Origin of the sequence: Collimonas sp. (assembly GCF_039923675.1) — a bacterium.
Lineage (GTDB): Bacteria > Pseudomonadota > Gammaproteobacteria > Burkholderiales > Burkholderiaceae_D > Collimonas.
Genome location: NZ_JBDTCG010000032.1, coordinates 1 through 41776, shown reverse-complemented (window position 1 = coordinate 41776; position 41776 = coordinate 1). Strand labels below are relative to the sequence as shown.

The following is a 41776-nucleotide window of genomic DNA, read 5'->3' as shown; positions in this document are numbered from 1 at the left end:
GGTCGCGACAGGCTCAATTCAATCTTAAGCCATCGGCTATGAACGTCAACTTTGTTGCACCTCAATTGGAAATGCCCCTATTACTGGCCTTCTGGAGGTTGCCACAGTTCTACCTTATTGCCCTCAGGGTCCATGACCCAGCCAAACTTGCCGAACTCTGATTCATCAGTTTTCTCCAAAACCTCACATCCTTCAGCACGGAGTGTAATCAAGAGTCCATGAAGATCGGACACACGGTAATTGACCATGAACGACGCGGTGCTTGGAGCGAAGTTCTTGCCATCCCCGATGAGCCAAGCGGTTTTCCCCGCAACTGGATGGCCTGAACCGTCCACCCAACGGAATGCCGTGCCACCCCATGCCTGAACGTCAATGCCAAGGTGCGTTTTGTACCAAGCCCGCAACATCGCAGGATCCTTTGCCTTAAGAAAGATGCCGCCGATGCCTGTAACTCTGCTCATCGCTTTTTGTTCTATGTGGTTGTCTGAAGCGTTGCTTGAGTCCGGTGTGATGGTTTGGGCGCGAGCTAGTGTCGCCAAGATGGAAAACACCATTGCACCCGCAAATCGTGTGTAACTCATGTGAACTCCCCCCATAGAGACAATGAAACTACATGATGACGCCCAATTTTTATACGGACTCTCGCTTTCACCCACTTCCGGGTGAGGTTTCGCTCTTCACGTATTTCTTAAGCGTTGCCAAACCATCGCGATGCGGCCTGTGCAACTTCCTCCTGGTTAGAAGCAGCCTCACCGGCCCAAGCGACGATGCCGTCGGGCCGCACCAGCACGGCGCTCAGGCCAAGCCTATCCTTGGCATCACTTGCAACATACACGATCCGACCATTCCAGCGGCCTGCCAGTGCTTGAAGCGGTGTACCAGCGTCAAGGTCCAGTAAGAGGCCTTTCCCGTTTCTGAGGCGATCGCCGAGCTTCGTCCCGTCGGCCAGCTCGAAGTCGGGAGCACTGCGGCCGACCAGCGGGTGACTGCCGCCAAGATCGTAGCGGAGAGACAGGCCCCAGACACGCTCGGCGAAGTAGGTCGCGCCGTCACGTGTCTCGATGAGATCACGGATGATGGCTTCGAGCGCGCGCGAACTCCGGCTTGGTCGCATGAGTGCGACCTGGGCGCGCGACCAGTCAAGTATCTGCGATCCCACCGGATGCCGTTCGGAGAAATAGCTGTCGAGCAAACTGTCCGGCGCATCGCCACGGATAGTAGCTGCAAGCTTCCATCCGAGATTCATCGCGTCGCCAAGCCCAAGGTTCAGCCCTTGGCCGCCCAGAGGGGAATGGATGTGCGCGGCGTCGCCGGCGAGCAGTACCCTTCCGTTGCGATAAGCCGTCGCGTGATAGGTGCGATCCGTCCAGGTGGTCGCAAGCTTGAGAGCCGTTACGGTGACATCGGTGCCGGAAATATGCCGCAACACCGACTGCACATGCTCTGACGTGATCGGCTGGGTTCGGTGGAAAGCGCCTCCGTCAAAATCGACCATCGCGATGGTGCCGGGTTTTTGGTAGGTATACATGCCCGTAGGCGTGTAGTGGCGGCCCGGGACGAGCTTATCCGCATCAGCCATCTCGACTTCAACGGAATAGCCGGTGAACTCGGGTTCGGTGCCGACGAATTCAAAGCCGCCAGCCTTGCGCGCGGTGCTGCGGCCCCCATCGCATCCAACGAGCCAACGTCCACGAAAGGTCTCGCTACCGGCGCGAATGGTCACATCTTCATCCGACTGGTCGAATCCTTCCATGCCAAGGCCGCGCCTGATCTCGACCCCCATCGCGCTTGCGCGAGCGGCCAGGACGGATTCGATGTGCTCCATGTCGGTTGCCATGCTGGTGCCGGCCGGACTTTGCAGGCGATACGGCCACTTCGAGGTGTCGACATTGTCATGGTAGAACTGGATGCCGGCGAAATGGCCGCCCGGCCGGCGCGGCTGTTGCATCCAATGCGGAGTCGAAGCGCTGCTGTGGCCGGATTGATTTGTCGTGCGTTGCGGCGCCGCGATATCGTCCAGCAACCCGCGACGGTAGAAGGCTTCGATGGTGGGAAAAGAAAGGCCGCGCATCCCGAACGGGAGCCGCTTCAAGGGCGAATGTGGATCTTCGGCTTGCTCCAGCACCAACACCGAGAGATCAGCGAGGCGCAGCTCACAGGCGAGAAACAAGCCAACGGGGCCTGCACCGGCAATGACAACGTCATAAATAAACAAATCGCGCATGAATTACTCCTTTGTGGTCGTTCGACCGGAGCGGTTCGTCGTTTTGAGAACCACACGGACGAACAAGAGACGCTTGGACAGCGTCCGATGTTCGTCGAGGGGACTCATGCACGAGGCAGGGACAGAGCTTCCGTTTCCGGAAGGACTTGGGCTTACCAAACCAAGTCGGCCTTTTCCGACATGCGTAATATAGCGTCTGGGAGATCAGCCTGCAACAGAATTACCTGCTAAAAATCCGTTTTCCCAAAACGCGCAACGCCCTTGTTCATGCCCGGCGGATCAAGCGGAGCAAGATCGAGTTCGATCGGCTCTCCTATCCATTGCGCCAGGCTGGTGTGGTCGGCGACATCGTCATCGGTGAGTGGATGCACCAGCGCCGTCAACCCCGACGACTCAAGAACGGGAACAATGACGTCAAGCTTTTCTTTCATAAAATGAATTTCGAACTGCGGAATCGGATGCGGCCCAACGCTGTGATCGCGCAACTGGCCGACAAACAGAATCGGCGCAACGCCTGCCGTTTCTTTTAATTCGCCAAGGCGAAGATGCAAGGCTTCGGCGACAGCGCGCTGTGCGAGCGTGTAGTAGATATGTGCATGGTAAGGAGCGGCTTTATCGTTCATGTTGTTCGCGCTTTTCAGGTTGTGGGCGGATGGCGGCAGCAGTCTTTGGCTGGCAGCCTATTTTACCGATAGCGGCAGCGATGCGGTTGAAACCGCGGCTTCAGCGGCGTCCGGAACATCCGGGCGGGGCAAAGCTTCCTTCGCCCTCCCCGCTCCACTCTCAGCCCGGGCCTCAAAACCGGATGACGGTTTTACCTGCGCCATGCCCGGTTTTATTCTGCTCGATTGCCGCTGCCGCCTGGGCCACCGGTACCACGTCTGCCATCAGGACCTGCAGTTTTCCTTGCGCCACTTGCGCGGCAAACCCGGCCAGCTGGCGGGCATCCGGACGCATCGCGAACCAGGTGCCTTGCTTCCCGACAGGGACGGTTGCGACGATTTCCGGCGCCGCCGTGCTGACGATGCGGCCTTTGGCGGACAACACATCCCACGAATGCTGCAAGGTGGCGCCGCCAACCAGATCAAGCACCAGGTCGATATCGGCGGCACGTTCCCGGAAAGAACTCTCTTGATAGTCGATCACTTCGTCGGCGCCGAGACTGCGCAACAGATCCGCATTGACACCGCGCGCCGTCGCCACTACGCGGGCCCCGGCCTGGCGGGCGAACTGCACGGCAAAGCTGCCGACTGCGCCTGCTGCTCCATGGATTAGCACGGTCTCGCCTTTTTGCAGGTTGCCCGTCTCGAACAGCGACTGCCAGGCGGTCAGCGCAGCCACCGGCATTGCCGCCGCCCGGACGTCGTCCAGCCCGGCCGGGACAGGCGCGATTTTGTCCGCCGCCACCACTACATAATCGGCATAGGCACCTAAACCGCCGAGCGCCGCCATGACCCGCTCGCCAACTGCGAATCCGTTCACGCCGGGTCCTGTCTCAACGATTTCACCGGCGAGCTCCAGTCCCAGCGTTGCAGGCAGCGGCAGCGGAAAGGCATCGCGCACCAGACCGTCGCGTATTTTCCAATCCAGGCCGTTGATGCCGGCGGCGCGCACCCGCACCACTACCTCACCCTCGCCAGCCACCGGGATCGCCAGTGTATCGAGCTGCAAAGCTTCCACGCCGCCATAAGCGTGAATCCGCAGGGCGCGTGTCATCGCAGGTTCCTCGTGCACCGGGTAGTCGATATAACCAGCCGCGCCGGGGGCATAGAACAGCGCAGGATTCGGCTGGTTCAATGCGGTGCCAGAGACGAAGCGCTGCGGCAGATCAGGGTTGGCGAGGAAGGCGCTGCCGAATACGGCGGCGTCGGCCTGGCCGCTGGCGATGCGTTGTTCCGCCTTTTCCTTGGACAGGCCGCCGCCCAGCAGGTAGACGCCTTTGAATAAAGGACGCAGCAGGCTGTGGTAATCGTAGGCGGCTTTGGAGGTAGCCACGTGCAGGTAGGCCAGCTTCATGCCCGACAATTGTTCAACCAGATAGCTGTAGGTTTGCACCGGTTGCTCGTCCTTCAGGTCGTTGAAACCCATCTCCGGGCAAATCTTGATGCCGACGCGGTCGCTGCCGATGGCGGCGCTCATCGCCTCCAGCGTTTCCAGAATGAAGGTCGCGCGTTTGGCGAGCGAGCCGCCGAAACGGTCGCTGCGATGATTGGTGCCGGAGGACAGGAACTGTTCAGGCAGGTAGCCGGATGCGGCATGCAGTTCGACGCCGTCGAATCCCGCCTCGATCGCCAGCCGCGCCGCATTGGCGTATTCCTCGATGACGGCTGCGACTTCTTCGGTGCCTAGCGTGCGCGGCTCGACGAAATCCATCAGTCCGGTCGCGGTGAACGACTGGCCCGCAGGCTTGATCGCCGATGGCGCCACCGGCAATGCGCCGCCCGGCAGCATCGATGGATGCGAGATGCGGCCGCTGTGCATCAGCTGCAAGAAAATCAAGCCACCGGCGGCATGCACCTCATCGACGATTTTCTTCCAGGCAGCGCCCTGCTCGGCGCTGCCGATACCGGGGGTGCGCACATAGCCTTTGCCCATCGGCGACGGGAAGACGCCTTCGGTAATGATCAGCCCGGCGCCGGCGCGCTGGCCGTAATAGGTGACGGCGAGTGGCGACGGCACGCCGCTGGCATCATCGGCGCGGGAACGTGTCATTGGCGCCATGACGAGGCGATTGCGCAGGGTGTTGCGGCCGATCCGGAGACTTGAAAATAAGGTAGACATGGTGTGCTCTCATAAAAGGTTGGTGACGGCTTCATCATCGACCGTTTCTTCAATGAGATAAATAGCTTAAAATGAATTAACTGATCCACTGATGGAGCAATCACATGGAATTACTTGCCAACATGGAATTGTTTGTGGCGGTGGCCAAGGCCAAGGGCTTTCGACGAGCCGCAGAGATACTGGAGATGCCGAATTCGACGCTATCGCGCCGCATCGCCGACCTCGAGCGGCTGGTCGGCGTGCGCCTGTTTCACCGCACCACGCGCAAAGTCGAACTCACCGAGGCGGGGCAAGCGTATTTCAGGCGCTGCGAGGGCATCGTCGCCGAAGCGCATATCGCCCACGAAGCCTTGCTGGAACGGGCCGAGCAGCCTAGCGGCGTGTTGCGCGTCTCGATGCCGGTCGATCTTGCGATTTACTATCTGGCGCCGGCGCTCAAGGAGTTCGGCGAGCGCTATCCACTGATCGATTTTGAACTCGACCTGACGCCACGCCGCATCGACCTGGTCGCCGATGGCTTTGATTGCGCCATCCGGATGGGCGAGCCGGTATCGATGCCGGCCTCGCTGATCGCCAAACCGATCGGCCTGCTGCCGCGCCACCTGTGCGCCTCGGCCACCTATCTCGCCGGCGCGCCGCCGCTGCGCCATCCGCGCGACCTTGCCGAACACCAGTGCCTGCTGATCCAGGCCCCGCTGCGGCAGCAAGCCCAGTGGACCTTGATCTCGGAAACAGAGACGATCACCGTCGCGGCCAAGGGACGCTACGCGATGAACAATGTGGGACTGTCGAGAATGATGGCCATTCTGGGCATGGGCGTAGCGGTCTCTGCCGGGCGCGAGACGCCGGAAGATATCGCCGCCGGTCTGCAGTGCGTGCTGCCCGGTTGGCGCTTCGCGCCGATTCCCGTATACGCCGTCATCGAGTCGCGGCTGATACCGTCACGCGTGCGGCTGTTTATCAATCACATCAACGAAAGCCTGGCGGCGCATGCCTAGGATGGATCGACGCCAGGTTCACTCCCTCCGAGCTACCAGACAAACGGGACAAAGCGGTAGCGTACTTTCAGCTTGTATTCAACATAGCCGTCCAGTTCATTGACCAGCATCTTTTCCTCTCCAAGCGTACGCAGCGCGAGCAGGAAAACAAGAACCGGACTCGTGGCCAGCCCCCAGAAAGAGCCCAGCAAAAGCGGCGTTCCGATAAATAACAAAGTCGCCCCCAGGTACATCGGGTGCCGGACGAATCCGTAGACGCCGGTCGAGATGACTTTTTGCTTGCGCTCGCTCTGCACCCGTATCAGCCCGGACGCAAACGTGTTGTCGGAGAAAGTGCGGAATATGAAAAACAAAGCGCCCGCCAAGAGCAATGCGCCAAGCACTTCGAGGGATGCCGGAAAGCCTGCCGTCCACATGTACCGCTTGGCATCCAGAGGAATGAGGATACTCCACGCGGCATATAGCAAGCCGAACATGTACACCAGATAGGTGGCGTCTTTCTTCTGGCCGGCATTGTTCATGGGTTTTAACCGCTCCCTCAGAAGATCCTGATCTTTGACATAAAGATAAATGGTCGCGCTCCAGCACAAGACGATGAACCATACGCCCCAGATCCAACCCTGGATCCAAAGCCAGTCGCCCGCGATAAACAGCATCACCGCCGGGATCACGAAAGGAAAACCAAGCGACCAGAGCATTTGCAAGGCGGTTATTTTTTTGGGATCAGTTGTCATGATGAGTGCCGCCACGGACGGAATATTTTGCTTGATCACCTCAATATACTCTGGAAAATCGTCACTTATGTGCCGCCAGCTATCCCCCTATAGCACCTCGACGCCGGCGGCCGCCACCTGGCCGTCTTGCGTCGATTGCATGCCGGAGACGCCGATGGCGCCGATCACCTTACCGTCCTGCAGCAGCGGCAAACCACCTTCCAGCGGACACGCCCCGGCAGTCGCCAGCAGCCGCAAGCCGAGACCGCCGGCCATCAGCGCCTCCTCGAAAACCTTGGTCGGACGCTTGAACCTGACCGCGCTCTCGGCCTTGGCCTGGGCCACCTGGATGCTGCCGGTCTGCGCCTGATCCATCTTGTGCAGCAACACCAGGTTGGCGCCGCTGTCCATCACCGCGATTACCATCGGCCAGCCTTTAGCAAGCGCCGCGGCTTCTGCCGCAGTTGCCACGCGTCTTGCGCTGTCCAGGGAAATAGGAGGGCCGTAAGGAAGAACTGCTGGAATAGGGTTCATGCCTGACTCGCTCGAGAAGTGATGGTGTGGCAGACGATAAGGCCATGTAAAATGTGCGTCAATTGCCTATAAATCGACATTCACTGTGCAAAAATCAACAGATAGCCAAAGCCCGGCCATGCCGCAAGCGCTAGCCTGGGACGATATCCGCTTCTACCTGGCTGTGGCGCGCGAAGGCAGCCTGTCTGGCGCCGCCCGCTTGCTGGACGTCGAGCATTCGACCGTGGCCCGCCGCGTCGCCGCGCTGGAGGGACGCATCGGCGTGCGCCTGTTCGACCGCTTGCCGCGTAGCTGGGCGCTGACCGCCGAGGGTGAAGCCTTGCTGATTGCCGCCAAGCGCATCGAGAATGAAGCGTTGGCCTTCAGCCGCGGCGCAGCGGCGACATCGACGGAGCATGGCACGGTGCGCGTGTCTGCACCACCGGCATTCGCCAGTCATTTCCTGATGCCGCACCTGGCAGCATGCAGCACGCGCTGGCCCGGCATCACGCTCGATCTGGTGAGCGAAGTACGCACCGCCAACCTGCATCGGCGCGAGGCTGATTTGTCGCTGCGCTTCATGCGTCCAACCGAACCGGGGCTGGCCGCACGCAAATTGGGCGAACTGAATTTCCGCCTGTACGCCGCACCTGCCTGGCTGGATATACCGGAGGCCGACTGGCGCTTCCTTGGTTATGGCGAACCGCTGGATCAGGTGCCTCACCAGCAGTGGCTGAGCGGCTTTGCCGGCGCGCGGCCGTTTGTCCTGCGCAGCAATGATCTCAATGCTTTGCGCCAGGCTTGTGGCGCAGGTCTGGGGTTGGCGATGTTGCCGGCGTTCCTGGCGCACGGCGACAATACGCTGGTCGAGATCCCCGCTACCGGTTTGCCGCTGGCGCGCGAGATATGGAGCGTGGTCCATCCCGATGTCCGTCATTCGCCACGCGTTCGTTTAATCGCCGGCCTAGTGGCCGAACTGATCCATCTCCATGCGGCGGCCCTAACCTAAAGCTGTGTGTTCCCAAGTAATGATAGGCCTGCTTCAGTCGGCCGACGCTTCCTTCAAGACGCGATAATTCGCCTGCCGCGTAAGCTGCCAAACGCATGCCGGACAGCGAAATCCGAGCCGGAAATTTGCGCGACACACGAAGAAAAGCCGATTTGAATATGCAAAATCGTGCGGCGCTGCGCGCCAGGCCCCGTTTTCTCTATGAAAGAGCGGATAAACCAATGCAAGCGGGCAGGCCTATCCGGGAAACGCCGGATTTAAGCAAGTCTTAAGCAAAGCCAAGTAGAATTACTCGAATTGAACGCTTGTCACCCATGCCAGTCGAATTGCATAGGACAGGCGCCAAGTCTGCGGACAGCCGTTTTTGCGCTCGAAGGCAAAAACAGCGCTGTTTTCGCTCCAATCTGCACGAACATCGAACTGAAGGTTATATGCGCCTAAAAAATAGTCTGCTTTGTATCTTGTTGGCAATGTCCACCGCAGCCCATGCGCTGGATTCAGGACCGCCGCCGGCCCTGGCGCCGTTGCAACAGCAAGCGCAGGCAGCCCACCTGAGCGCACAGTTCCTGACTCGCTTCCACTACAAGCCGGTGAAGCTGGATGACGTACTGGCGGGGAAAGTCGTCAATCGCTATATCAAGTCGCTGGATCCGGAAAAATTCTTTTTCATACAGGCCGACATCGACCAGTTCTCTGCGCAAAGCAGCAAGCTGGACGACGCCATCTATAAAGAAGACCTGAGCCTCCCTTTCGATATTTTCAACCTGTATGAGCAGCGCATCGTCGAACGCCTGACCTATGCGCGCGAACTGCTCAAGCAGGGCTTCGACTTCAGCCAGAAGGAAGACTTCGCCTATGTGCGCGACAAAGAGCCTTGGCCGAAAACCGAAGCAGAGAGCCGCGACCTGTGGCGCAAGCGCGTCAAGAACGACTGGCTGCGTCTGAAACTGGCCGGCAAGAAGGACCCGGCGATCCGCGATACGCTCGGCAAGCGCTACGAGAATTCGCTGACGCGTGCCTACAAGTACAAAAGCGATGACGTATTCCAGATCTTCATGAACGCCTATGCGACGTCGATCGAACCGCATACCGACTACCTGGGAACCACCGCCGCCGCCGATTTCGATATCTCCATGAAGCTGTCGCTGGTCGGCATCGGCGCTGTGCTGCAGGAACGGGATGAATACACCACCATCCGCGAACTGGTGGCAGGCGGGCCTGCGCAACTGTCCGGAAAAATAGCCGTTGGCGACCGCATCGTCGGCGTGGCGCAAGGCGACAAGAGCCCCCTGACGGAAGTGGTCGGCATGCGCATCGACGACGTCGTCAAGCTGATCCGCGGCGCCAAGGATTCGGTGGTGCGGCTGGACATCTTGCCGGCCGATGCCGGTCCGGATGGCAAGCATAAGCTGATCAGCCTGGTGCGCAACAAGATCAGTCTGGAACAGCAGGCCGCCAAGAAAACCATCATCACCACCAAGAACGGCGACGTCACGCGCAAGGTCGGCGTGATCACCCTACCCGCTTTCTATGAAGATTTCGATGCCCGCGGCAAGGGCGACAAGAACTACCGCAGCGCCAGCCGCGATGTGGCGGCCTTGCTGAACGAGCTGAAGAAGGAAAAAGTCGACAGTGTGCTGGTCGATCTGCGCAACAACGGCGGCGGCTCGCTGACTGAAGCGGTCGACCTGACCGGCCTGTTTGTCGGCAAGGGCCCGATCGTCCAGCAACGCAACGCCCGCGGCGACGTCGCCGTTGAAGGCGACGACCGCACTGCGCCGGTCTGGAGCGGCCCGCTGGGGGTCCTGATCAATCGCGGTTCGGCATCGGCATCGGAGATTTTTGCGGCGGCGATCCAGGATTATGGCCGCGGCGTGATCATCGGCGAAGGCAGTTTCGGCAAAGGCACCGTACAAACCATGGTCAACCTGGACCAGCTGGCGCACAACGACAAGCCGAAGTTCGGCGAATTGAAGATGACCATCGCCCAGTTCTTCCGCATCAACGGCGGCACCACGCAGCTGCGCGGTGTGACGCCGGATGTCGCTTTGCCAGGCTTCTCGGATACCGAGAATTTCGGCGAGTCCAGCTACGACAACGCACTGCCGTGGTCGCAAGTCAAGCCGGCCGAATACGTGCAGCGCGGCGATGTGAAAGACATGGTTCCGGTGCTCCAGAGCAGGCATGAAGCGCGGGTGGAAAAAGACAAGGATTTCCAACGTTTCGTGGAAGATGTCACCGAGCTCAACACGCAGCGCAAGAAACGCTCTATCTCGCTCAATGAAGCCGATCGGCGGATTGAGATGGCGCAGCAGGAAGCCCGTCTGAAGGCGCGCAAGGCCAGCGACACCAAGGATCCGCTCGATGCCGATGCCGATGTCCAGGACGACGGCCTGCAAGCGAATGAACGCAGCCTCAGCGCCGACCTGGCAGCGGAAAAGAAGCTGAAGAGCGCAAAGGACGTGCTGCTGAATGAAGCTGCAAACATTCTTGGCGACGAGTCGGAGCTGATGAAGAGCAACCCCAAGTTCGCGGCGCAGCTGCCGGCCGCGACAGAGAAATAAGCTAGGAAATAGTTGGAGTAGCAATCAATAAAATGACAACGGGCCGCGCAGGCCCGTTGTCATTTCCACCGCAGCTTCCCAATAGAAGAAGTTAACTTCTTCTGCTGAAATCACCTGCATCCGAAGCCTCGAAAGACACAGTCCTTCTCTGGATCGCATTCAATATCGCCAAGCCATATACAGCGGCCTCAAGCCGCAGATCCCTGGCGCGCGCTATCTCCTGGTACAAGTTTTCAATCTCGGCAATGGCGCGCTGATTGCGCGGTTCGCTGTCGAAGACGGACTGGCCTTGCTGTAGCAGCCGGTTATCCTCAAGCCATTCATGCACCACGGTTTCGGCCAAAGCGGCCGTCAAGACATTCCGGGAGAAGGCACGGGCCTGCTCATTGCCACTGGCGGCGGCGTCGCCGAAAGCGCTGATCGACCGCAGCTCGACGACCAGCACCCGCAATGCCGGATTGAACAGGCGCAGGGCTTCGATACGCTGGACCAGGTGTTCGCGCCGTTTGGCGTCGCCGCTGTGCAAGCCGACGGGAATCAGCAGCACATCGGTCGCGACCAGCGCCGAATCGGCATTCCAGGAATCGCTGCCATCGGTATCGACAATGATGTCCTGGAAGTGGCTGCGATAATAAGAGGCCGGGTTTTCCAGTTCCGGCGTCAAGCCTTCCATGCCGCGCACAGCCAGCTTGATCCTGGCGTCGGCGGCGTCGCGCCGTTCACCCCAGTGCCGGGAATACTTCAGGGATGTGGCGTCGACCAGCATCACCTTGCGATGCTGCAGCGCGCAGAATGTCGCCAGGTTGGCGGCCAGGATCGAGCGCTTGGTGCTGTCGTCTTCGCTGAAAATCGTGATGATCATACGTCCTCCTCCTATACGTGAATTGGCGTCAATGATGCAGCGCGTGATTGCGAGCGCCATGCGGCATGCCCATCGACCCGGCATAGATATCTCTGACGAAACCAGTGTAGATGGCGGCGTATAAAGATGTCGTAAAAATTGATGCCGGACGTATAAACGGCGGCTAAAAATCGGCCGACACCAAGTTCTACCGGCTCAACCTGTAGCGCCTCAAGCCAGCCGCTCCACCAGGAAATCGACAAAGGTGCGCAACTTGGCGGTCGGCCGCGAATCGCGGGTACGGACCAGGTGGACCGGCCGCCCCGGCAAACTCCAGTCCGGCAAAAGCCGCGCCAGCTGCCCCGATGCAATGGCGGCATCCAGCAGCACATCCGCCTGCACCACCACGCCGATGCCGCTCAACGCCGCAGTCAGCAAAGCCTGGCCGTTATTACTGATGAAAGATCCTCGCACCGGTACTTGCACTACCTCCTCGCCTTGCGTGAAGCGCCAGGCATGCTCTTTACCCCATGACATGAAGCCGAGACAATTGTGCTTTTCCAGCTCGGCCGGGTGTTGCGGCTTGCCGTGACGCTGCAGGTAGGCCGGGCTGGCTACCGCATACATGCGCGATGAGCGCAGCGGCCGGGCGATCAGGTTGGCGCCGTCCACCACGCCAGAACGCAGCGCCACTTCAAAACCCTCTTCCACCATATCCACCACACGGTCGTTCAGGACCAGTTCCACCTGTACTTCCGGATACAAGGCCATGTACTCGCCGATCAAAGGCACCAGCCGGTGCGCGCCGTAGGTGACCGGCGACGTCATGCGCAGCTTGCCGCGCGGGACGGCGCGCAAGGCTTCGGCGACGTAGTCGGCGGCCTGGACGCTGTTCAGCACGTCGCGGCAGCGTTCGACATAGACGCTGCCGATTTCGGTCAAGCTGTGGCGGCGCGTGGTGCGGTCCAGCAGGCGCGCGCCGAGATGCGTTTCCAGGGCCCGCACATGGTTGGCGACCATGGTGGTCGACAGCGAAAACTCTTCCGCCACCGCGGCGAAACTGCCTTTTTCCACCACACGAACGAATACAGCCATGCTGGTTAATCGGTCCATTCGGAAGCCTGAGTGTCGAGTGATTAAAGTATTGTCCAGTTTATCAAATTACATGCGGGAGTGAGAATGGTCTCGTCTAGCCACGATATAGAGAAAAGAATGAAGCCAAATAGCCTTTTGCGCGGCGCCGTATTATCCGCCACTTTATTGACCGCCTTGTTTTGCAGCCAACAGCCAGCCTTGGCCGCAGACGCCACAGCTGCATTGCCGACACTGACCTTGCCGGCAGACTGGTATCCAGAAAGCCTGGCTACCGGACCGGACGGCTCGTTTTATGTTGGTAGCTGGCGTCAGGGCGCGGTAGCCCGCGTGCGGCCGGATGGAAGCGCGCCGGAGATACTGGTCAAACCCGGTTCCAACGGCCTGGCGAACGGCCAGGGCGTGCTGGTCGACGCCGCGCATAAACTGCTGTGGATCTGTTCCGGCAACTGGGGCTACACCAGCGTACCCTCCACGCCCAGCGCCCTGAAAAGCTATGACCTCGCCAGCGGCGCACCGCGCGCCAGCTACCCGATGCCGGACAAAGGTTATTGCAACGACCTGGTGCAGGATAGCCAAGGCACGCTGTATGTCACCGATTCTTTCCATCCGCGCGTCTTGCGCCTGTTGCCCGGCGCAGCGGCGTTGAACATCTGGAAGGAAGCCCCGAGCATGGGAGCAGGAAACGACGGCCTCTTCCTGAATGGCATCGCACTCGACGGCGACCACAAGCTGTATGTAAGCCTGGTCACTGCCGTGCCGTATGTACTGCGGGTCGATATCAATGAAAACGGCACGGCCGGTGCTGTCACCCGCATCGATGTGCCGCGGCTGTTGAAGAATGCCGACGCCATCCGTATCTATGCGCCGGACCGCATGGCGATCTTCGAAAGTAATGCCTTCGGCAAGACCGGCCCTTACGGCGGCCAGGTCAGCATCGCCAGGATAAACGGCAATAGCGCAACGCTGGAAACCATCGTCAACGGCCTTAACGATCCGTCATCCGGGGTGATCGTGGGTAACCGGGTGTACTTCATCGAATCTAAATATTCGCTGCTGTTCCCGCACAAGGAGCATCCGGAAGACGTACCGCTGAACGTACCGTTCGACCTGCAATCGCGTGAGTTGCCGAAATAATCCGGCAGCCAGGGCGCAAGCGGTATTTATCTCTTTTTCCGAGACAGGTTCTTCCGGGATCTCTCCAGACTGCCCTCATAATCCGCCACCTGCTCTTTCAGCCATGCCAGCAGGAGCAGCAGCTTTGGCGACTGATGCGTCCGCACCGGCCAGACCAGGAAATAGCGGGACGGGTGCGCGGGTTCAATCTCTGTGAGCCTGACCAGTTGCCGGCTTTCGATCATGGCATGGGCAATCGAACGCCGGGTAAGCGCGATGCGATAACCCAGCCTGGCGGCTTCCAGCATCATGCTGGAATCGGTAAACTCCAGCGCTGCGCGCGGACGGATGTGTTCGCAGCCGGCCGCTGACAGCCAGACCGGCCAGCTCTCGCTTGCATGCAACAAGGGTAGTTGCATCACGTCTTCAGGTTTTAGCGGAAGGTCGCCGCCGTTGAATGTCGGTGCGGCGACCACCAGCAGCGTGTCGTCCATCAGCGGTTCGCTATGGACATCAGGCCACTGGCCGTGGCCGAAGCGGATTGCACAATCAAGCAAGTCATGTTCAAAATCGGCGAGCGTCATCGTCGCCGACAGGCTTACCCGCAAGTCCGGATAGGTCTCGATGAAATTCTGCAGGCGCGGCAACAGCCAGTACATGCCATAGGATGGCAATACTGAAATCGTGAGTTGGCGGTCTCTCGGTTTGTGCTGGATTTTTTCCGTGGCGCCGGCGATTTCACCCAAGGCCTGCCTGACCTGATAGGCATAGATGCGCCCTTCTTCGGTCAGCGTCAGCGAGCGTCCCTCGCGCGTCACCAGCGGCGCGCCGATGTAATCCTCAAGCGCTTTCACCTGATGGCTGACAGCACTGTGCGTGACATGCAACTCCTCCGCCGCATCGACGATTTTCCCTAGTCTTGCCAGCGCTTCAAAGGCGCGCAATGCCGGTAGTGGTGGCAGTTTCACCGTGAATTTCTTTCGCAAAAAATGTGAAAAAGATGCGCTATACATTCACCGGAGCGAATTTCATAATGCATCGTCTGCCTGAAAACCCCAGGTCCGGGCGCTTCGTTCACTATTTGGAAATGAGAATACCCAATGATACTCAATGAAATTCAAAGCATGCTGAAAGATTATTTTGACGTGCTACAAACCCAGGACCTGGATAAATTCGATCAGGTATTCCATCCCGGCAGCGTGCTGTACTCGGCGCAGGACGGCGCCGTGACCGTCCGTCCTTTCAAGGAATACCGCAGCATAGTGCAAGGGCGCGAAGCACCGCAAGCGGGCGGCTTTCCGCGTCTGGATGAAATACTGATGGTGGATATCATGTCGCCGGAAATGGCGATGGTCAAAGTACGCTTGCGGCTATTTGACAACATCATGGCCGACTATCTCAACCTGCTCAAAGTCGACGGCAGATGGACCATTGTCGCCAAGCTGTTTCACCGCATAGGAGCCGCATAAGCACCCGCAGCATGATTACACGGCGCGGCAAGCCACCTGGCATGCCGCGCACGTGATTATGACAATGCCGCCTTGACCGCGTCGGCGCTGCGCAATCCCAGCGCCACCGCGGTCAGCGTCGAATTCACCGTGGCCGAGGTGGGCATGATGCCGGTGCCGGCGATGAACAGGTTATCGTGGTCGTGGCTGCGGCCATGGCTGTCCACCACCGAATCCGACGGATTGTCGCCCATGCTGAGGGTGCCGGTGATGTGCTGGTTGTTGCTGTACTTGCCTTCTTCGCTGTAACGCAGATTGGTGCCGCCCATCAGCTTGGCGATCTTGCCGTATTCGATGCTGGCCAGGGCCATGCCGCGATGGATATAGTCGTCCATCTCATAGTGGACTTGCGGCGTGGGAATACCTAACGCGTCCTTGCGCGAACTCAACACCACACGGTTCTGCGGCAGCGGCAACTGCTCCATCACGTTTTTCAGGCTGACCTGGCGCGCTGCCCGATGCCGCAGTTGCTGTTCCAGTTCTGCGCCATACACGCCTTTGGCGATCAGGTCCTGCGTCACCGCCAGCACCTGCGAAGCATCGCTGATATCGATGCGGAACGCCGCATGCTCGCTGCGGAAGGCGCCATCGCGCAAGTGGTTGATGGAAGCCGGGCTCATCGGTCCGCGTCCCGGCCAGTTGGCTTCGTCGGTTTCAAAGGTCAGCTTGTTGCTCGGGTGGTCCATCAAATGCCGGCCTACGGTGCCGGAGCTGTTGGCCAGTCCCTGCGGATATTTATCGCTGGCGGACAGCAGCAACAGTTTCGGGCTCTCGATGCCATTGGCCGCAAGCACGAACACCGTGCCGCTGACGCGCGTGGATTTCTTGTCCGGATCGTAGTAATGCACTGCGGCGATGCGTCCTTTGTCGTCGTGCTCGATGCGATACACGACGGCGTTGGCGATCAGCTTGGCGCCGTCGGCTTCCGCCGCATCGACAGCATTGCCACCATGATACTGGGCGCCGATGGGGCAGATCGGCATGCAGTTATTGTTACCCATGCAGGGCGGCCGGCCGTCGTAGACCTGGCTGTTGCGCGCCACTGTGTTTTCGATCACGTCGTAGCCGGCCGGCGCCAAGCGCTCGCGGAAACGGCGCTGGGCCCAGGACTCTTGCACCGGCGGCATCGGAAACGGCGCGCTGCGCGGCGAACCGTTCTTGAGCGAACCGGAAACGCCGAGCTTGGTTTCCGCCTCCAGGTAGAACGGCTCCAGTTCGTCATACGAGAGCGGCCAGTCGCGGCCGACGCCGTATAGCGTTTTCATGCGGAAATCGTTGGGCAGCAGGCGCCAGGCTTGCGCCGCCCAATGCCAGGTGGTGCCGCCTACCATGCGGATATATTCAGCCGGATAAGGATAAGGGCCGGCCTGCACCAGATAGCCATTGTCGTTCGGTTTGTACAAGGGATGCGGCGCCCATGGCGAAAACGGATAGGGCGACATGAAGTCGTCCTTGCGCGGCGAGTTGCGGAAGTTGGCGACGATGGTGGCGCGGTCGGATCTCGGTCCGGCTTCCAGTATCAGCACCGAGACGCCTTGCTTGGCCAGTTTCTGCGCAATCAATCCACCGACAATGCCGGAACCGATGACCACGACGTCGGCTGATAACTTGTCACTCATGATTTCTTCCCTGCTGTTTGAACCGGTTGCGCTCCCCATGAACCATAGACGCCGTAAGCATAGCTTGGCGGCCGCAGCTGATCGCTGACAGCGAGGTTCATCAAAGCCTCTTCATAATCGATGCATTTTGCCTGCGCGCCACTGCCGACCACGCCAACATACCAGCCCTGCAGGATGTTGCGCGGCAGAGCGGCGAAAACGGCTTGCTCGCTATCCAGCGCCGCTTGCAGGCTGGACGCATTCAATTTGCGTTCGGCGATGAACTTCTGCAAAGCCAGCATTTGTCCGGAAAACGCCGGATCGCCGGCTGCCAGCGCTTGATATACGCGCTCAGCCTGCGCCGGCGGCAATTTGGCATATCCGGTGAGGATCAGGGACACCTTCAGAAATGCCTCCTTGGCCGGCGTTTTGGCAGCCGCCGCTTGCGCCAGCAAAGGCGCCCCCAGCATCCAGGTGCACAAGGCGGCAGCGCTGCCGCCCATGAAAAAGCGCCGCTGCATGCGCACAGGCGGCTGGCTGCGGGTGATCTTGTCTAGCGGGGTCATCATTTTTGCGTCTCCCTTGTCACAGGTGTTTTTATTGAAGATCGATGATCTCGACCCAGTTCGGGTTCTTGCCCATTTCGTATTGATGCAGCAAGCGCAGTTCGCCGCTTTTCTGGTCGATCGCGTAGCTGCTCATGTGATTGGATTTTTGTCCGGCCGCCAGCAGATAGCGTCCGCTGGGATCGATGTTGAAACCGCGCGGCTGGGTCTCGGTCGGAAAGCTGCCGACCAGGGTCAGCGCGCCGCTGTCAGTATCTACCGCAAAGCCGCTGAGCGTACTGGAAGTGCGTTCCGAGGCATACAGGAAACGGCCGTCCGGCGTCAGGTGCAGATCTGCCGGCGCCAGGGCATCGCCCTTGAAACCCTTCGGCAACAGCGAAACGGTAGACAACAGTTTCATGGTGCCGGCAACGGCATCGTAAGCATAGGTATTCAACGTCCCATCCAGTTCGTTGGTGCCGTAGACGAAGCGCGCGCGGCGGTCGAACACAAAATGACGCGGCCCGGCACCGCTCTTGGTCTCGACATACGGCGGATCGTTGGGCGTCACCTGGCCGCTGCTTGCATCGAACTTGTATTGCAGGATGATGTCGCCGCCAAGATTGCTGGCGAACAGATGGGTATTTGCCGGATCGGTGGCTATCGCGTGGGCTTTTTCGCGGGTAGCGATCACTGTCTGCGCCGGCGCTTCAACCTCACCATCCTTACCGATACGGTTGATGGAAATCCTGTTGCCGGTGTAGGAGGCAGCCAGCAGAAATTTCCCTGTCTTGTCGGTCGCCAGGTTGGCCATGTTGTCGGCCAGCGGCACGGTAGACAACAAGTCTAGTTTTCCGCTTGTCTGATTGATGGCGAAGCTGCTGACCGAATAGGGAACCGAGCGCAAGGAAGCATACAAGACATGGCGGTCCGGGCTGACTGCCAGCGGCATCACGGTGCCGCCGGTTGGCACCTGTTCCACCATCGTCGCACTGCCGTCCGGCTTCAGCTCCATGACATAGATGTCGCGGCTGTCGGCGTTCGACACGTACACCATGGTTTTTGCCAAACTTGCCGACGCCAGCAGCAGGGAACCTGCCAGGAAAACATATTGTGCTTTTTTCATCTGCATGCCGTCTCCTCTTGTTTTTATTAAAGCCCAGCCAAATCCGTTGCTTCCATTCGCGTCAGGTAATCGGCGCAGGATTGAACAGCGTCAACGCGTTATGCAATTTGTGGTGTTCCGCCCAGGTCTGCTTGCGGCCGCTGGCGACGTCCAGCATCAGGTTGAACAATTCCCAGCCGACGTCTTCGATGCTGGCTTCGCCGCTGGCGATGCGGCCGGCGTTGACATCCATCAGGTCATGCCAGCGGCGCGCCAGGTCGTTGCGTGTCGCCACTTTGATCACCGGCACCGCTGCCAGGCCGTAGGGCGTGCCGCGACCGGTAGTGAAGATGTGCAGGTTCATGCCGGCGGCCAATTGCAAGGTGCCGCAGACGAAATCGCTGGCCGGGGTGGCGGCGTATATCAGACCCTTTTGCCTGACCTTGTCGCCCGGAGAGAGCACGCCTGAAATCACGCTGCTGCCAGACTTGACGATCGAACCCATGGCTTTTTCCACGATATTCGCCAGCCCGCCCTTTTTATTACCAGGCGTGGTGTTGGCGCTGCGATCGACGCCGCCGCGTGTCAGGTAGTCGTCGTACCAGGCCATTTCGCGGATCATGGCGGCGGCCACTTCCGGATTGGCAGCGCGCGCAGTGAGCTGGTCGATGCCGTCGCGTACTTCCGTGGTTTCGGAAAACATCACGGTGGCGCCGGCGCGCACCAGCAGATCGGTGGCGTAACCCACCGCCGGATTGGCGGTCACGCCGGAGAACGCATCGCTGCCGCCGCACTGGACGCCGACTGTCAGTTCGGAAGCAGGACAAGTTTCGCGACGACGCTGGTTCAATTCGCCCAGCTGTTCCTCAGCGGTCGCCATGATAGAGTTGATCATGGATTCAAACCCGACATGTTCCGCATCTTGCAGGCAGACCACACGCAAACCGTCTTTCTTGCCACCGGTATTCTGGATCGGAATCGCGCCTTGCGGAAACAGCCGGCCCGGCTGCAATTTTTCGCAACCGAGGCTGACCACCATCGCCTGGCCGCCAAAATTCGGATTCATGCTGATGTTGCGCAGGGTGCGGATCGGGATCTCGGCGCCCGGTGCATCGATCGCCACGCCACAACCATAAGTGTGCTCCAGGCCGATGACGTCATCGACATGCGGATACTTCGGCAGCAGCTCGGCCTTGATGCGCTTGACCGCGTGTTCCACCACGCCGGACACGCATTGCACCGTGGTGCTGATCGCCAGGATATTGCGCGTGCCGACGGTGCCATCGGCATTGCGATAGCCTTCGAATGTATAGCCATCCAGCGCTGCAGCCGCTGCGGGAACTCGCGTCGCTATCGGCAGGTTGGTCAGCTCGCGCGCCGGCGGCATGCGTACCAGCGATTCTTCGATCCAGCTGCCCTGCGGAATTGCGCGCAAGGCATAGCCGATAGCCACGCCGTAACGAATGATGGCCGCGCTTTCGGCCAGATCGCGCAGCGCCACCTTGTGACCTTGCGGGACCTTGTCGCGCAACACCAGGCCGCAGGGAAATATCGCGCCTGCCGCCAGCCCGCCATCATTCACCACGATGGCGACGTTATCCTCTTCCTGCATTTTTATGTACAAGGGCTTGCCGTTGGCCGACACTTCTGCTGCAGTGTTCATCTCGATTCCACTCCGGATAATTTCTCGTACGGTTGTCCTGCATCGTCCAGCGGCTTGAGCACCACGCGCTTGATATCTTTCACGATCACCAGATAGCTGATCACGGCCACCAGCGCATTGGCGCCGACATACACCAGCGCCCATTCAAAGTTGCCGGTTTCCTTGATGATGTAGCCGATCACGATCGGTGCGGTAATCCCGGAGAGATTGCCGAACATGTTGAACAGACTGCCGGTCAGACCGATGATCTCTTTTGGCGAAGTATCCGCCACCACCGCCCAGCCCAGCGCACCGACGCCCTTGCCGAAAAACGCCAGCGCCATGATGCCGACCACCATCCATTGGGTATCGACATAGTTACACAAGACCATCGTAGTCGACAGCAGCAGACCGGCGACAATCGGTATCTTGCGGGCCCAGGTTAACGAGACGCCACGCTTGATCAGGCGGTCCGAAATCAGGCCGCCCAGCACGCCGCCGAGAAAGCCGCACACCGCCGGCAACGAGGCGACGAAGCCGGCTTTCAGGATCGACATGCCGCGTTCTTGCACCAGATAGATCGGGAACCAGGTAATGAAGAAATAGGTAATCGTATTGATGCAATACTGGCCGATATAAACGCCGGCCAGCATGCGGTTGCTCATCAGTTGCTTGAGATAGGCGAGTTTTACGCCGCGGTTGACCTTCGGAGCGCTACCATCGGCGCCGCCGCTCAAACCCTGGTCCATCTCGACCAGCCCGCCGCCGTCGCGGATATGCGCCAGCTCGGCGCTGCTCAGGCGCGGATGGTCTTTCGGGCTATAGATCACGCGCAGCCAGATCACGCTGATGACCAGCCCTACCCCGCCCATGACGACAAACGTGTAAGACCAGCCGTAGGCATGTGTAATCCACGCCATCAACGGCGCAAACAGGACCGTGGCAAAGTATTGCGCCGAATTGAAAATGGCCGACGCCGTGCCGCGCTCGCTGGTCGGAAACCAGGCGGCGACGATGCGGCCGTTGGCGGGAAACGATGGCGCTTCCGCCAGGCCGACCATGAAGCGCAGCAGGAACAGCGCCGGCACCGCCCACAGCGCGCCAAGAAAATGCACACCGCCCTGCAACAGCGTAAACAAGGACCAGACGAAAATGCTGATCGCATAAATTTTCTTGGAACCGTAGCGGTCCAGCAGCCAGCCGCCGGGCAATTGACCCAGCACATAAGCCCAGCTGAAAGCCGAGAAGATGAACCCCATGGTGACCGCATCGAAGCCCATTTCGCTCTTCATTGCGGTACCGGCAATGGAAAGGATGGCGCGATCAGCGTAATTGAAAGTGGTCACCGCGAACAGCATGAACAAAATCATGTAGCGCACGTTGCCGCGCCGGCCTTGCAACTGCGCCGGGGCGCCTGTTTTCTCGATATTCAACTACGTCTCCTGTGTGTACCAGTGACGACGCTTGACCTGCTGCGCCTGTTTTTATTGTTTTAATTACCCAAAGGGCTAGACTGTTATCAGTCATCCTACAACTTGATCCGTAGTATAATCAGCGCTAATTAAATTAGCAACTAGATTTACCTATCCTGCGGCCCCTACCCATGAATACACCGCTCAATCCTCAGTCCGCTCCGAGCGCCCCGCGCAAGAAGCATCGCAACCTGGCCCAGAGCGTAGTCGCCAGCATTGCCGACAGCATTCGCGACGGCAGCAGCAAACCCGGCGACAAGTTGCCGACCGAGTCGGAATTGATGCGCACCCAGGGCGTCAGCCGCACGGTCATCCGCGAAGCGATTTCACACCTGCAAGCCTCCGGACTGGTAGAGACCCGACACGGCATCGGCACCTTCGTGCTGGCGGCCAGCGGCGCCAGCAATTTTGACATCGATCCGGAAACCGTGATCACCATGCGCGATATCCTGGCGATCCTGGAATTGCGCATCAGCCTGGAAGCCGAAGCCGCGGGGCTGGCGGCGGCGCGCCGCAATGACGAGCAACTGAAGCAGATGCGGCTGGCGCTGGATGCCTTCCAGAAGAGCGCGCACGAGCATGGCGACTCGGTCGCGGCCGACGTGCAGTTCCATCTGCATATTGCGCAGGCCACCGGCAACCGCTATTTCGTCGACATCCTGAGCCACCTCGGCACCACCATCATTCCGCGCACCCGCATCAATTCGGCGCGGCTGGCGCATGACGATCCGGCGACCTACCTCGACCGCGTGCACCGCGAGCATGAGGATATCTACAATGCGATCGTGCGCCAGGATTCGGAAACCGCCCGCGCCGCCATGCGCACCCACCTGAGCAACAGCCGCGAGCGTTTGCGCAAGGTGCAGGACAGCATGGCGCTGATGTCGTAATTCCGTCCATCGTTGTCGCCGCCCACTGGCGACATATCCTTGCTGCCCGGCGCCATGCCGCCGGTGCAGCGCAAGCATCACCCGCCTCCGCTTTCCCCTCCCCGCAACCTTTAATATTTCCATTTCTTGACTAAAACAACAACAATCCGGGCTTGCACGCCGCAAATCTTTGTTGTACGATGACTGATAACTTAAGTCGAAACGCCAAACAGCTCATGCCACCAACGAGCTGCGGCGTTCCGTTATCAACCGCAGCACTACCCACTACGAGACCATGAATCCTCAAGAACTCAAGCAAATACTTTCCTCCGGCCTGCTGTCTTTCCCGATTACCGACTTTGATGCGCAGGGCGATTTCCGTCCGGGCACTTACGCCGAGCGGCTGGAATGGCTGGCGCCCTACGGTGCGAGTGCCTTGTTTGTGGCAGGCGGCACCGGCGAATTCTTTTCGCTGACCACCGCCGAGTATTCCAACGTGGTGCGGGTGGCGGTTGAAACCTGCCGTGGCAAAGTCCCGATCCTGGCCGGCGCCGGCGGCCCGACCCGCACCGCGATCGCTTTCGCGCAAGAAGCCGAACGCCTCGGCACGCAAGGCATCCTGCTGATGCCGCACTACCTCACCGAAGCCTCGCAAGACGGTTTGCTGGCGCACGTGGAAGCGGTATGTAAATCGGTCAAGTTCGGCGTCGTCGTCTACAACCGCGGCATCTGCCGTCTGAACGCCGATTCGGTGGAAACCCTGGCCGCGCGCTGCCCCAACCTGATCGGTTTTAAAGACGGCATCGGCGACATCGAGCTGATGGTCTCGATCCGCCGCCGCCTCGGCGACCGCCTGACGTATTTGGGCGGCTTGCCAACCGCAGAACTGTTCGCCGCGCCATACAAGGCGCTCGGCGTACCCGTCTATTCCTCGGCCGTCTTCAATTTCCTGCCGAAGCTGGCAATCGACTTCTACACCGCCATCAAGAACGACGACCACGCCACCACCGGCCGCCTGCTGGACAATTTCTTCCTGCCCTACCTGGACATCCGCAACAAGAAAGCCGGCTACGCAGTCAGCATAGTCAAAGCCGGCGCAACCATCGTCGGCCACGACGGCGGCCCGGTGCGTACACCGTTGATCGACTTGAATGCTGACGAACGCGAGCAACTGAAAGCGTTGATCCTGGCGCAAGGTCCGCAGTAATTATCAAGCAAGCAGCGCCCTTTCGCAAAAATGCAGGGTTGCTGCTTTTGACGTTGAAGTTGCTTTTGAATTTGCCGTTGTTTTTGAAGTACCCCGCATTGAGAACTTGCCAAAAGAGACGCGTGGCAGTCGGGAATTATGGGACACATGTTTGAGCGCAGCGAGTTTGTGTCCCATCCGGCTGCCACGTACCTCTTTTGGGGACCTGACCGTAGGGAAGGCAAGGGCTTTGCGGTCGCCTTTTCTTTGCTTACTTTCTTTTGGCCGAGCCGCGCAGGCAAGCAAAAGAAAGTAAGTAGCTGCCGGGCTACCCCCGGCTTGTATACACGGAGTAGCACCCGTCTCAAGTAACGACGACCGAACATCGAATACCAACGCATGTACTCCGTAGTCAGTTAAAAGGGGTCAGAGTAATTTACGACGATGAAACTGTCGTAAAAAAACTCTGACCCCATTTAACTGCTTCGCTTCCAATTTGCAGAAAATACCAAGGACAGATAAATGAATATCACCGGCGAAATGCTCATCGGCCAATCCGCAGTAAAGGGCAGCGAAGGCACACTCCGCGCCATCAACCCCGCCACCAACGAAAAAATCGGCCCCGACTTCGGCGCCGGCAGCACAGCCGACGTCGACCGTGCCTGCACCCTGGCCCAACAAGCCTTCGACACCTACCGCGAAACAACCCCAGACCAACGCGCCCAATTCCTGGAAGACATCGCCACCGGCATCCTGGCCCTCGGCACCGCGCTAATCGAACGCGCCACCCAGGAATCCGGCCTGCCAACCGCCCGCATCGAAGGCGAACGCGCCCGCACGGTAGGCCAGCTACGCCTGTTCGCCAAAGTCATCCGCGACGGCCACCATCTCGGCGCCACCCTCGATTCAGCGCTCCCGGAACGCACCCCACCCCGCTCCGACCTGCGCCTGCGCAAGATCGCCCTCGGCCCGGTAGCCGTCTTCGGCGCCAGCAATTTTCCGTTAGCGTTCTCAGTCGCCGGCGGCGACACCGCAGCGGCGCTAGCCGCCGGCTGCCCGGTAGTAGTCAAAGCCCACAGCGCGCATCCCGGCACTTCGGAACTGGTAGGCCGCGTCATCCAGCAAGCAGTCGCCGCCTGCAAACTGCCCGAAGGCGTGTTCTCCCTCATCATCGGCAACGGCAATGTCGTCGGCCAGGCGCTGGTCAGCCATCCCGCCATCAAGGCGGTCGGCTTCACCGGTTCACGCCAGGGCGGCCTGGCTCTGATGCGCGCCGCCGCCCAACGCCGCGAACCGATTCCGGTCTACGCCGAAATGAGCAGCATCAACCCGATGTTCCTGCTGCCAAATGCGCTGGCCGCACGCGCAGCCCAGATCGGCAGCGCCTTCGTCGATTCGCTGACCATGGGCGTCGGCCAGTTCTGCACCAATCCCGGCCTGGTGATCGGCCTGGCCGGCGAACACCTGGCGCAGTTCCAGGAAGCCGCAACCAACGCATTGAAAGCCAAGGCCGCCGGCACCATGCTGACCCCGGGCATCCATAGCGCCTATGTCAGCGGCATCGAACGCATGGGCGCCATTGCCGGCGTCGACAGCGTAGGACAAGGACTTGCCCCGACCGGTCCATGCACCGCGCAGGCAGCACTGTTTGCCACCGATGCCGCCACCTTCCTGGAGAGCGAACAATTGGAAGAGGAAATCTTCGGCCCGAGCTCGCTCATTGTGGTTTGCAAAAATGAAGAGGAAATGTGCGCGGTAGCCGAACATCTGGCGGGGCAATTGACTGCGACGCTGCAACTCGATGCAGCCGACCATGCGCTGGCCAAGAAACTGCTGCCGACGCTGGAACGCAAGGCCGGTCGCATCCTGGTGAACGGCTATCCGACAGGTGTTGAAGTGTCGTATGCGATGGTGCATGGCGGCCCGTTCCCGGCGACGTCGGACAGCCGCAGCACCTCGGTCGGCGCCAGCGCCATCGACCGCTTTCTGCGGCCGGTGTGCTATCAGGATCTGCCGGCGGACTTGCTGCCGGCGGCACTGCAAGACGGCAATCCGTTGGGCTTGTCGCGTCTGGTGGATGGCGCTCTGCTGACGCCGTAAGACAAACATGGCAATCGGGATGTGAATCCACCGGCTGCCATGCTGGTTCTCGAAGTGACGGCGCTGAGCCGACGAATCGATGACTGGTCGGTAAAACTCAAGACCAACCACTAGGAGAAGTCGATGTTCAAGAAATGGATGATGTTATGCATCACCGTGATTTGCTCGGTGGCGCTGGTGCAGAGCGCAGCAGCCGCATCTACCGGCGAGGAACAAGCGGTAGCGAATGTCGTGGAAGAATTGCGCGCAGCGATGAACCATCCAGGTGATGGCGCAGCGCTGAAAGCGCTGGTGATGGATGAGCTGAGTTACGGTCACTCAAACGGCAAGGTGCAGAACAAGACTGAATTCATCGACGCATTAGCTAGCGGAAAATCGAATTTCGCCAGCATCGCCTTGTCAGACCAGAGCATCGGGATCGTCGGAGATACGGCCGTGGTGCGGCATACGTTTGTGGCGGTAACCAGTGATTCAGGCAAGCCAGGGGATGTGTCGCTAAAGATTTTGATGGTGTGGAAGAAGCATGACGGGCATTGGCGCTTGCTGGCTCGGCAGGCAGTGCGGTTTAATGCATAAAGAGTGGCGATTCGGGTTCGATCGTGCTGCCTTATCCGGATCTATTGGAACTTCAAGTGTGGTTGCATCGTTCAAATCCCTCACACACCTCGCGCCTGCTTAGCAGGTTTTCTTATCGCCACCGGGCCAACAGCATCGCCCGAAAAAAATGCCGAGAAGTCTTTCTCTCGGCATTTTCATCTTATTGCAGGTCAACCCACGGAAAACGATATCAGGAGTTCTCGATTTCCGTCGTCGTGAATTCAACGCCACCAACCCATTTTGCAACCAGGTTGTAAATCCATGCGCCAATGACAGTGAAAATAAAACCGAAGATCAAATACAAAAACGGGAATACGAACATCATGCCCGTCATCGGCGCCTTCACTCCTGGCACCACTGCAAAAAACAGGCTCATGAGAATAACGAACGGCAAGGAAATGACGAAATAAAGAAGCGCGACAACTTTTGCAGTTTGAACCGGTGAAATCCTTGATATTTGTTTTTTCATGATGCATTTTCCCTGGTTATGAATTATTGGATTTGAAGCTTGAATTCGGACAAAGAAGAACTGTCAGCGACGAGATGCTGCCCATTCTTTCCCGCCACCGGCGCTTTGAGCGCGGCAGTTGCGTCAGTGTAAAAGATAATGTGCATTTAAGGAAACTAATTTCTCAACAGAAATTACTAACCGGCGACAGACGCCTCAACTCGATCTGTCATGGGACCTGTTGCCCAGGAATCCGGCAAGACGTTCTTTTCGCACGGACCCCGGTTACGAATTCTCTTGGCCATCGGATCCGAACAATTCCAGTTCACGCGCAAGCCAAAAACAGGCATAGGATGCGACTGCGGCGGCGATGGCAAGCACATAAGCCAGCCGCTTGCCATGCCAAAGGCTGGCCAGCCATTGATTGAAGCTGCCGATCAGCCTGCCCGATGTGCCGCCATACATTTCCATATCGCGCAAATAGGCTTTCGACTCGCCGGCGGCATAGGCGTTGCCGCCTACCACGCTGTAACCGAGACCGTGGTTGCCGCCGTCCGCGGCGAAGTAATAAACAAGGCCGGCGATCAGCAAACCGGCTATCAAGATGATCGCGCTCGCCATATAGAGGTAGCGCGGCAGATTTGCATTCTTGCTTTCCATGTCTTCCACATCAATTTTCTATGACGATCTACTCTATCTTCTGCTTGCGAAACGGAAAAGCCTGCTGCTTGATAAATCCGTCCGGCATGTAATCTCCCACCACGCCGTATTTCTCCGGAAAAGCACGCCCTACCTTGACCGCGGTGCCGAGAAAATAATCGATGAAGGCAAAGTGTGCGGCGTAGTTCTTGTCGATCGCTTCTTCTTCCGACGAATGATGCCAGTGATGGAAATCCGGCGTGACGAAAATATAGCGCAACGGGCCCCATGGTAGATGCACGTTGGAATGGTTGAACACCGCCTGGAAACCGACCACGATAATGTAGGCGTTGACCACCGATTTATCGAAGCCGAGCACGAACAGCGGACCCAGCACCACCACCCGGGTGCAGATCAGTTCTAGGATATGCTGGCGCGAGCCGGCCAGCCAGTCCATGGTCTTGACGCTGTGGTGCACCGAATGGAAGCGCCACAGGAAAGGCACCTCGTGATAGGCGCGGTGGGCGCCGTATTCCATCAGGTCGGCCACCAGCATGCACAGCAGCAGTTGCGGAATGAAGCTGATGGCGGCCACGGTGTTCTGGAAATCGGCGTGCACCATCCAGCCGAACACGCGGTGGATCATGACGTTGACCACCAGCAGCGCCAGGCCGATGATGAAATGGTTGACCGCAAAATGCACCAGGTCGGTCTGCCATTCGAAGCGGAAAATTGCTTGTTTCCGGTATAGCGGGAACATCTTTTCGATCAGCACGAAAATCAGGGTCGAGCCGAGCAGATCGATGATGAACCAGTCGAGGCCGATGTACGGCGTGTGGTCTGGAAAATCGCCGACGGCGACCTTGGAGCCACCCCACGCCACCGCGACCAGCACCATCACCAGCGCGGAGAAGTTCAGGGAGCGGTGGCGGCCGAACAGGATATTCGCCAGCGACAGGACGCCGGCGACCAGCAAGGCGCCGAACAGTATCTGACGCATCAGGCTGACGGAATACACATGGCGCAGTTCAGGCGTGGTCAGGTATTGCGGGTAGTGAAACGCCAGCACGCCGAGCAGGCTGAGAAAACCGAGACTGAGAGCAATCACGCTGGTAATGATGCCGGAGCCGGGCTGCAGCTCGCCGCTCTGCTGCAGGATGCTAGCGGTATCTTCCACCATGGCGCTGGTAAGGCTGGCGATGTTGGGGGACTTGGCGCGCGCCGTAGGCTTCGACGTCGGATCCTGGTCAGGCATATGCGTCTCGATATGAAATAGGAAAGAAAATGGAGTATAGCAACGGGACTTGCGCTTATCCGTTGCCTAATTGCAACAGCAACAATATATTTAACGCCGGCCCGGCCTTGTCAAAGGTATTCCGGCCGGAATCCGGCACGGCGGCTGATGCGCCTGCCCGACACCATGAATTCGCCGTTACCGGCATAGTGCAGCGTCTGCGGGTGTTTGGGGGTGGGCGCGCGGTGCGCCTTGACCACTTCGAAGATGAAGAAATTGTATTTGTCGATCAGGCTATCGTCGGCCAGCTTGCATTCCAGGCTGACGAAGCATTCCTGGATCATCGGCGCTTTCACTTTGCTGGCTTTGACCGGAGTCAGATTGAATTCCTGGAATTTGTCGATCTCGTCGCCCGAGCAGTTGCCAATGCCGACCACCTTGTCGACCAGTTTCGCGGACGGAATATTGATCACGCATTCGCGGCTATTGCGAATCAGCGCGAAGCTGTGATTGCCGCCGGCGATGATGCAGCCGACCAGCGACGGCGAGAATTCCATCACCGTTTGCCAACCCAAAGTCATGATGTTGGTTTGTTTTTTCCACTTCGAGCTGATCAGGACGATCGGCCCCGGTTCCAGGTAGCGGCGGATTTCCCACACCGGGAAATCCTGCTTGGCGGCGACTTTCATGTTGCCCTCCATTCTGTACAGGAAGCGCGGAACGGACAGGCCGCTCCGCGCTGAGCTGCGGACTATCAGCCCGGTACCTTGCCTTCCACGCCTTGCACATAGAATTTGATGCCGTGCAGGAAAGCGTCGTCGGCGACCGCATCCTTGGCCACCACTTCCTTGCCGGTGTTGTCGATGATCGGGCCTTTCCAGATCGGTGCGCTGCCGTCGATGATGCCTTTCTTGCGTTCTGCGACCAGTGCCTTGACGTCGTCCGGCAAGCTTGGATTGAAGGCGCCGAGATCGATGCCTTCGTCTTTCAGGCCGATCCAGCTGGTGCCGGTTTTCCAGCTGCCGTCGAGCACTTCGCCGACACGCTTGTCGTAATACACGCCCCAGTTGATCATCGATGCCGCCTGATGCGCCTTGGCGCCGAAGCTGGTCATGTCGCTATCCCAGCCGAATGCCGCCACGCCTTTTTCCTGCGCGGTCTGGACCACAGCCGCGGAATCGGTGTTCTGCATCAGCACGTCGACGCCCTGGCCGATCAGCGTGGTGGCGGCTTCGCGTTCCTTGCCCGGATCGAACCATTTGTTGACCCATACGACGCGGGTAGTGGCTTTCGGATTGACCGAACGCGCACCGAGAGTAAACGCGTCGATGTTGCGGATCACTTCAGGAATCGGCACCGAGCCGACCACGCCCAGCTTGCCCGATTTGCTGATCTTGCCGGCGACGACGCCGGCCAGGTACGCGCCCTCATAGGTGCGGACATCGTACTGCGCCAGGTTGTCGGCAGTCTTGAAGCCGGTGGCGTGTTCGAATTTGACATCCGGGAATTCCTTGGCGACCTTGAGCATCGCTTCCATGTAGCCGAAGCTGGTACCGAAAATCAGCTTGTTGCCGTCGACCGCCAGCTGGCGAAATACGCGCTCGGCATCGGCCGCCGATTCAGGGACATTTTCGACAAAAGTGGTTTTTACCTTGTCGCCGAATTTTGCATCGACCGCCTTGCGGCCCTGGTCATGGGCAAAGGTCCAGCCGGCATCGCCGACCGGGCCGATATAGACAAAGGCAACCTTCAACGGGTCAGCCTTGGCTGGCGCCGCGGCCGGTACGACAGCGGCTGCCGGCGCCGCCGGCTCGTCTTTCTTGCCACAGCCGATCAGCGTGGCTGCGGTCAGTGCGGCGAGCATTGCAAGTGATGCCCTGCGTGAAATCTTCATTGCTTATCTCCCTCTGTGTTGATGGTTGGTAAACCTACGGTCAAATTTACTGCTCAACTTGCATCCGGCTTGAACGGCTTGCCCAGCGACGCCGGCATGTTCAAACGGATCCAGTCCGGATTGCGCGAAATCAGCGCCAGCACCACGATGGTCGCCACATACGGCGCCATCGACAACACCTGCGACGGAATATTCACTCCCATGCCTTGCAGGTAAAACTGCAAGATCGTCACACCGCCGAACAGCAACGCGCCAAGCAGCACGCGCAACGGCCGCCAGGTGGCGAATGCGGTCAGCGCCAGCGCGATCCAGCCGCGGCCAGACACCAGCCCCTCCACCCACATCGGCGTATACACCAGCGACAGGTAAGCCCCGGCGAGACCGCAGCAGGCGCCGCCGAACAGCAACGCGGCAAAGCGTATCCAACGCACGGGATAGCCCAGGGCGTGCGCCGATTCCGGCGATTCGCCGATGGCGCGCAAGACCAGCCCGGCACGAGTGCGATAGATGAACCAGGCGATAGCGCCGCACAACAGCAGGGCCACATAACTCATCCAATGCTGCTGGAACAAGGCCGGACCGAGGAAGGGAATATCCCTGAGAAATGGAATTCCCATGGTTTGCGCAGGCAGGCCAAGGCCGACCAGGCTCTGGCCGAGGAAAGCGGACAGTCCGGCGCCGAAAATCGACAACGCCAGACCGGTCGCCACCTGATTGGTAGCCAGCACCAGCGCCAGCCAGGAAAACAGCGCCGCCATCAGCACCCCGCTGAGCGCGCCCGCGAGAAAACCGAGCATCGGGCTGTGGGTGCTGTAGCCGACCGCAAACCCGGCGATGGCGGCCACCAGCATCATGCCTTCCGCACCGAGGTTGAGGACGCCGGCTCGTTCGTTGATCAGCAAGCCGAGCGCCGCCAGCAGCAAGGGTGTGCCGGCGTTGATCGATGCCGCGATGAGTGAAGCCAGTTGCTCCATGTCAGACCCTCGCTTTCCGGCGCAAGCGGTAATTGATCAAGGTATCGCTGGCCAGCAGCAAGAACAGCAGCATGCCCTGGAACACGCCAGTGATCGCCGACGGCAAGCCGAGCCGCGATTGCGCCAGCTCGCCGCCAAGATACAGCAACGACATCACCAGCCCGCCCAATACCGCGCCGACCGGATGCAAGCGGCCGATGAAGGCGACGATGATGGCCGCAAAGCCGTAGCCCGGCGATACCGATGGCAACAACTGCCCGATCGGCCCGGCGATTTCAAACGCACCCGCGAGGCCGGCGAAGCCGCCCGAAATCAGCAGCGAGACCCACAAGGCGCTGCGACTGGAAAAACCGGCATAGCGCGCGGCATGCGGAGCAACGCCGCCGACCATCAGCGAAAAGCCGCGGAAGCTGCGCGTCATAAACACCGTCATCACCACCGCCAGTATCAGCGTCACGGCGAAACCGATATGCAAGCGCGTGCCGCTCAACAGCATCGGCAGCATGAATTCGTCGGAGAACACTTTCGATTGCGGGAAGTTCATGCCGTTCGGGTCTTTCAAGGGCCCGTTCACCGCATACATCAGCAGCAACTGGGCGACGTAGGTCAGCATCAGCGAGACCAGGATTTCATTGGCGTTGAAGCGGTCGCGCAGCAGCGCCGTGATGCTGGCCCAGAAAGCGCCGCCGACGATGCCGGCAAGTACCATCAGGACCAGGCCGACGTTGCCCGGAATCGGATGGTTGGGCACATCGAGAAACACCAGCATGGCGCCGGAAAACAGCGCGCCGACAGTGAACTGGCCTTCGGCACCGATGTTCCAGATATTGGCGCGAAAACACACCGCCAGGCCCAGCGCGCACAGTATCAGCGGGATCGATTTCAGCAGCAGCTCGCTGATGGCGCGCTTGCCGTTGAAGGGATCGATCAGAAATACCTTGAGACCGGCCAGCGGGTCCTTGCCCAGCGCGATGAACAATAGCGCGCCCAGCAACATGGTCAGCACAATCGCAATCAGCGGCGACCAATACGTCATGGCGCGCGACGGCGCGCCGCGCAATTCGAGTTTCCACGGCCACAGATTATGCATGTGCGGCCTCCGCTGCATCCTGCCACAAACCGCTCATCCACAAGCCGATTTGCTCACGCGTAGCCTGTTCAATCGTGATCGAAGGCGAGAGCTTGCCTTTGGCGATTACATGCAAACGATCGCACAGGGCAAACAACTCATCCAACTCTTCAGAAATAATCAGCACAGCACAGCCTTCCTGTTTCAAAGCGAGAATCTCGGCATGGATCTGCGCTGCGGCGCCAACATCCACACCCCAGGTCGGCTGGGCGACGATGAAGACGCCTGGCTTGCGCTCCAGCTCGCGGCCGACAATGAATTTTTGCAGGTTGCCGCCAGACAGGCTCTTGGCCAGCGCATCGGGGCCGCTTGCCTTGACCTTGAAGCGTTCGATGATGGACGCCGCGCTCTTGCGGGCGTAGGCGAAATCGATCATGCCGCGCTTGACGTAAGGCGATTTCTGATGCGACAGCAGCATATTGGAAGCCAGGGACAAGGTCGGCACCGCGCCGCGTCCCAGCCGTTCTTCCGGCACCAGCCCGAGGCCGAGCGCGCGGCGCGGATTAGGCGCCAGCTGGCCGGCCGCACGGCCGCACAACATCACCATGTTGGGCGCAGCACGCTGGTCTTCGCCGGAGAGCGCCGCCAGCAATTCCTGCTGGCCGTTGCCGGAAACGCCGGCGATGCCGACGATTTCACCGGCGCGCACTTCGCATTCGATATTTTTCAGCTCGGTGGCGAACAGATGCGCTTTCGGCAGGCTTAACCGATTAAGGTGCAGCTTGCGTTCGCTGCGCAGCGAATCGGGATTGCGTTCGCGCTGCAGGCGCACCAGCTCATCGCCGATCATCATGCGCGAAAGGCCGGCGCTGGTTTCATTGCGCGGGTCGCAAATGCCGGTGACTTTACCGTTGCGCATCACGGTAGCGCTATGGCACAAGGCGCGGATCTCATCCAGCTTGTGGCTGATGTACAAGATGCTGCAGCCTTCGGCGGCCAGCTTGCGCAGAGTGACGAACAGCTTGTCGACCGCCTGAGGCGTCAGCACCGAGGTCGGCTCGTCCAGGATCAGCAACTGTGGATTGGTCAGCAAGGCGCGTACGATTTCCACCCGCTGCCGCTCGCCGACCGACAAGGTATGCACGTGCCGATGCGGCTCCAGCTCCAGCCCGTACTTCTCGCCGGTCTGGCGGATTTGCGTCACCAACTGCGGCATGCTGACATCGGAGGCCAGGCCGAGCGCGATGTTTTCGGCGACGGTGAGCGTATCGAACAGGGAAAAATGCTGGAACACCATGGCGATGCCGAGCTGGCGCGCAATATGCGGATTGGCGATATGCGCCAGTTCGCCATTCCAGAAAATCTCGCCGGCATCCGGCTTGACCGTGCCGAAGATGATTTTCATCAGCGTCGATTTGCCGGCGCCGTTTTCGCCAAGCACGGCATGGATTTCGCCGGGCGCGACTGAAAGATTGATGTCGTCGTTCGCCAGCACGCCGGGATAGGCTTTGCGGATATGGGCGATCTGCAGACGCGGTATGGTTGAAGTCACTTCTTCTGCCTGTGTCAATGAAAGACTGTTGCAAAATGATGCCAGCATGATTGCGCCTGCCAGCCCCGGCGAACCCAGACAACATGCTACATCACCCAGCTGCTTACCGGCGGATTACAAAACAATGTTTTGCCGCCATCAAGCTACTGCAAAAGCAAACTGCATGCCAGACGAATCCCGCCACCGCCGATACTGCCTGGCGCGTTTCCTGCCTGCGAGTTTGTCCTATGTTTGGCAGCGATGATTTGCGGTAGCATGACAGCAGACTGGTAATCGGAAAATGAAAACAAAGCCCATGAAGAAAAAGTCCGGCGACGCCGCCCCCGTTTCGGCCAGGCCCGCATCCACCCGGGGCAGCGGCGTGGTCGACCAGAAAATCTACGATTCGGTGCTGAAAGCGGTCATGAGCCAGCGCCTGCCGCCGGGCACCAAGCTGACCGAAGCCAGTCTGTGCGACTTGTTCGCCGTCAGCCGCACCATCGTGCGCAAGGCCATCCAGCGCCTGGCGCATGACCATATCCTTGAATTGCGGCCGAACCGCGGCGCCATCATTGCGCAGCCGACGCCGCAAGAGACGCGCGAGATTTTCGCGGCGCGGCGCGCCATCGAAGCCGCCATCGTGCCGCTGGCGGTGGAGCATGCGACACGCGCCCAGATCGCCCGGTTGCGCCAGATCGTTAAAGAAGAACATGCGTCCTTTCATAGCGGCGACCATCCAAAATGGATACGTCTCGGCGGCGAATTCCATATCCTGTTGTCCGAGACAGCCGGCAATCCGGTACTGACCCGCTTCCTGCGCGAACTGGTCTCGCGCTGCTCCCTGATCATCGCCCTGTACCAGGCGCCCAACAAGACTCCCTGCCCGAACCACGAGCATGAAGACCTGATCGACGCCATCGCCGGCGGCGACACTGTAAAAGCGATCGCCATGATGGACCGGCATCTGCTCGATATCGAACGCGCCCTGCGCCTCAGCGACGACGAACACGAGGTCAACCTGGCGGAAATACTCGACCTCGCATAAGCAAAGCCGGTGATTTCCGGACCTATCTTAGGGCACAACCTGGTCCGGCCAAACAGGCATAAAGTGTATACAAGTTATTTCAGAATGTCGCCATTTTGCAGCACGCCAGCGCACTAATCAGGTTCTTGCGACCGTCCATTCTCCCTACTTTGGCGCGACGCTCACCATTAGATGGCGTTATTTTTAGCCGCGTACGACACTCTTTTTATCGCGTGTGCTTATCATTCATACAAAATCATTTGCGCAAAAAATGATTTCTCGTATGTATACAATATATTTTCGATACAAATCGACATACTGATTTTCTCTTTCTTCCTGTCAGGAAAAATTCTGGCACGGTCTTTGCGTTGTGGGTATCCGTTCCGGTCAGGCGCCGCGATACTTTGGCGACCTCCGGACAGAACACGAATGCACAGAGCAGACATAACAAAAAACAGCAGGTTCGAATTTTTCGGATATTAACGTCGACAACAGAGGGATGGAAAATGGGAAAAAAAGCGAGGGCACGCGCCCATATGCGTTGCGCGCACAAGATGGTGCTGACACTGGGAGCCGCCTTGCCGTTCGGCGCGGCCATGGCACAGACGGCTGGCAGCACGGCGCCAGCGACCACTGCCACCGCCACTGCTGCCGCCACCCCGGCGGCGTCTAAGGATGGCTCGTCCCTGCAGCTGGAAACCATGACCGTGACAGCGCAGCGCAAAGTCGAAAAAATCAAGGACGTACCGATCTCGGTAACCCTGATCAAAGGCGAGACCCTGGACGTACTCAACTCCGGCGGCCAGGATATCCGCGTGCTGGCCGCCAAGGTGCCGAGCCTGAACATCGAATCATCGAACGGCCGCACCTTCCCGCGCTTTTACATCCGCGGCTACGGCAATACCGATTTTTCCGCCTTCGCCTCGCAGCCGGTATCGTTGATATACGACGATGTGGTGCAGGAAAACGCCGCACTCAAAGGCTTCCCGATGTTCGACATGGCCGGGGTCGAAGTCTTGCGCGGCCCGCAAGGCACGCTGTTCGGCCGCAACACTCCCGCCGGCGTGGTCAAGTTCGATTCGGCCAAGCCTAGCCTGGACAAGGTTTCCGGTTACTACAGCGTCTCCGACGGCACCTACAATACCGCCAATGTCGAAGCGGCGGTCAACGTGCCGCTCAGCGACCAGTGGGCAATGCGTTTCTCGACGCTGGTGGAACACCGCGACGACTGGATCACCAACAACGGCGGCGGCCCGACCGGCAGCATGGGCGGCTACAACGAACGCGCCGGCCGGCTGCAATTCCTGTACAAGCCGGACGGCACGTTCAATGCCTTGTTCAATCTGCATTCGCGCGCTTCGGAAGGCAATGCGCAACTGTTCCGCGCGAATATCCTGGAGAAAGGCAGCAACGGTTTCGTCCCCGGCTTCGATCCAGGCACCGTCACCACCAACGCCATGAATACGCAGTCGCTGCATACCGCCGGCGGCAGCGCGCGGCTGTCGTGGAATCTGGACCAAGTCAAGCTGTATTCGATCACCGGTTATGAAACCATCTCCAGCTATTTCAGCCGCGGCGATATCGATGGCGGTACGCCGACCGGCCCGGGCTTCATTCCGTTCCAGGTGCAGACCGGCGGCGGCATTGCCGACCACAAGCAATTTTCACAGGAATTCCGGGTCGAGTCGAAAAACGACGGTCCGCTCAACTGGCAAACCGGTTTGTACTATTTTTATGAAGACGTGGCCGGCAACAGCTCCAACTTCAGCAGCACCACACAGCTGCAAACCAGCTATCTGCAGAATCGCCAGAAGAATACCGCTTATGCGGCGTTCGGTTCGCTGACCTATGACGTCAGCGATCGCTTCAAGCTGCGCGGCGGCTTGCGCTATACCGAGGACAAGAAGGATTTCACCAACGAAGTCGCCAACAATGTGACCTTCACCGGCCCCGGCTCCATCAGCGAAAGCAAGTCGAATGTCAGCTGGGACGCCAGCGCCAACTATGCGCTGAACAACGACATCACGACCTATGCGCGGGTGGCCACCGGCTTCCGCGCGCCGAGTATTGCGGCGCCGTCGTCCTCTGTGCCGATCACTGTCGCCAACGCCGAGACCATCACTTCCTATGAAGCCGGGATCAAGGCCGACCTCTTCAACCGCCGCGCCCGCGCCAACTTCAGCATCTACACCTTCGACGTCAAGAACCAGCAGCTGACTGCGGTGGGGGGTGCCTCCAACTCGATCATGCTGGTCAACGCCGCCAAGAGCGTCGGCCACGGCGCCGAGCTGGATCTGGAAGCCAACCTGAGCGAACGCCTGCGCGTGACTTTCGGCGGCAGCTACAACTTTACCCAGATCCGCGATCCGAACCTGCTGGTAGCCGGTTGCGCGTCCTGCACCGTGCTGAATACCCAGGCGCGGCCGGGCTTGTACTCGATCGACGGCAATCCTTTGCCACAGGCGCCGAAATGGATCGCCAACGTCACTGCGCGCTACGGCATCCCGCTGGGTAACAACGATGAACTGTACTTCTACACCGACTGGGCGTATCGCAGCAAGATCAATTTCCTCCTGTACAACTCTACCGAGTTCACCGGCAAGCCGTTGCTGGAAGGCGGTTTGCGGATGGGATATAAATGGGACGGCGACAAGTACGAAGTGGCGGCGTTTGCGCGAAATATCACCAACAAGACAGTGGCGGTGGGTGGCATCGACTTCGATAACCTGACGGCTTTCATCAACGAGCCGCGGGTGTTCGGCGTGCAGTTCCGGTCGAATTTCTAACTGGCCGGCAGTTTGCTTTTGCACTCTCCGGGAGCGACCTTCCTCAAGTGAAGGCCACTCCCGGGTTCTGCGCAGACAAAAATCCTGTGACCACTCTACACCCTGGAAATCCATGCATACCAATACCGCCACAAGCTGCGCGCCATTTGAGTCAGCCAGACGTTGGCGGCAGATCGCTATGTATGTGTATTCCGCAGTGGTGATCGGTATCGCTGCTTTTTCAGCGACATCGGCAAACGCCGCGCAATCCGATGCGAACGAATTGCCGGAACAAAAAACTGCCGTGCTGTTCGGCGCCAAAATTCGTTATTACGATATCGGAAGCGGGCCGGTGATCGTACTGGTGCATGGCCTGGGTAGCAGCGCCAAGGGCGATTGGGGACGTGTCATGTTGCCGCTGGCGCAGACGCATCGGATACTGGCGCTGGACCAGCTTGGATTCGGCAACTCCGACAAACCGCAAATTGACTTCGGGATTCAGACCTGGGTGGATTTTCTGGGGGAATTTCTGCGCCAGAATCGGATAAGCGACTTTACGCTGGTCGGCGAATCGCTCGGTGGCTGGATATCCGCGCAATATACGATTCAAGCTTTGCAAGGAGTAGCGGCCGGGCCGTCATTGGCGCTACCCAAACCTTCCCGGCTGGTGTTGTCAGATTCCGCAGGCCTGTATGCCACGATGAAACGACAATTCACGGCGTCGGCGCCCGGCAAGAAAACCGAGGTCTCCGCATCACTGGCCGGCGAGAAAAAACTACTGGCCAGTATTTTTCACGCTTCCTCCTACCAAACCGATCAGGCATTACGCGGTGGTCTGGAATGGAGCTTGTCCAAAGGTGATGCATGGACCATCAGTTCGATTCGCAATCCCGCACTGCTTAACGAAACCGTGGATGACAAGCTAGGCGCGATCACCATTCCGACCCTGGTGATATGGGGCCGGTACGATGCCTTGCTGCCCTTGAAAGACGGCCGCTATTTTGCTTCCAGGATTCCCGGCGCTGAATTGAAGATCATTCCCGACAGCGGCCATGCGCCAATGATAGAAACGCCCGATGCCTTCCTGTCGGTGCTGCAACCATTTTTGCAATAACACTTCGTCAGACATTATTCGTATCGATGGCGATGACATCGCCTGTGTTTTTACATTTTCCGTTTGAAAGCGTCTTATGAAACCGAATTCAATGAAACGTCGAATGTTATCGGCGGCATTCATGCTGGGACTTGCCGTATCAGCGACACTACCATTGCAGGCGCAAGCAGAGGGCAAGCGCAAAGTGATTATCGACGACGACATCGGCGGCCCGCGAGCGGCGCAACTGATGGCGATCCAGTCCCCTGATGTGGAGGTGCTGGGGATTACCATTGTCAGCGGTTCGACCTGGCGCGATGAGAATATCGCACATGCGCTGCGCACGCTGGAAGTCATCGGCCGCAGCGATATTCCGGTGATTCCCGGTTCCACTTTTCCTTTGCTGAATACGCAGGAAGCCACGCGTCGTTGGGAGGCGCTGTACGGAAAGTTGTATTACAAGGGTGCCTGGACAGATGAGAAATGGCCGGACGGCACCATCCAGAGCCAGCCGAACTATCACGCGCATGATTTCGTACCGCAGCTGCCGGAAGGTATGCCGCATACCAAACCGTCGTCGGAAATCGCCGCCAACTTCATGATCAGGAAGGTGCACGAATTTCCCGGACAGGTGACGATCCTGGCGACCGGTCCGATGACCAATGTGGCGTTGGCGATCAGCCTCGATCCGAGCTTTGCCGCCACAGCAAAGGAAATCGTCTACATGGGTGGCAGCCTGAATCCGCACCAGGTGCTGCCTTCGGCATCGGCTGAACAGTTTGCGCGCGAATACATCAACTCGCCGCGGCTGGAATTCAATTTCCGCTGGGATCCGGAAGCCGCCAAGATCGCCTTGCGCGCGCCGTGGAAACATATCGTCATGGTGCCGGCCGATCCATCCACCGCGACCGAACTGAGCAAGAAACTGCTGGACGACATGACCAAGTCCGGTACGCCACTGGCGCAACTGGTGAAGAAAAATACCGAAACCGGCTTTCCGTTATGGGATGAGTTGGCAACTGCGGTGTGGCTCGATCCGACGCTGATCAAACAATCCGACCAGTTGTACGTCAGCATCGATACCGACTTCGGCGCCGGCTACGGCAATACCCTGTCCTGGCCTGCAGCCTATGCGCCGCCGGGTCTGATTGCCCAGGTGAGCACCGTGGTGCGTGAAGTTAATGTGCCTGCATTTGAAAAGATGATGGCCCGGCTGATGAACCTGCCGACGCCGCCGGCGCCGAAAAAATAAGAGCATCATTCCCGACCGGGTCATTCCAGACCGGGTCATTCCCGCGAACGCGGGAATCCATGTTAGATCACGTACGTAGACTGGGTCCCCGCGTTCGCGGGGACGACGATGCAGCAATCAATATGCACTTTTTACAGTTCATCTGAGCTGGGCAACTAATCAAGAAACCTGTTGCTCACGGAAAGCACGGGAAAACCTGGAAATTTCCGTGTTTTCCTCGGAAGATTTTTTATACGTTTACTGTGCGGTCTTGTCCGATGGATAGAGCAGCGAATCGCGCAGCAGATAACCCATAGGCATGCCCATGTTGATTTTCTTGACGCCGTGCGGCTGGGTGAACCAGGAGCTGTAGATCTTCTGGAAATCGCCCTCATGGATCATCCGCACCATCTCCTTGTCCACCAGCTGCTTGAAGGCCGGATCGTCTTTGCGGAACATCAGCGAATACTGTTCGATCGAGAGCGGATCGCCCAGCACGGTAAAATCGGATGGCGTCTTCGCGGTGGCGCGCAAGCTATACAACAGCACGTCGTCCATGGCGTAGGCATCAGCCTTGCCCTGCTCGACGAAAGCAAACGATTCGGCATCATCCTTGGCTTCCAGCACCTTGATGTTCAGAGAGCGCACATTGCTACGCTCGTTGACCAGGTCGATAGTGGTGGTGCTCTTGGTGATGACGATCGTCTTGCCGCGCAGGTCCGACCAGTTCTTGATGTCGCTGCCCTTCTTGACGATCATGCGCACGCTGGAAAAAAAGTTCGGCACGGTGAAACCGACGCGAGTGCGACGCTCGGCATTGTTAGTGGTAGAGCCGCATTCCATATCGGCCTTGCCATCGATGATGCTGGAAAAGCGCGTGGTGGAATCGACAGGCAGATACGCCACCTTGAGATTCGGCAGCTTCAGTTCGCGCTTGACCGCATCAGCGATTTTCAGACACATGTCAATGGAATAACCGACGATCTGCTTGTTGTCATCGGTGTAGGAAAACGGTGCGGTTTCGCGATAGGCGAAGGTAATGGTCTGGCTATCGCGGATCTTGCTGAGAGTGTCGGCGGCGCTGGCGGCCAGTGGTGTCAAAATACATAACAAGGTCAAACCATGTTTCATCGCACCGCGCATATAAAAGACTCCGATAGGTCGCTAACGGCCGCCGCGGGCATGGCCGGCGGCGGACAAAAATATCAATGAGGGTGCTCATTTCCTCGCGACAATATAGCAGTACTTCATGCACTTGCGCCAGCTGTTACAAATCGACTACATGATTTTTTTGCGTGTGATCAAAGCGCCAATTCTCGGAACCGGGTCCTGCGATTTAGCTGCATCAGTGCAGACTTGAACTGCGGCGTCGCATCCGATGCGAGCGGCTGTAAACGACCC

The 41776-nt window shown here is 59.0% G+C and carries 36 protein-coding genes; 13 read left to right on the top strand and 23 right to left on the bottom strand.

All coding sequences use genetic code 11. The features are described 5' to 3' along the window. Window positions 1-80: 80 nt before the first annotated feature. From ABI171_RS06970 to ABI171_RS06955, 4 genes are all read right to left on the bottom strand, one after another. Entirely contained in the window at window positions 81-581 is a 501-nt protein-coding gene (locus tag ABI171_RS06970) for a VOC family protein (protein WP_348091859.1), read from the bottom strand. A 107-nt stretch (window positions 582-688) separates the two neighbouring features. After that, entirely contained in the window at window positions 689-2224 is a 1536-nt protein-coding gene (locus ABI171_RS06965; protein WP_348091858.1) for an FAD-dependent monooxygenase, read from the bottom strand. Window positions 2225-2451: 227 nt separating this feature from the next. Continuing rightward, complete coding sequence (locus tag ABI171_RS06960) at window positions 2452-2847, bottom strand: DOPA 4,5-dioxygenase family protein (RefSeq protein WP_348091857.1); 396 nt, start codon at window positions 2845-2847, stop codon at window positions 2452-2454. A gap of 172 nt (window positions 2848-3019) precedes the next feature. Beyond that, window positions 3020-5005, bottom strand: a complete 1986-nt coding sequence (locus ABI171_RS06955; RefSeq protein WP_348091856.1) for a zinc-binding dehydrogenase — start codon at window positions 5003-5005, stop codon at window positions 3020-3022. Window positions 5006-5109: 104 nt separating this feature from the next. On the opposite strand from ABI171_RS06955, the gene ABI171_RS06950 reads away from it, so the two are divergent. Then, complete coding sequence (locus tag ABI171_RS06950; RefSeq protein ID WP_348091855.1) at window positions 5110-6003, top strand: LysR substrate-binding domain-containing protein; 894 nt, start codon at window positions 5110-5112, stop codon at window positions 6001-6003. A 32-nt stretch (window positions 6004-6035) separates the two neighbouring features. On the opposite strand, the gene ABI171_RS06945 is transcribed toward ABI171_RS06950, so the two are convergent. Further along, complete coding sequence (locus tag ABI171_RS06945; RefSeq protein ID WP_348091854.1) at window positions 6036-6776, bottom strand: isoprenylcysteine carboxylmethyltransferase family protein; 741 nt, start codon at window positions 6774-6776, stop codon at window positions 6036-6038. 48 nt (window positions 6777-6824) lie between these two features. Continuing rightward, window positions 6825-7250, bottom strand: coding sequence for a heme-binding protein (locus tag ABI171_RS06940; RefSeq protein WP_348091853.1), 426 nt, complete (start codon window positions 7248-7250; stop codon window positions 6825-6827). A gap of 118 nt (window positions 7251-7368) precedes the next feature. Here ABI171_RS06940 and ABI171_RS06935 point away from each other — a divergent pair, with 118 nt between their 5' ends. Further along, window positions 7369-8238, top strand: coding sequence for a LysR family transcriptional regulator (locus ABI171_RS06935; protein WP_348091862.1), 870 nt, complete (start codon window positions 7369-7371; stop codon window positions 8236-8238). Between the two features lie 470 nt (window positions 8239-8708). Beyond that, a complete protein-coding gene (locus ABI171_RS06930; protein WP_348091852.1) occupies window positions 8709-10802 on the top strand; it encodes a carboxy terminal-processing peptidase in 2094 nt (697 codons plus the stop codon). 91 nt (window positions 10803-10893) lie between these two features. Here the strand turns inward: ABI171_RS06930 and ABI171_RS06925 are convergent, their stop codons facing one another. Both ABI171_RS06925 and ABI171_RS06920 read right to left on the bottom strand, forming a co-directional pair. After that, window positions 10894-11664, bottom strand: a complete 771-nt coding sequence (locus ABI171_RS06925) for a hypothetical protein (RefSeq protein ID WP_348091851.1) — start codon at window positions 11662-11664, stop codon at window positions 10894-10896. 210 nt (window positions 11665-11874) lie between these two features. Beyond that, on the bottom strand, window positions 11875-12756 hold the full coding sequence (locus ABI171_RS06920; RefSeq protein ID WP_348091850.1) for a LysR family transcriptional regulator: 882 nt from the start codon (window positions 12754-12756) through the stop codon (window positions 11875-11877). A gap of 99 nt (window positions 12757-12855) precedes the next feature. On the opposite strand from ABI171_RS06920, the gene ABI171_RS06915 reads away from it, so the two are divergent. Beyond that, on the top strand, window positions 12856-13872 hold the full coding sequence (locus ABI171_RS06915; protein ID WP_348091849.1) for a hypothetical protein: 1017 nt from the start codon (window positions 12856-12858) through the stop codon (window positions 13870-13872). Window positions 13873-13898: 26 nt separating this feature from the next. Here ABI171_RS06915 and gcvA read toward each other — a convergent pair whose 3' ends face one another. After that, complete coding sequence (gene gcvA / locus ABI171_RS06910; RefSeq protein WP_348091848.1) at window positions 13899-14819, bottom strand: transcriptional regulator GcvA; 921 nt, start codon at window positions 14817-14819, stop codon at window positions 13899-13901. A gap of 132 nt (window positions 14820-14951) precedes the next feature. Here gcvA and ABI171_RS06905 point away from each other — a divergent pair, with 132 nt between their 5' ends. Then, complete coding sequence (locus tag ABI171_RS06905) at window positions 14952-15320, top strand: nuclear transport factor 2 family protein (protein ID WP_348091847.1); 369 nt, start codon at window positions 14952-14954, stop codon at window positions 15318-15320. A gap of 56 nt (window positions 15321-15376) precedes the next feature. Here the strand turns inward: ABI171_RS06905 and ABI171_RS06900 are convergent, their stop codons facing one another. The 5 genes from ABI171_RS06900 to ABI171_RS06880 form a co-directional block, all read right to left on the bottom strand. Next, window positions 15377-16978 carry a GMC family oxidoreductase gene (locus ABI171_RS06900; protein WP_348091846.1) on the bottom strand — a complete coding sequence of 534 codons (1602 nt, stop codon included), beginning with the start codon at window positions 16976-16978 and terminating at the stop codon, window positions 15377-15379. Next, the gene (locus tag ABI171_RS06895) at window positions 16975-17526 is read right to left on the bottom strand and encodes a sugar dehydrogenase complex small subunit (RefSeq protein WP_348091845.1); all 552 of its coding nucleotides are present in this window, start codon (window positions 17524-17526) and stop codon (window positions 16975-16977) included. Before ABI171_RS06895 ends, ABI171_RS06900 begins: the two co-directional genes overlap by 4 nt. A 28-nt stretch (window positions 17527-17554) precedes the next feature. Further along, window positions 17555-18628 (bottom strand): beta-propeller fold lactonase family protein, encoded by a 1074-nt coding sequence (locus ABI171_RS06890; protein WP_348091844.1) that lies wholly within the window; start codon window positions 18626-18628, stop codon window positions 17555-17557. A gap of 61 nt (window positions 18629-18689) precedes the next feature. Further along, window positions 18690-20270: a galactarate dehydratase gene (garD, locus tag ABI171_RS06885; RefSeq protein WP_348091843.1), complete on the bottom strand. Its 1581-nt coding sequence runs from the start codon at window positions 20268-20270 to the stop codon at window positions 18690-18692. Next, the gene (locus tag ABI171_RS06880) at window positions 20267-21619 is read right to left on the bottom strand and encodes an MFS transporter (RefSeq protein WP_348091861.1); all 1353 of its coding nucleotides are present in this window, start codon (window positions 21617-21619) and stop codon (window positions 20267-20269) included. The genes garD and ABI171_RS06880 overlap by 4 nt, the downstream gene beginning before the upstream one ends. A gap of 233 nt (window positions 21620-21852) precedes the next feature. Between ABI171_RS06880 and ABI171_RS06875 the strand changes: the two genes are divergently transcribed. From ABI171_RS06875 to ABI171_RS06860, 4 genes are all read left to right on the top strand, one after another. After that, the gene (locus ABI171_RS06875; RefSeq protein WP_348091842.1) at window positions 21853-22611 is read left to right on the top strand and encodes a FadR/GntR family transcriptional regulator; all 759 of its coding nucleotides are present in this window, start codon (window positions 21853-21855) and stop codon (window positions 22609-22611) included. Between the two features lie 274 nt (window positions 22612-22885). Further along, a complete protein-coding gene (gene kdgD / locus ABI171_RS06870) occupies window positions 22886-23797 on the top strand; it encodes a 5-dehydro-4-deoxyglucarate dehydratase (RefSeq protein ID WP_348091841.1) in 912 nt (303 codons plus the stop codon). A gap of 501 nt (window positions 23798-24298) precedes the next feature. Further along, complete coding sequence (locus ABI171_RS06865) at window positions 24299-25876, top strand: aldehyde dehydrogenase (NADP(+)) (protein ID WP_348091840.1); 1578 nt, start codon at window positions 24299-24301, stop codon at window positions 25874-25876. Window positions 25877-25999: 123 nt separating this feature from the next. Further along, a complete protein-coding gene (locus tag ABI171_RS06860; RefSeq protein WP_348091839.1) occupies window positions 26000-26452 on the top strand; it encodes a nuclear transport factor 2 family protein in 453 nt (150 codons plus the stop codon). Window positions 26453-26663: 211 nt separating this feature from the next. Here ABI171_RS06860 and ABI171_RS06855 read toward each other — a convergent pair whose 3' ends face one another. From ABI171_RS06855 to ABI171_RS06820, 8 genes are all read right to left on the bottom strand, one after another. Continuing rightward, window positions 26664-26942 (bottom strand): hypothetical protein, encoded by a 279-nt coding sequence (locus tag ABI171_RS06855; RefSeq protein WP_348091838.1) that lies wholly within the window; start codon window positions 26940-26942, stop codon window positions 26664-26666. A 264-nt stretch (window positions 26943-27206) separates the two neighbouring features. Then, on the bottom strand, window positions 27207-27581 hold the full coding sequence (locus ABI171_RS06850) for a hypothetical protein (protein ID WP_348091837.1): 375 nt from the start codon (window positions 27579-27581) through the stop codon (window positions 27207-27209). Window positions 27582-27609: 28 nt separating this feature from the next. Continuing rightward, window positions 27610-28740 (bottom strand): sterol desaturase family protein, encoded by a 1131-nt coding sequence (locus tag ABI171_RS06845; RefSeq protein WP_348091860.1) that lies wholly within the window; start codon window positions 28738-28740, stop codon window positions 27610-27612. A 185-nt stretch (window positions 28741-28925) separates the two neighbouring features. Continuing rightward, entirely contained in the window at window positions 28926-29483 is a 558-nt protein-coding gene (locus tag ABI171_RS06840; RefSeq protein WP_348091836.1) for a flavin reductase family protein, read from the bottom strand. Between the two features lie 65 nt (window positions 29484-29548). After that, window positions 29549-30688 carry a BMP family ABC transporter substrate-binding protein gene (locus tag ABI171_RS06835; RefSeq protein ID WP_348091835.1) on the bottom strand — a complete coding sequence of 380 codons (1140 nt, stop codon included), beginning with the start codon at window positions 30686-30688 and terminating at the stop codon, window positions 29549-29551. Between the two features lie 53 nt (window positions 30689-30741). Next, a complete protein-coding gene (locus ABI171_RS06830) occupies window positions 30742-31662 on the bottom strand; it encodes an ABC transporter permease (RefSeq protein WP_348091834.1) in 921 nt (306 codons plus the stop codon). Window position 31663: 1 nt separating this feature from the next. Continuing rightward, window positions 31664-32752 (bottom strand): ABC transporter permease, encoded by a 1089-nt coding sequence (locus ABI171_RS06825; protein ID WP_348091833.1) that lies wholly within the window; start codon window positions 32750-32752, stop codon window positions 31664-31666. Then, window positions 32745-34283 (bottom strand): ABC transporter ATP-binding protein, encoded by a 1539-nt coding sequence (locus ABI171_RS06820; protein ID WP_348091832.1) that lies wholly within the window; start codon window positions 34281-34283, stop codon window positions 32745-32747. The genes ABI171_RS06825 and ABI171_RS06820 overlap by 8 nt, the downstream gene beginning before the upstream one ends. 295 nt (window positions 34284-34578) lie before the next feature. Between ABI171_RS06820 and ABI171_RS06815 the strand changes: the two genes are divergently transcribed. From ABI171_RS06815 to ABI171_RS06800, 4 genes are all read left to right on the top strand, one after another. Next, entirely contained in the window at window positions 34579-35307 is a 729-nt protein-coding gene (locus tag ABI171_RS06815) for a GntR family transcriptional regulator (RefSeq protein WP_348091831.1), read from the top strand. A 485-nt stretch (window positions 35308-35792) separates the two neighbouring features. After that, a complete protein-coding gene (locus tag ABI171_RS06810) occupies window positions 35793-38072 on the top strand; it encodes a TonB-dependent receptor (protein ID WP_348091830.1) in 2280 nt (759 codons plus the stop codon). Between the two features lie 112 nt (window positions 38073-38184). Beyond that, window positions 38185-39165, top strand: a complete 981-nt coding sequence (locus ABI171_RS06805) for an alpha/beta hydrolase (protein ID WP_348091829.1) — start codon at window positions 38185-38187, stop codon at window positions 39163-39165. A gap of 91 nt (window positions 39166-39256) precedes the next feature. Then, complete coding sequence (locus tag ABI171_RS06800) at window positions 39257-40396, top strand: nucleoside hydrolase (protein WP_348091828.1); 1140 nt, start codon at window positions 39257-39259, stop codon at window positions 40394-40396. Between the two features lie 237 nt (window positions 40397-40633). Here ABI171_RS06800 and ABI171_RS06795 read toward each other — a convergent pair whose 3' ends face one another. Next, the gene (locus ABI171_RS06795) at window positions 40634-41506 is read right to left on the bottom strand and encodes an amino acid ABC transporter substrate-binding protein (protein WP_348091827.1); all 873 of its coding nucleotides are present in this window, start codon (window positions 41504-41506) and stop codon (window positions 40634-40636) included. Window positions 41507-41776 lie beyond the last annotated feature (270 nt).

Bases quoted from the DNA above. Each gene is read 5' to 3' on its own strand.
- ABI171_RS06970 (WP_348091859.1), bottom strand. From the start codon at position 581: ATGAGTTACACACGATTTGCGGGTGCAATGGTGTTTTCCATCTTGGCG.
- ABI171_RS06965 (WP_348091858.1), bottom strand. From the start codon at position 2,224: ATGCGCGATTTGTTTATTTATGACGTTGTCATTGCCGGTGCAGGCCCC.
- ABI171_RS06960 (WP_348091857.1), bottom strand. From the start codon at position 2,847: ATGAACGATAAAGCCGCTCCTTACCATGCACATATCTACTACACGCTC.
- ABI171_RS06955 (WP_348091856.1), bottom strand. From the start codon at position 5,005: ATGTCTACCTTATTTTCAAGTCTCCGGATCGGCCGCAACACCCTGCGC.
- ABI171_RS06950 (WP_348091855.1), top strand. From the start codon at position 5,110: ATGGAATTACTTGCCAACATGGAATTGTTTGTGGCGGTGGCCAAGGCC.
- ABI171_RS06940 (WP_348091853.1), bottom strand. From the start codon at position 7,250: ATGAACCCTATTCCAGCAGTTCTTCCTTACGGCCCTCCTATTTCCCTG.
- ABI171_RS06935 (WP_348091862.1), top strand. From the start codon at position 7,369: ATGCCGCAAGCGCTAGCCTGGGACGATATCCGCTTCTACCTGGCTGTG.
- ABI171_RS06930 (WP_348091852.1), top strand. From the start codon at position 8,709: ATGTCCACCGCAGCCCATGCGCTGGATTCAGGACCGCCGCCGGCCCTG.
- ABI171_RS06925 (WP_348091851.1), bottom strand. From the start codon at position 11,664: ATGATCATCACGATTTTCAGCGAAGACGACAGCACCAAGCGCTCGATC.
- ABI171_RS06920 (WP_348091850.1), bottom strand. From the start codon at position 12,756: ATGGACCGATTAACCAGCATGGCTGTATTCGTTCGTGTGGTGGAAAAA.
- ABI171_RS06915 (WP_348091849.1), top strand. From the start codon at position 12,856: ATGAAGCCAAATAGCCTTTTGCGCGGCGCCGTATTATCCGCCACTTTA.
- ABI171_RS06905 (WP_348091847.1), top strand. From the start codon at position 14,952: ATGATACTCAATGAAATTCAAAGCATGCTGAAAGATTATTTTGACGTG.
- ABI171_RS06900 (WP_348091846.1), bottom strand. From the start codon at position 16,978: ATGAGTGACAAGTTATCAGCCGACGTCGTGGTCATCGGTTCCGGCATT.
- ABI171_RS06895 (WP_348091845.1), bottom strand. From the start codon at position 17,526: ATGATGACCCCGCTAGACAAGATCACCCGCAGCCAGCCGCCTGTGCGC.
- ABI171_RS06890 (WP_348091844.1), bottom strand. From the start codon at position 18,628: ATGAAAAAAGCACAATATGTTTTCCTGGCAGGTTCCCTGCTGCTGGCG.
- garD (WP_348091843.1), bottom strand. From the start codon at position 20,270: ATGAACACTGCAGCAGAAGTGTCGGCCAACGGCAAGCCCTTGTACATA.
- ABI171_RS06880 (WP_348091861.1), bottom strand. From the start codon at position 21,619: ATGATTTTGTTCATGCTGTTCGCGGTGACCACTTTCAATTACGCTGAT.
- ABI171_RS06875 (WP_348091842.1), top strand. From the start codon at position 21,853: ATGAATACACCGCTCAATCCTCAGTCCGCTCCGAGCGCCCCGCGCAAG.
- kdgD (WP_348091841.1), top strand. From the start codon at position 22,886: ATGAATCCTCAAGAACTCAAGCAAATACTTTCCTCCGGCCTGCTGTCT.
- ABI171_RS06865 (WP_348091840.1), top strand. From the start codon at position 24,299: ATGAATATCACCGGCGAAATGCTCATCGGCCAATCCGCAGTAAAGGGC.
- ABI171_RS06860 (WP_348091839.1), top strand. From the start codon at position 26,000: ATGTTCAAGAAATGGATGATGTTATGCATCACCGTGATTTGCTCGGTG.
- ABI171_RS06855 (WP_348091838.1), bottom strand. From the start codon at position 26,942: ATGAAAAAACAAATATCAAGGATTTCACCGGTTCAAACTGCAAAAGTT.
- ABI171_RS06850 (WP_348091837.1), bottom strand. From the start codon at position 27,581: ATGGAAAGCAAGAATGCAAATCTGCCGCGCTACCTCTATATGGCGAGC.
- ABI171_RS06845 (WP_348091860.1), bottom strand. From the start codon at position 28,740: ATGGTGGAAGATACCGCTAGCATCCTGCAGCAGAGCGGCGAGCTGCAG.
- ABI171_RS06840 (WP_348091836.1), bottom strand. From the start codon at position 29,483: ATGAAAGTCGCCGCCAAGCAGGATTTCCCGGTGTGGGAAATCCGCCGC.
- ABI171_RS06835 (WP_348091835.1), bottom strand. From the start codon at position 30,688: ATGAAGATTTCACGCAGGGCATCACTTGCAATGCTCGCCGCACTGACC.
- ABI171_RS06830 (WP_348091834.1), bottom strand. From the start codon at position 31,662: ATGGAGCAACTGGCTTCACTCATCGCGGCATCGATCAACGCCGGCACA.
- ABI171_RS06825 (WP_348091833.1), bottom strand. From the start codon at position 32,752: ATGCATAATCTGTGGCCGTGGAAACTCGAATTGCGCGGCGCGCCGTCG.
- ABI171_RS06815 (WP_348091831.1), top strand. From the start codon at position 34,579: ATGAAGAAAAAGTCCGGCGACGCCGCCCCCGTTTCGGCCAGGCCCGCA.
- ABI171_RS06810 (WP_348091830.1), top strand. From the start codon at position 35,793: ATGGGAAAAAAAGCGAGGGCACGCGCCCATATGCGTTGCGCGCACAAG.
- ABI171_RS06805 (WP_348091829.1), top strand. From the start codon at position 38,185: ATGCATACCAATACCGCCACAAGCTGCGCGCCATTTGAGTCAGCCAGA.
- ABI171_RS06800 (WP_348091828.1), top strand. From the start codon at position 39,257: ATGAAACGTCGAATGTTATCGGCGGCATTCATGCTGGGACTTGCCGTA.
- ABI171_RS06795 (WP_348091827.1), bottom strand. From the start codon at position 41,506: ATGAAACATGGTTTGACCTTGTTATGTATTTTGACACCACTGGCCGCC.